39 protein-coding genes, 1 rRNA gene and 2 pseudogenes (1 of these 42 running past the window's edge) are annotated in these 57,671 nt (G+C 45.6%); 22 read left to right on the top strand and 20 right to left on the bottom strand.

Annotated elements, in window-relative coordinates:
• Positions 1 to 117: the final stretch of a hypothetical protein gene (locus J2Z66_RS15970; protein ID WP_209972445.1), read on the top strand. 228 nt of this gene lie to the left of the window's left edge; only the last 117 of its 345 coding nucleotides appear in the window; its start codon lies beyond the left edge, outside the window; its stop codon occupies positions 115 to 117.
• Positions 118 to 430: 313 nt separating this feature from the next.
• Positions 431 to 1,714: a chymotrypsin family serine protease gene (locus tag J2Z66_RS15965; protein WP_209972444.1), complete on the top strand. Its 1,284-nt coding sequence runs from the start codon at positions 431 to 433 to the stop codon at positions 1,712 to 1,714.
• A 137-nt stretch (positions 1,715 to 1,851) separates the two neighbouring features.
• Here the strand turns inward: J2Z66_RS15965 and J2Z66_RS15960 are convergent, their stop codons facing one another.
• Positions 1,852 to 2,340: an S-layer homology domain-containing protein gene (locus J2Z66_RS15960; RefSeq protein ID WP_209972443.1), complete on the bottom strand. Its 489-nt coding sequence runs from the start codon at positions 2,338 to 2,340 to the stop codon at positions 1,852 to 1,854.
• A 189-nt stretch (positions 2,341 to 2,529) separates the two neighbouring features.
• Here J2Z66_RS15960 and J2Z66_RS15955 point away from each other — a divergent pair, with 189 nt between their 5' ends.
• Together J2Z66_RS15955 and J2Z66_RS15950 are read left to right on the top strand one after the other, a co-directional pair.
• A complete protein-coding gene (locus J2Z66_RS15955) occupies positions 2,530 to 4,671 on the top strand; it encodes a beta-galactosidase trimerization domain-containing protein (RefSeq protein ID WP_209972442.1) in 2,142 nt (713 codons plus the stop codon).
• 53 nt (positions 4,672 to 4,724) lie between these two features.
• Positions 4,725 to 7,019 carry a helix-turn-helix domain-containing protein gene (locus tag J2Z66_RS15950; RefSeq protein ID WP_209972441.1) on the top strand — a complete coding sequence of 765 codons (2,295 nt, stop codon included), beginning with the start codon at positions 4,725 to 4,727 and terminating at the stop codon, positions 7,017 to 7,019.
• An 860-nt stretch (positions 7,020 to 7,879) separates the two neighbouring features.
• On the opposite strand, the gene J2Z66_RS15945 is transcribed toward J2Z66_RS15950, so the two are convergent.
• From J2Z66_RS15945 to J2Z66_RS15915, 7 genes are all read right to left on the bottom strand, one after another.
• The gene (locus tag J2Z66_RS15945; protein WP_209972440.1) at positions 7,880 to 11,617 is read right to left on the bottom strand and encodes a DUF4838 domain-containing protein; all 3,738 of its coding nucleotides are present in this window, start codon (positions 11,615 to 11,617) and stop codon (positions 7,880 to 7,882) included.
• Positions 11,618 to 11,782: 165 nt separating this feature from the next.
• A complete protein-coding gene (locus J2Z66_RS15940; RefSeq protein WP_209972439.1) occupies positions 11,783 to 13,333 on the bottom strand; it encodes an extracellular solute-binding protein in 1,551 nt (516 codons plus the stop codon).
• A 122-nt stretch (positions 13,334 to 13,455) separates the two neighbouring features.
• The gene (locus J2Z66_RS15935; protein WP_209972438.1) at positions 13,456 to 14,337 is read right to left on the bottom strand and encodes a carbohydrate ABC transporter permease; all 882 of its coding nucleotides are present in this window, start codon (positions 14,335 to 14,337) and stop codon (positions 13,456 to 13,458) included.
• Complete coding sequence (locus J2Z66_RS15930) at positions 14,334 to 15,230, bottom strand: ABC transporter permease (RefSeq protein WP_245375594.1); 897 nt, start codon at positions 15,228 to 15,230, stop codon at positions 14,334 to 14,336. The genes J2Z66_RS15935 and J2Z66_RS15930 overlap by 4 nt, the downstream gene beginning before the upstream one ends.
• A gap of 1,055 nt (positions 15,231 to 16,285) precedes the next feature.
• The gene (locus J2Z66_RS15925) at positions 16,286 to 17,716 is read right to left on the bottom strand and encodes a sensor histidine kinase (protein ID WP_209972437.1); all 1,431 of its coding nucleotides are present in this window, start codon (positions 17,714 to 17,716) and stop codon (positions 16,286 to 16,288) included.
• A gap of 218 nt (positions 17,717 to 17,934) precedes the next feature.
• Positions 17,935 to 19,944, bottom strand: a complete 2,010-nt coding sequence (locus J2Z66_RS15920) for an iron ABC transporter permease (protein WP_245375593.1) — start codon at positions 19,942 to 19,944, stop codon at positions 17,935 to 17,937.
• Between the two features lie 14 nt (positions 19,945 to 19,958).
• Entirely contained in the window at positions 19,959 to 20,990 is a 1,032-nt protein-coding gene (locus J2Z66_RS15915) for an ABC transporter substrate-binding protein (protein ID WP_312894591.1), read from the bottom strand.
• Between the two features lie 470 nt (positions 20,991 to 21,460).
• On the opposite strand from J2Z66_RS15915, the pseudogene J2Z66_RS42665 reads away from it, so the two are divergent.
• Positions 21,461 to 21,562: pseudogene (locus J2Z66_RS42665) on the top strand (sulfurtransferase); the annotation flags it as partial.
• 16 nt (positions 21,563 to 21,578) lie between these two features.
• Here J2Z66_RS42665 and J2Z66_RS15910 read toward each other — a convergent pair.
• The 3 genes from J2Z66_RS15910 to J2Z66_RS15900 all read right to left on the bottom strand — a co-directional run bounded on the left by J2Z66_RS15910 (position 21,579) and on the right by J2Z66_RS15900 (position 25,690).
• Positions 21,579 to 23,372 carry an ABC transporter ATP-binding protein gene (locus tag J2Z66_RS15910; protein WP_209972435.1) on the bottom strand — a complete coding sequence of 598 codons (1,794 nt, stop codon included), beginning with the start codon at positions 23,370 to 23,372 and terminating at the stop codon, positions 21,579 to 21,581.
• 192 nt (positions 23,373 to 23,564) lie between these two features.
• The gene (locus tag J2Z66_RS15905) at positions 23,565 to 23,720 is read right to left on the bottom strand and encodes a paeninodin family lasso peptide (protein ID WP_209972434.1); all 156 of its coding nucleotides are present in this window, start codon (positions 23,718 to 23,720) and stop codon (positions 23,565 to 23,567) included.
• A 29-nt stretch (positions 23,721 to 23,749) separates the two neighbouring features.
• Positions 23,750 to 25,690 (bottom strand): asparagine synthase-related protein, encoded by a 1,941-nt coding sequence (locus J2Z66_RS15900; protein WP_209972433.1) that lies wholly within the window; start codon positions 25,688 to 25,690, stop codon positions 23,750 to 23,752.
• Between the two features lie 250 nt (positions 25,691 to 25,940).
• Between J2Z66_RS15900 and J2Z66_RS15895 the strand changes: the two are divergent.
• The 3 genes and pseudogenes from J2Z66_RS15895 to J2Z66_RS15885 form a co-directional block, all read left to right on the top strand.
• Positions 25,941 to 26,240, top strand: a pseudogene (locus tag J2Z66_RS15895) (ABC transporter permease); the annotation flags it as partial.
• 108 nt (positions 26,241 to 26,348) lie between these two features.
• Positions 26,349 to 27,383, top strand: coding sequence for an AraC family transcriptional regulator (locus J2Z66_RS15890; RefSeq protein ID WP_209972431.1), 1,035 nt, complete (start codon positions 26,349 to 26,351; stop codon positions 27,381 to 27,383).
• 215 nt (positions 27,384 to 27,598) lie between these two features.
• Positions 27,599 to 30,370, top strand: a complete 2,772-nt coding sequence (locus J2Z66_RS15885) for a glycosyl hydrolase (protein ID WP_209972430.1) — start codon at positions 27,599 to 27,601, stop codon at positions 30,368 to 30,370.
• A 91-nt stretch (positions 30,371 to 30,461) separates the two neighbouring features.
• Here the strand turns inward: J2Z66_RS15885 and J2Z66_RS15880 are convergent, their stop codons facing one another.
• The 3 genes from J2Z66_RS15880 to J2Z66_RS15870 all read right to left on the bottom strand — a co-directional run bounded on the left by J2Z66_RS15880 (position 30,462) and on the right by J2Z66_RS15870 (position 35,687).
• Positions 30,462 to 32,156, bottom strand: coding sequence for a type 2 periplasmic-binding domain-containing protein (locus J2Z66_RS15880; RefSeq protein ID WP_209972429.1), 1,695 nt, complete (start codon positions 32,154 to 32,156; stop codon positions 30,462 to 30,464).
• 107 nt (positions 32,157 to 32,263) lie between these two features.
• Positions 32,264 to 33,871 carry a response regulator transcription factor gene (locus J2Z66_RS15875; protein WP_209972428.1) on the bottom strand — a complete coding sequence of 536 codons (1,608 nt, stop codon included), beginning with the start codon at positions 33,869 to 33,871 and terminating at the stop codon, positions 32,264 to 32,266.
• Entirely contained in the window at positions 33,846 to 35,687 is a 1,842-nt protein-coding gene (locus J2Z66_RS15870; protein ID WP_245375592.1) for a sensor histidine kinase, read from the bottom strand. The genes J2Z66_RS15875 and J2Z66_RS15870 overlap by 26 nt, the downstream gene beginning before the upstream one ends.
• Before the next feature lie 226 nt (positions 35,688 to 35,913).
• Between J2Z66_RS15870 and J2Z66_RS15865 the strand changes: the two genes are divergently transcribed.
• Positions 35,914 to 36,783, top strand: coding sequence for an ABC transporter permease (locus J2Z66_RS15865; protein ID WP_376774423.1), 870 nt, complete (start codon positions 35,914 to 35,916; stop codon positions 36,781 to 36,783).
• A gap of 15 nt (positions 36,784 to 36,798) precedes the next feature.
• On the top strand, positions 36,799 to 37,671 hold the full coding sequence (locus J2Z66_RS15860; RefSeq protein ID WP_209972426.1) for a carbohydrate ABC transporter permease: 873 nt from the start codon (positions 36,799 to 36,801) through the stop codon (positions 37,669 to 37,671).
• Here J2Z66_RS15860 and J2Z66_RS15855 read toward each other — a convergent pair.
• Complete coding sequence (locus J2Z66_RS15855; protein ID WP_209972425.1) at positions 37,661 to 38,092, bottom strand: hypothetical protein; 432 nt, start codon at positions 38,090 to 38,092, stop codon at positions 37,661 to 37,663. The two genes, J2Z66_RS15860 and J2Z66_RS15855, sit on opposite strands and share 11 nt — an antisense overlap.
• A gap of 184 nt (positions 38,093 to 38,276) precedes the next feature.
• Between J2Z66_RS15855 and J2Z66_RS15850 the strand changes: the two genes are divergently transcribed.
• A complete protein-coding gene (locus J2Z66_RS15850; RefSeq protein ID WP_209972424.1) occupies positions 38,277 to 38,462 on the top strand; it encodes a CsbD family protein in 186 nt (61 codons plus the stop codon).
• 102 nt (positions 38,463 to 38,564) lie between these two features.
• Positions 38,565 to 39,029 (top strand): peroxiredoxin family protein, encoded by a 465-nt coding sequence (locus tag J2Z66_RS15845; protein WP_209972423.1) that lies wholly within the window; start codon positions 38,565 to 38,567, stop codon positions 39,027 to 39,029.
• 182 nt (positions 39,030 to 39,211) lie between these two features.
• Here J2Z66_RS15845 and J2Z66_RS15840 read toward each other — a convergent pair whose 3' ends face one another.
• Positions 39,212 to 39,445: a hypothetical protein gene (locus J2Z66_RS15840; RefSeq protein WP_209972422.1), complete on the bottom strand. Its 234-nt coding sequence runs from the start codon at positions 39,443 to 39,445 to the stop codon at positions 39,212 to 39,214.
• Positions 39,446 to 40,046: 601 nt separating this feature from the next.
• Between J2Z66_RS15840 and J2Z66_RS15835 the strand changes: the two genes are divergently transcribed.
• A complete protein-coding gene (locus tag J2Z66_RS15835) occupies positions 40,047 to 40,334 on the top strand; it encodes a DUF3817 domain-containing protein (RefSeq protein WP_209972421.1) in 288 nt (95 codons plus the stop codon).
• A 284-nt stretch (positions 40,335 to 40,618) separates the two neighbouring features.
• Here the strand turns inward: J2Z66_RS15835 and J2Z66_RS15830 are convergent, their stop codons facing one another.
• Positions 40,619 to 40,993, bottom strand: a complete 375-nt coding sequence (locus tag J2Z66_RS15830) for a hypothetical protein (RefSeq protein ID WP_209972420.1) — start codon at positions 40,991 to 40,993, stop codon at positions 40,619 to 40,621.
• A gap of 174 nt (positions 40,994 to 41,167) precedes the next feature.
• On the opposite strand from J2Z66_RS15830, the gene J2Z66_RS15825 reads away from it, so the two are divergent.
• Positions 41,168 to 42,061: a hypothetical protein gene (locus J2Z66_RS15825; RefSeq protein WP_209972419.1), complete on the top strand. Its 894-nt coding sequence runs from the start codon at positions 41,168 to 41,170 to the stop codon at positions 42,059 to 42,061.
• Here J2Z66_RS15825 and J2Z66_RS15820 read toward each other — a convergent pair.
• Together J2Z66_RS15820 and J2Z66_RS15815 are read right to left on the bottom strand one after the other, a co-directional pair.
• On the bottom strand, positions 42,035 to 43,855 hold the full coding sequence (locus J2Z66_RS15820; RefSeq protein WP_209972418.1) for a sensor histidine kinase: 1,821 nt from the start codon (positions 43,853 to 43,855) through the stop codon (positions 42,035 to 42,037). The two genes, J2Z66_RS15825 and J2Z66_RS15820, sit on opposite strands and share 27 nt — an antisense overlap.
• Positions 43,852 to 45,210: a response regulator gene (locus J2Z66_RS15815; protein ID WP_209972417.1), complete on the bottom strand. Its 1,359-nt coding sequence runs from the start codon at positions 45,208 to 45,210 to the stop codon at positions 43,852 to 43,854. The genes J2Z66_RS15820 and J2Z66_RS15815 overlap by 4 nt, the downstream gene beginning before the upstream one ends.
• 431 nt (positions 45,211 to 45,641) lie before the next feature.
• Here J2Z66_RS15815 and J2Z66_RS15810 point away from each other — a divergent pair, with 431 nt between their 5' ends.
• The 6 genes from J2Z66_RS15810 (at position 45,642) to J2Z66_RS15785 (ending at position 55,947) form a co-directional block, all read left to right on the top strand.
• Complete coding sequence (locus J2Z66_RS15810; RefSeq protein WP_209972416.1) at positions 45,642 to 47,291, top strand: extracellular solute-binding protein; 1,650 nt, start codon at positions 45,642 to 45,644, stop codon at positions 47,289 to 47,291.
• An 85-nt stretch (positions 47,292 to 47,376) separates the two neighbouring features.
• The gene (locus J2Z66_RS15805; RefSeq protein ID WP_245375591.1) at positions 47,377 to 48,348 is read left to right on the top strand and encodes an ABC transporter permease; all 972 of its coding nucleotides are present in this window, start codon (positions 47,377 to 47,379) and stop codon (positions 48,346 to 48,348) included.
• 12 nt (positions 48,349 to 48,360) lie between these two features.
• The gene (locus J2Z66_RS15800) at positions 48,361 to 49,242 is read left to right on the top strand and encodes a carbohydrate ABC transporter permease (RefSeq protein WP_312894590.1); all 882 of its coding nucleotides are present in this window, start codon (positions 48,361 to 48,363) and stop codon (positions 49,240 to 49,242) included.
• A gap of 268 nt (positions 49,243 to 49,510) precedes the next feature.
• Complete coding sequence (locus J2Z66_RS15795) at positions 49,511 to 52,582, top strand: S-layer homology domain-containing protein (protein WP_209972414.1); 3,072 nt, start codon at positions 49,511 to 49,513, stop codon at positions 52,580 to 52,582.
• A 45-nt stretch (positions 52,583 to 52,627) separates the two neighbouring features.
• Positions 52,628 to 54,466 (top strand): putative phage tail protein, encoded by a 1,839-nt coding sequence (locus J2Z66_RS15790; RefSeq protein WP_209972413.1) that lies wholly within the window; start codon positions 52,628 to 52,630, stop codon positions 54,464 to 54,466.
• Between the two features lie 2 nt (positions 54,467 to 54,468).
• Positions 54,469 to 55,947: a M81 family metallopeptidase gene (locus J2Z66_RS15785; protein ID WP_209972412.1), complete on the top strand. Its 1,479-nt coding sequence runs from the start codon at positions 54,469 to 54,471 to the stop codon at positions 55,945 to 55,947.
• Positions 55,948 to 56,061: 114 nt separating this feature from the next.
• Here the strand turns inward: J2Z66_RS15785 and J2Z66_RS15780 are convergent, their stop codons facing one another.
• Positions 56,062 to 56,412, bottom strand: coding sequence for a helix-turn-helix domain-containing protein (locus J2Z66_RS15780; protein ID WP_209972411.1), 351 nt, complete (start codon positions 56,410 to 56,412; stop codon positions 56,062 to 56,064).
• A 196-nt stretch (positions 56,413 to 56,608) separates the two neighbouring features.
• On the opposite strand from J2Z66_RS15780, the gene J2Z66_RS15775 reads away from it, so the two are divergent.
• Together J2Z66_RS15775 and J2Z66_RS15770 are read left to right on the top strand one after the other, a co-directional pair.
• A complete protein-coding gene (locus J2Z66_RS15775; RefSeq protein ID WP_209972410.1) occupies positions 56,609 to 57,046 on the top strand; it encodes a hypothetical protein in 438 nt (145 codons plus the stop codon).
• 526 nt (positions 57,047 to 57,572) lie between these two features.
• A 16S ribosomal RNA gene (locus J2Z66_RS15770) occupies positions 57,573 to 57,671 on the top strand; the annotation flags it as partial.

Here is a 57,671-nt window from a genome sequence, read left to right as displayed (position 1 = left end):
AAAGAGAACATGATTAATCATCCGTATTCTGCTACAGCAATCGACGGTACGCTTTGGGATCAACGGGTGGCTGCGGTGTTTATAAGGTGGATGTCTGATAAGCTGAAATGTCGGTGATAGATGAACAAAATAGCTTCTCACTGATGTCACATATATCAAATGAAAATATTGTAAGGCAATTTTTAAGGAATTAAAACTTAAGGGAGATATCCCCTTTCTGACTGGCTTTTTGGGGCTTATGTTTGTAGGAGCCAGGAAGAGAAGGGGGATATGGTGTAAAAGAGATAGTATTCGTCTTTGTGGTCTTGTTTATACTAATCAAACAAATAATACCAAATAATTATAATTTTGGATTGACATAAATTAAATTTTAAAGTAAAATATTGGAATAATATCTTTTTTATATTAAATTTTAGGAGGAATTATTAAAATGAAAAAAGTCATTTCGTCATCTATCATTTTTCTATTTGTTTTTATTTACTTTCTCAACGTATCAGCAGATAATATAACCGATCAAAATGACGTAGAATTCAGAAATAGATTTGGCTTATCAGTTGATACTGGTACATTGAACAAAGCAAATCTTGATAGTGAGATCAACAAATCAAAAGAAATCTATGGTGTGGAACTAACAAATGAGGAAGTTGCAATACTTTCTTCAAGACAAACATTAGCATCAGAGGTATCGGGACTTAATTTAGAAAATTACCCCACCTATGCAGGGAGGTACATTGACACTAAGACTGGAGTGTTGCACATAGGTTTCACGGATAGTAATGTTCTAATTCAAGAAACTATTTTACAGAGTTTTTCAGATAAAGAGAAGATTGAATTCTTCTTAGCAGAATATACTGAAAAAGAACTTCAGAAAAAAGCTGATTTATTCAGTGATACTTTGAAAAATTCAAAAGATCCTATTATAAAAAATTTGAAACTTGTTAGCAGTGGGCTTTCACCAAAGGATAATAAAGTTAAGGTTACAATAACAAAAGAGACTCCCACAAACGATATTTTGAAGATAAAGGAAATTATTGGGGAGGATTATGTGATTTTTGAAACTGGAGAGAGTTATGAACGAATGAGCCGGACTGATAACCACCGACCATTGATTGCGGGTGTTAAACTTGAAAAGGATGTTTTTACCTTTAATAAAGCTTGTACTTCTGGTTTTGCGGTCAAAGACAATAGCAATGTAGTTGGAATATTAACAGCTGGACATTGCTTTAGTTTAAGTGAGTATGCTTGGCAACCTGAGGTACAAACCTTTAGCACTTCAAACAGGTTAGCTAAGCCAACTAGATGGTCTGGCGAAAATAGCAATGCAGATGCAGCGTTTATTCCCTATAGTAATGTTTCTGGTAAAATATATTCTGATGATCCGGTCAAGGGGGAAGTAAGTTCAACTAGTTTAACGATTGGACAATTGATTGCATATGAAGGTATGATTTCTGATCTTAAATATGGAAACATTCTTTGTGTTAGTTGTGATATTATATTTGGTCCAGGGGATGTGAGCTATAGTCAAATTAAAGCAGATGTTGGAATTCAGCATGGAGACAGTGGAGGTCCAGCCTTTATTGTTCCAACTACCTCTCCCTACAATATACTAGCTGCTGGACTTGCTGTTGCTGGAAATAGCTCCCATACAATTATTTCTGCAATTAATAATATTAAATCTACGTTGGGAATAAGTAATGTTATTACCTCACCTTAATCCATAGAATATGACCTACATAATTCATATCAAATCACTAGAGTGTATGAACTTGTTGAAATGTTAATGAATTATATAGAAGTAAAAGAACGCATAGCGGATGTAATCCACCTTTGCGTTCTTTTTTATGCATACGTTTATTCCGGCGCAGTTTCCGCTGATTTCTGGTAAGCTTCCAGATATTCAATGGCGTTAAAGAGCATGATTGCAGCTTCTTCCCGAGTGATTTCGCTCTTCGGGTTGAATTTCTCATCTCCTCTAATCGAGTTGATTTTCCATAACAATGAGCGCTGGATGCTGCCTTGATATTCAGGGTTAATGTCCGCTTCATCCGTGATTGGAACAGGAGCAATTTTCACCATAGGCTTCTGTCCAATCGTTTCGAATGCGGAAACCAAGTAGTGGGTGAACTCTTCTCTGGTCATCACTTTATTAGGGTCAATGTCAGCAGGCATTTCAATCCCGTTGTAATGAGCGTTAATGAATGCTTCTGCGAACCAGGCGTTATCGTCGACATTCGCAAATATCGCGCTCGCTCTGGGTGCTATGTTGAAGTTTTTCAGAAGTCCTGAAATGATTATTAGCTGCTTTAAATCGTTGATACGACTGGAGAAGTCGCGACCCATAAAATGGTACGTTACAGATTATATACAGGAGACGTACATAGCAGATATTATCATTTTGCTGGCAATAAGCACCAATGAATATTATTAGCCACAGCTAGGAACTCGCTCCCGCGTGTCGAATTAATTATGAAAGCGTATCAGAAAAGCGATAAACAGCAAGTAATTTTGCAAACGAAAGGATTTTTTAATATGGAAAATAAACCCAGTAATAAACCCAGTAATAAACCCAGTAATAAACCCGATAACTTAAATAATCTTTATGGCAAAACCTTTCGTCGAGGATTATTTGATTTCCATGCAGGTGAAGCCGTACCCGAAGTTGAAATGGATACAAGCGCGTATTTCGCCGCAGCGGCGAAGGCGGGCATCCAAACCATCACCTTTATGACCAAGGATGCGTTCGGCAACAGCTATTTTGATACAAAAATAGGCCATAAAAACAGGAGGCTGCAAGGCGACTTGCTTGCGGAAGCCGCAGTAGAAGCTAAGAAGCATGGAATCGACATTATCGCCTACTATAATGTAGGCCTGAATAGTCACGTAGCCAAGGAAAATCCGGATTATCGGCAGCGTACAGCAGACGGGCAGCCTGTGACTGAAGCCTTTGATTATTACGATATTCTCTGTATGAACTCGCCTTATCGCGATTATGTATATGGACAGCTTGCTGAGATCGCCCGGAATTATGAGGTGGCGGGATTTTTCTTTGATATTTCCTATGTGTGGGAAGGCAGCTGTCACTGTGAATATTGCCAAAGATGGTATCGTGCGAGATTTGGGCGCGTAATGCCCGTTTCTCCTGAACCCGGTACGGAACCATTAAGGCAATGGCAAACGTTCCAGCGGGAAATCAGACATCACTTTTTGCGCGATGCAGTTAGCCAACTGAAAGCGATCAATCCTGCCTATCTCATCGGCTGGAACCATGCGGGCGACCCAAGATTCGGGCAAATAGAGGCAGATGAGAATGCGGATTACTTCACATCCGAATTTCACCCTCCCCATTATATGTATGGCAGCTTGTTGGCTAGGTGGAAGCGATCTTTCGATAAACCATTCGAATTGATGATGCCAAGTGAGATGGGCAGCTGGGGGGAATGGACCGTTGCACCTGCTGCTACGCTCAAGACGACTGCAGCGATTGCTGTGGCTAACGGCGGTTCCATCAGCTTCGGGCACGTGGCGTATCCTTCTGGCCTATTAAAAGGACAGGTTTCACAAGCCGTCATGCAGGCGATAGGCGAAGCGAATGATCTGGTCAAGGAATTGGAGCCTTGGCTGTTGAAAGCAAAGAGCGTGCCTATGGTAGCCGTGCTCCATTCGATTGAGAACAAGCGCATGCTGGAAGCCTCTGCTCTTGCAGAGAGTCCTGATGCTGCTCATCTGCAGGGCATCCATCGGATTTTAACTGAAGGACATATTCATTTTGATCTTATCGATGAACATAAACTTATCGAAGCTATTCACCTCTATGAAGTGCTGATTGTTCCGGATCAAGCTTATTTAAGTGAGGCAGTTGAAGCCTGCATTCGGGAGTATGTGCGAAATGGCGGCTGTTTACTGGCCTCAAGCCGGACCTCGCTATATGGAGAGCAGGGCGTGCAAAAACCGAATTTCGGATTATCCGACCTGTTTGGGGTTGATTTCATCGATTTTTCTGTATACAGCACATCCTACTTATATCCGATCGAGGCTGGCATCAAGCAGAACCTCCCGGACCTGCCGATCCTGCTCAAGGAGCAAAGCCAAAGCAGGTTGAACGTAACAGCGAACCCGCAAGCCGTTATTTTATCTGGAAGTATGAATCCCGCGGTTGAGGCCAAAGTGCATCGTCACGTATATCATCAGCATGCCCATCCAGCGAATGAAGCTCCATATCCTGCTGTAGTGGCCCATTCGTTCGGCAAAGGAAAAAGCCTGTATATAGCGGGGCCGATCGAAGCTTCCTATTGGCAAACCGGCTCACCGTGGCTGCGTAATTTTTATTTAAATTGCCTTCATGAATTGAATCAGCAGCCCAGACTTCGCGTTAAAGCACCACTGTCTGTAGAGGTGAACGTGATGGGCCAAGCCCAAACCCCGGATCAAGCTTCGCGGATTATTGTACATCTCATTAATGTTCGTGAGGATAAGGCGGCGGGGTCGAAGTCATTTATAGAAGAGGTTGCACTTGTTACGAATATTGAGGTCCAGATCCAGGCTTCAGCCAAGCGGGTGTACCTGATACCAGGGGGAGAAGAGCTGTCCTTTACCCAGGAAAAAGATAGCATTAGCGTTACAGTACCTCGCGTGGACATCCATGCGGCAGTTGTTATTGAACAGAGCGAATAGAAGCTGGAAATTAGTCATGAACTGATGGTCTTCCTATGTATCGGGGTGTAGGTATGAAATTGAGAACGCCAAAATTTTTTATAAAGCTGATGATTATCAGTGTTTTCGTGGGGATCATTCCGATTGTTTCGTTCGGGAGCTATTTTCATTATTATTTCTCCGATCATATTCAAAGGAAGGTTGATCAGAGTAAATTTCAGCTTTTGTCGGAGACCGTATTGCGTATAGAGCAGTTGTTCACAACCATCGATTACTCGCTTACATTGGTTGCTAATTCTAATTTGCTGCAAAATGCTTTTGAGCTGAATTACGCCAGCACTCATTTCCAAACCTTTAATGCCTTATCGGTTCAGCTTCGCCGCTTGCAAAGCCTGGATATGGGCATCGATAATGTCTTTTTCGTCAACCTGACTCATAACTGGGTTATTGAAAATCGCGGAGTAACTTTGCTGGACCAGCATCTGATGTATACACAGCTGTTGGATTTTATGGACAATGAACGAAGCTCTTTCTGGACAGCAGCCGAAGCAACCGTGCAAGCTAAAATCGCCGAGTCGGCTGTTGATGCCCAGGGTCTCCCTTTTATTTTTCTTGTGAAAAAAACGCCGCTTAACGCTCCCGTCCCAACAGGCTTATTGGTTGTGCAGATTCCACGGTTTGAATTGGAAAAAAGGGTGAACCTCAGTGGTGTAGATCATGTACAGCTGATCATGGATAAGGACTTCAACATCCTGGTTGACGGGGGATCGACCCTTTTATCTGATGATCAATTGCCTGCTGGTTTCCGTGAGAGTGTGAAGGCGGCTGTGAATGATACGGGAGAAGCCAAAATTCAAATTAACAGCCAGTATTATGCCATGGTCAGACAATCATCTTATAATGGCTGGTACTATTTCTCTATATATTCATTAGAGGAAATTACCAAAGATGCCACGCAGATTCGCAAAGTTACTTATTTGCTTTCTTTTGTCATTTTAATCCTTACATTGATCTTGTCGATTATGATGAACAGAAGGGCTTATCGGCCGATTCGGCGGTTATATGAAAAGGTGGCTCTCCAATCAGGAAGCGATAAAAAAAGCTATGATGAATTTCAGTTTATTGGTGAGCGAATTGAAAGCCTGATAGACACGTCTGGACATATGAACCGGCAAATTGTCGGCCAAGTAGAGAAGCTGCGGGAGCTGTATGTGTTCAAGCTGCTTATTGGGGAGACAGATCCTGCGGAATCCGAACAAAGAATGACCTACTATGGAATGAATACAAAGGCCAAACATATCGCCGTCATCGCCATCCAGATCAGCAATTGGGGGCAATCCCGCTATAAGGATAGTGACTTGGATATTATGATGTTTGCGGTGAGCAATGTGATCAGTGAAATGATTCCTGCGGATCAGCGGATCGACCCTGTCATTATTGGCTCTTATCATGCTACGATTGTCAGCGGCAATCAGGAAAGCGAGCAAGAATTCCGCTCGTATTTAACTTCATTGGCCGATCTTATCCAAGAGGCGATCAAAAAGTATTTGGAGCTGAACATTAACATCGGAGTAAGCCGCAGCCATACACATATGGGGAAATTATCACTGGCCTATAACGAAGCACTCGAAGCATTAAAAAGCAGAAACCTGCTGGATCGCGAATCGCTGCTCTTTCATGAAGATTTATTTTCTGATAAAAATCCCTTGTTTGTATATCCGAAAAAGGTAGAGAAGGATCTGATCCTTGCCGTACATGAAAGCAACATGCCTAAAGCGAAAGAAACACTGCGCAGGATCAGCCATTACTTACTCGATCAAAACATTAAATTCAGGGAATGCCAGCTTTATCTGGTTCGTTTACTGGTCAATTTAATTACGGATTCCCTCCATCCGGGAGAAGCCCTGCAGCTGCTGCAGAAAAATAACAAGTCCGTATTTGAGCAGTTGTTTGAACTCAATGCTATGGAGGAAATCGAGGCCTGGTTCGAGGCCTGCGTCCTGCAGCCGTTAATTCAATACCGGTTAGGCGGCTTGAAGCCGCAGCCGTACATGAATATTGCGGAAAGCATGATTGCCATAATCCATGAGCAGTACAAGACTGATTTAACTTTGGAAACATGCGCCGACCAGTTGAAATTTAATCCTGATTATTTGCGCAGAGTGTTTCGAAAAGGCATAGGCATGAATTTCAGCGAATACTTGGCACAGTATCGTTTTGAGGCGTCCAAGCAATTGCTGGAGCATACCGAGTTGACGATTGCCGACATTGCCCAGCAGCTAAATTACAACAACCCGCAAAACTTTATTCGCTACTTCAAAAAAATGATGGGCATGACGCCGGGGCAATATCGCGAAAACATGAAGTAAGAAGTAAGAAGTAAGAGGGACGCCTTGAGGCGTCCTTTGATGAGCGTGTTCGTTTACCTGGGTGCATGGGGAGGAAATGGGTGTGGGCTCCAACCGCTGTTAAAGATTTGTTCCTTGAATGAAATGTAAAGGGTGGAACAAATCTTTAAAGGCGGGCGCTATCGCTTTTCCGCCCACACCCATTTCCTCTCGCAGCTATAAAGTACCGAACAAGTCAAACTCAAACGGACAACCGGCAAGGGTTTTCTTCCTTGCAGGAGGGGATTTCCTGGCAGGTGCAGGCACTGGGGAGGAAGAAGGGAAGAAGGGGAGAAAAGCCCCTCTTCATCCTATTTCTCATCCCCAGTGCCTGCTGTTTTAACGATGTTTTTCATCGCTAAAAGGCGCGACCGTCTGCAAATACGGTAGTTAAGAATGAAAAACATCGGTAAAGTCCCTAATTATCACCCAGAGAGGTCATCCATCCTCTTTTAACGATGAAAATCATCATTAAAGTGGCTGATTGACCTGAAAACACTTGCTTTAGCGATGAAAATCATCGTTAAGTGCAGCAGGCGCTCCACTCGGAGGAGGCGGACCCAATCTGAAGTGGGAGAATGTAGGTGAAAAACCACTCACATTCTGCTTGCGAGTGGCCGAAGCAGCGTAAGTAGCTGAAAAGCCATCCACAATTGCTTAGGCGTGGCCAAAGCAGCAAAATGTAGTCGAAAAGCCACCCATATTCTGCTTGCATATTTAGCTAGCCTGACAACATTGGAACAAAGCTCTCCCAGTCAAAAAAGCCGAACCGTTGGTTTTACCCCGGTTCGGCTTTTTTATGTGGTTCTTTTTTCAGCTAAGAATCTACTACTCTATAGAAATTACTCCACCGTTTTAAGAACTCGCAGCAGCAGGGCCACGGATTCGGCTCTGGTTGCTTTGGCATGAGGTTCAAAACGGTTGCCTTCACGTCCGCTGATCATCCCCTGTTTGCGAAGTGCTTCAACAGCAGTTCTAGCCCACACTGGAATGTCCTTATCATCTGTAAATTTTTCTGCAGATCCTTCAGCAAATTCTTCAGAAAATCCCGCTTCGCCATTCACATTCACATTCAAACTCAGGCTGAGCGCCTTCGCAATCGTTGTGGCGATCTCCGCGCGTGTGATATACGCATCCGGCCGGAAGCTGCCGTCCTCGTATCCCGCCACTAGACCCAAGGCTACGGCTTGGGCTACCTCTTGTTCTGCCCATGCGCCGATTTTTGCCCGGTCTGTAAACGATAAAGGTTTGCTGCTTCCATCACTGTCAGGCTTGAGTGCGTGGATTAGCATCACGATAAATTCGGCCCGGGTTGTTGCTTGGTCCGGCCTGAAGGTATGATCGGGATAGCCGCTAATGAGCTTCTGGGCTAACGCCTCTTGAATGTCGGCTTCTGCCCAATGCCCAGCAAGATCGCTGAGAGAGACAACGGATGGGTCAGGCTGGACGACTGGTTTATCAGGATCAGGCTTTGTTGCGAGCTTTTTACGGTGGATCGTTAAGGTATAAGTTCGCGTAGCGCCATTTTCCGCTTTTACCCCGATTTCAAACACATTATCGCCTTCCTGAAGGCTGAGCTTCGTGCTAGTATCTATTAATTTTCCTTGCTTCGTAATGATAATTTTGGCTAGCGAATGGGAGGCCTTGCTCCTAAGCTCCAGCTCAGCAGCTTCGGTTTCAAGCTTGTAGCTGGTCGTCTTGGTAGTAAAAGCAGGCGTTAGCTCAAATGGCTTGTCATCAATAACAACTGTCAATTCCTTTAGATCAACATTATCGGATTGGCTTACATAAGTATAACTATTCGGACCAGGGGAGGAGGGCTGAATTTCCGCTGAGTTATATGTGCTGAGCGCGTTTTGCAAGGTGCTCACTTCAGCATCCACGACTCCTTGCAAGGCGTTGGTATTATCTGCGATGGTCTGTGCAGCTGTGATTGCATTAAGCAGCGAGGTACGCGCATTAGCAGGGAATTGACCGGCAGCGCTGCCTTCCACTGTTGCTGTCAAACGGCTTTGAGCCGAAGCAATTAACGCTAACAAGGCTGTTTTATCTGCTTCAGGCACTTCTGCAGCATCATATGCATCCACTGCCGCTTGCAAATCGCTGGTTGCTTCTGTAACCTGTAATGCTTTCGCTTCGGCATCACTTGCCACAGACGCTGCTGCTGTTATAGCAGCCTGCAGTAAGGTTCTTGCAGCAGCCGGATATTGACCCGGATCATCGCCCTCCGTCGTGTCCGTCAAACGGGCTTGCGCCAAAGTGATTAAGGACTCCAAGGCCGTCTTGTCCGGCGGTACCTGCCTGACGGCAATGATCCTGTCCACGTATAAGTATTCAATGGCATTGGAATTCGGTGGCGCCAGCCAGACCAGGTGATCATCGATAGCAGAATCGTATTCATACACCCACGGGAATTCCACAAAGTGGTATTCCCCGTCCGCGAACTCGGCATAATCTTTCCAAGCCGTATCTTCCATCGGCGGATAGATGCCGAAATCAAAGGCTTTGTCACTTGGAGAACCCGTTCCGGGGTCGATCCGGACGTTCGCATACAGCTTCCACTTCCCAGTGCGCGGAAGGGTCGTATCTGGAATTTGAATCGCCCAGGTATTCGTATTGCCTGTCACTCTGACGGCAGCGTTGTCGGAAGCTTTAGCATCCTGCACGATTTTCGTACCGACCGGCGTATGCAGACGCATTGCGTTATCCTGGAAGTCTACCCAGTCCGAAGCGGGCAGACTTTGCACAAAATCGGGGATGGTTGGAACTGTCCGTCCCACCTCAATCCATTCATACAGCAATTCTATATTGGTGTTGGCCTTGTAATCCACCACATTCGCGGTATTGGCTTTGAAACGGTCAAAACGGTTCTCAAAATCATAATTCCATGTAATGTTTCTATCTTCCGCCTCTTTCATAAACTCCACACGGCGCATCAAAGTGACATAATCCACTTCCACACGGGCCTTTTGTACATGATCCAGGAATAACGGATTACCAGCGACGGCAGCAGCAGCCTGCTCAAACAAGCCGTCTGCCTGATACATCAAATCAAAGTTCAGGAAGGATGAAGTGATGGGTGTGGAAATAGTCAGTACGGAATCGCTCTGTGCATACGCCTGCTCCAGCGAGTTCAGGTAACTGCTGATGTACGGAGCAGCATCGCCATAATAGCCTTGCACAAACTCATTGATCAGCTGCTGATAATCCTGATTCGGATTCCACAGAAGCTTGGCAGCCACCCAGGCACGCAGGTAAGCGAAGCCGGTTTCGCCCGGAGCGTATATATTTTGCATTTGCTGGCCGAAATAGCCTTTGAATGCCGGGAACTGGGCAATGTATTGAAGCGTTTGGCCCATTGCGTTCAGAACCGGATAAGGCATCAGATAGCCGCCTCCATTATAATCGGTGAGATAGTCCCACAGGATCAGGTTATCCGAGATAGCCGCCCATTTGTCAATATTGTCTTTGTAGAACTGGTTTTGGGTGCTGTTGATTGCACGTCCGTGATCCTTGAAAATGGGGGCGAAGGTGATCACGATGTTGTCTTCGATGGCCATATTTGTAGGCGCTTCCAAACTGAACATATAAGCCAGCGTTCCAATTCTTGCTCCTGGAATGACGGCGCTTACTCTCTGGGCAACATCATTTAACAGATCAAAGGTTGGAGCTGCCAATGAGCCGCCATGCTGATCCGCAAACGCCTGACTGGCCGGATCCGGGATCCAGATGTCGTCCTCCTGGCTGAATCCGTAAGACGCGTCCTTGCCCTCGCTGATACGCTGATTTATTTTGTCGATTAATTTATCCGCCGCAATTTGACGGACATTCTCGTCCATAGCCAACAGCTGCCGGCCGTTATGATATTGAGTCTGAGGTACGATGCTGTAAAAATTGTGTACTTCGTCCGGCCAATACTGGGACCAGCTGTTAAGTCCCGGTTCCGACTGAGGTACATGGTTGTAGCGGTCTGCATATTTGCCATTGAGCAGATTATGCGCACGGTACTGCTCGTTGTTGCCGTCGCTGACATACATTTCGCGGTATTCAAAGCGCGGAATCTGAATATCATCATCAACCGTTACTTCTAGTATGGATGTATCAGGCACGTAGGTATATTCAGGAGCAAACCATTTTACACCCACGTAATTATCCAAAAAGTAATTAACTCCGTACATGGTGCCGCGTGAATGGCTGCCTGCGATGATGATGTTCTGATTGATCTTGCGAATGACAAAGCCGTCATCGCCTAACGTATTCCCGGCCAGCTCAGGAACCAGGCTTTCTGTCAGTGCATTCCTGCCGACAAGCACCACAGGGTCATTGGGCGGAGCGGTGTCCGCCGTTAGTTGAAACGGTGCGCCGGTAACCTGTGTCAAATAATCGGTCAGCTCTTCAGCCGCATGCTGCTCCATGCTGTCTGCGTCCGAATGGACGAACACCTGGTATAGGGCGCTGCCATTGTTGGCCAGTATTACATTGCCTCCAGCAGTCAAATTATTTTCAGCAAACGTGAAACCAGGAAAGACGGTAATCATGAGCACGAGAGACAAAATACCGGCTATTGATTTTCTAATCACTTGAGCGCCTCCAATTTTTCATCGTATTTTTACGTGAAAATCTTTACAATCTAATGCTGAAGCCTCTGGGCGGATAAGACATTGAACGTTTTCAGTTTTATATGCATACCCGTCCCAGCGCATAATCAGCGGGATGTTTGCTGTTTGCTATTTCCTGTTTCCTGATTAGTTTTGGCTTTTGGCGTAATCCGCCGTAAATTCTTCTTCGATTTGCTTGCCGCCATTGTTGGACCAGGTTTCAATCGCCTTGTTCCAGCCCGCTTCATCCAGTTCACCAATAAGGAATTTGTTTCGGGCATCCTCGATTTCTGTCTGCAGCTGTGCGCCTTTTTCAGTGAATGTTTTCGAGATTAGCGGCACCGTCGGGTCATACACAGCATATTTCTCATTTTCTACGATCAGGTTCTTCCATTTGGTTTCCATCGGTTTATCGCCCAGCTTTGCATCGAACAGACCGAACTGGACCATGACCTGATTAAGCGGGTTAATATCCGCATTGTATAATTCCAGGTTTACATTGGGAACACCGTTCTCCATCTTGTAGGTGTTGCCCTCCACGCCATACTTTGTCATATCCTGAATGGCTTCATCCCCAAGCTTATCGTAAAACTGCAGGACCATCTTCAATTCCTCTTCGGTTTTGATACTTGTTTTCGGGAACATAACGACCCCGCCGAAGCCTTGACCGCCGACTGTGAATGTACCGTGAGGTCCGCTGATCGGGCTTATGATGTCAAGTTCCGCTTTAGGATCGAGCTTCTTCAGGTCGTTGAATCGTGCCGTTGTTACAGCATCCATTTCCACTAAAAGCATACCTGTTTTCCCTTGGTTCATATAGTTGAGGAACCCGTCATTGACGATCAGGAAGTCCTGGTTGATTAACTTCTCGTCATAAAGCTTCTTCTGGAATTTCATGGCTTCCAAGTATTCTGGTGTCTTGAAGCTGGGTACAATTTTACCGTCCTTGACTCCCCAGATGTTCGGGGCTCCGAACAGGATGGACAACGTGTCGAATCCATACTGGCTTGTGCTCCAGCCGAACGTGTCAGGCTTGCCGTTTTTGTCCGGATCTTGCGTTGTAAAAGCTTTCAAAATCGTATAGATATCGTCTATGCTCTCGGGCGCTTTGAGCTCAAGGGCATCAAGCCAATCCTTGCGGAAAATGACACCTGGTCTCGAGATCGGTCTGGAACGTGGCAATCCATATACTTTACCATCTACGGAAATATTGCTGTACACTTCATTCTTGATTTTGCTGAGATTCGGATAGTCCTGAATGTACGGACCAATTTCCCAGAACATGCCGGAGCGGACGCCGTTCACAATATTTCCGTCCTTGTTGTCAAGGACAGTGATTACCTGCGGCAAGCCGCCCGATGCCATAGTCGCGTTCAGCTTATCGTCATACGCTTCCCCCGGCACCCAGATCAAATCGAGGTCTACGCCTGTATGCTCTTCGATTTTCAAGATACCCGGATTGTCGGGCTTGGGCGCCTCCGTCGTATACTGGGGAAGCATGATGGAAACTTTCGCGGGAGAGCCTGAGTTACTGGAGCTTTCGGGTTGTTTCGTTGCATTGGAGCTTTCTTTGGGACTGGCCGTTGAGCCTTCCTCTTCATTATTGGACTTGCCGCATGCGGCAAGAAGCAGGAGCATACATACTCCGACAAGCAATGAAAGCAAGAGCCGCTTGTTGATGATTTGTCGATTCGACATGATAGAACCTCCCTAAATAATAATAATAATAATAGCATGTTTATATATATCAGATTTGGCCGATTCGGGTTTAAATGACTTCACCTCCATTCCGGAATAAACCTCCACCGGCCAAATCGTGATCATCCTTTGACAGATCCGAGGAAAATGCCTTTCGTGAAATATTTCTGCAGGAAAGGATAGACGCAAAGGATCGGGATCATCGAGACGACGATAACGGCCATCTTAATCGTCACCGGCGGAGGCATTGTAAAGTTGTCCGCGAATTGAGTGGAATCGCCGATGCCTCCTTGCGACATAATGACAATCTGGCGCAAAAGCACTTGAACGGGCCACTTCGCCGTATCATTAATATACAAGATAGCATTAAAGTAACTGTTCCAGTGGTCGACGGCATAGAACAGACCGATTGTAGCAAGTGCAGGCTTGGAAAGGGGCAGTACGATACGATAGAAAATTTGCAGATCATTGCACCCGTCGATCTTCGCGGACTCTTCCAGTCCATCTGGTAGCTGCTGGAAGAAATTTTTGAGTACAATCAAATAGAAAGCGCTTATTGCAGTAGGTAAAATTAAGGACATATAGGAATCTATAAGCCCGACTGATTTGACGACCAGGAACGTCGGGATCATGCCCCCGTTGAATATCATGGAGAACACGACTAGCAGCAGAATGATCCGCCTTTTTCCAAAATCCCGCCGAGCGAGCGGGTATGCCATCAAACTGGTCAGAATGAGATTGAACAACGTACCGAAGGCCGTAAGCGAGATCGATACCCAGAGGCTTTTCAAGATCGTATTGGTGGACAAAATGTACTGATACGCCGAGAAGTCGAACTTGCTCGGGAACAGCATGAACCGCTTGGTCAACACTTCTTCCGGAGCGGCCAAGGAAGCAGCTATAATATAAATGAACGGCAGCAGCGTAATGAGAGACAGCAGTGACAGGAACGCAATGTTTAACAGGTCGAACAAGCGGCTTCCGAATGATTTGTCAGCAATCAAAAGATACCATCCTCCCCATATTTTCTTGCTATCAGATTTGACATATAGACAAGCAAAGCTCCGACAACCGATTTGAACAAACCAACAGCTGTACTGTAGCTGAAATTACCTTGCTGGATCGCGACCGTATACACATACGTATCGAAAACTTCCCCTACTTGCCGGTTCACCGAGTTTACCATCAGGAATATTTGCTCAAACCCGACATCGAGGAAGCTGCCCAGCCGGATAATAAGCAGAATGACGATCGTACTGCGGATCGCTGGCAGCGTGACATGCCATATTTTGCGCATGCGCCCGGCTCCATCAATCGTTGCCGCTTCATAGGCTTGCGGATCAACGGAACTCATCGCCGCCAAGAAAATGATGGCGCTCCAGCCTGATTCTTTCCAAATCACCTGCGAAGTGATCATAAACCGGAACCATTCCGAGCTCTGCAGGAAATTGATAGTTTTAATTCCGCTCACTTCCATTAAATAAGGGACGATACCGTCCTGAATCGAAAACAGCATGTAACAAATCCCTACTACAACAACCCAAGAGATGAAATGGGGGATGTACAGCACCGATTGCACAAACCTTTTCATAAACCTGAATCTGACTTCGTTCAACAGAAGCGCCAGCACAATGGGAAAAGGAAAAAAGAAAACGATATTGTAGAGCGCCAGCACAAACGTATTGCGCAGCAGCATCCAGAACGATCTTTCATGAAAAAAGCGCACAAAGTGGTCGAACCCGACCCATTCGCTGCCCCACACACCGAGAAACGGGTGATAGTTCTGAAAGGAGATGATCAATCCCCAGATCGGGACGTATTTAAAAATGATAAAAAAAACGATTCCCGGAAGCAGCATTGCGTACAGCCATCTGTTCCGGACGAGTTCTGCCTTCATTCATCCAGCCACCTATCTCTTTAAATTGTCGATGTTATCTATCGGCAAACCCAAGTATAGGAGGCGTGAAGCTTAATCGTCAATAATCTGTAACGTACCAGATTAAGGATGGGCCGATTCCCAGCTGCAGCAAGGGTTTGCGGCTCCGTATAATCATTTGAGGATTAGGGTACAGGCCAAAAAAGTAATCGTTTTCTATAGTTTGGGGAGATGGATTAGATGTCACATGTGGCAGGGAATAGAAAGGAGCGAGGGGTTAGGTGGATGGGGAAAAGCTGCCTCATAGAATAATATATTTCTTTAAAGTGGTGAAGCGAGGAAGCGTTGATGTGTTCGAAAATGGAATCATATGAGAACCTCAAATTCTCATATGTGCACTATCCCTTAGACTCAGAAAGCCTCATGTTGGCTTTTCATTTGGGCTTTGAGCATGGCATGTTCGGAACTTTGAAACTGAGTGGGAAGGGAAGTGGGAGGAAGAGCGAGAAAGAACGAGAAAGAGCGATAGTGGCAGCCCGTCTCCCCCGAATGAAGCATGTGCTTGACTTAACGATGTTTTTGATCGTTAAAGTAAGGATTCCAGGCCAATCTGTCACGTTAATGATGTTTTTCATCGCTAAAAGAGGACGGAGGGCCTTTCTGGGGGTAGAAAAGCGGCTTTAACGATGTTTTTCATCGTTAAAGTAAGGTTGTAGAGATGACTTCGTGCTTTTAACGATGAAAATCATCGTTAAAGCAGCAGGTCCACCCGGTTGCGCAAGCTGGCGGCGCGATCTTCAGTCTCAACGGCTTGGCCCGCGGGGAAATCTCCTTCAATCAAGAGGAAAACCCTTGCTGGCAATCCGTTTGAGCTTAGTGTTCGTGCGATTGTAGCTAAAGAGAGGTAAGGGGTGTGGGAGGAAGAGCGGCAGCGTCCGCCTTTAAAGATTTGTTCCTACCTCCTCATCGATACCATTCAAGGGAACAAATCTTTAACAGCGGCTGGAGCCCACGCCCCTTACCTCCGCAACGCTCCTACGTCACGAACACGCTCATCAAAGGACGCCGCAAGGCGTTTAATCTACTAAATCAAACCAAACCGTAAAGATCGAACCTTCTCCCTTATAACTCGTGACATCCACTGAAGCATGATGCTCATCTATAATAATTTTTGCTATTGATAGACCCAAGCCCGTACCTTCAATTTGTCCTCTTGAATTATCAGCCCTGTAAAACCGATCAAAAATAAAGGGAATCTCAGAGTTGGCGAGCCCAATGCCTGTGTCCTTGATGCTAATACCTATCATTTGCTCTTTTCTTTCTATGCTCAGTTCAACCGATCCTGACAATGTGAATTTAAAGGCATTTTCCAGGAAAATGAACAATAATTGCTGTAAATAATCCCTATTTCCGAGGATATAAGCATCTTCCAGCAGGTCGAGAGAGCTTGTAGACCACTGGATTTGTTTAGGTAGAACATCAACCTTACGGATTACGGACTCCACGATGGGCAGCAGCTCGACTTTTTCCAATTCTATGTTCATTTGAGAATCTGACCTTGCCAAATACAGCAGATCACTTACCAGTTTTCGCATCCTGTCCGATTCTTCAACGATATCATCAATGGATTCCAAGGAATCTCGCAGCATCTCTGTATCTATATACTCAGGGGTTGCTCGTTCCCAAACCTTTCTTAACAATTGAGCGTTCCCCGAAATAGAGGTCAGAGGCGTCCGCAATTCATGGGAGGCATCGGCGACGAACCTTTGCTGCGTCATATATAAGTTGTTTATTTTGGTGTAGTTGCCTTCAATACTTTCCAGCATAGAGTTGATAGCAACGGTTAATTGGCCAATTTCATCATTTGGATTTTTATAGTAGATCCTTTCGGTGAGCTTTCCTGTGCCCCGGATCTGATCCAGCTTTTGAATGAGCATATGGATAGGGCTGAGAAACTTTTTCGAAAAAAACATGCCCAAAATTACAGCTAATAAAACGACACCTAAGGTAAGCATATAAAGACTGAAACGCAAAACTCTGAAAAAGTTCTCAAATTGATTAATATTGATTCCGGACTGAATGGTTCCAACAATTTCCCCGTTCAAAACTATAGGGTACGTATATACAAGAATGGCTGTGTCGTAGAGCGTAACGGTGTCATAAAAAGGCTTTTCATTCACCTTATCCCGCTCCAGGGGCAGCTCGAAATATTTCAAATTGTTTGATTTGGTCACCAAGCCATTGGAAAAATTAGTGATTTGAATAAACATGCCTTCCTGAAGCAGCTCATATTCATCAATATTAATAAATAAATTCCAGGCTTTTTTTGAAAAAGTAAATTTAAATGAGATGGATTTGTTGATGGCTTCGACTTTATAGGCGATGTTTTTTTGAATGTCATTATAAATATAGTTGTGCAAAAAAGTGTACAGTACGGTTCCGAAAATAATTAATGTTGCCATTAAAATGATAGAAAACATCAAAGAAAGTTTAGTCTTAAGCGTCATATGCCCCGGCCCCAGCCTTGTCTTATATTGGTATGTCCGGTTAAGATATCACACCAACATTAATTCCATATTAAAAAGGACGCTTTGAGGGACAACGTCAATTTCGTCAATAAGGTAATTTGTCAACAGTCCCTTGAGGCGTCCTTTGATGTGCGTGCTCGTGATGCCAGCGCTTGAGAGGTAAAGGATGATGGACAGCCAGTAGGCGTCTGTTTCCTTCAACTCTTACGTCTAAACGTCCGGATCATCAGAAATAAAAAATAGGGAGCGCCGATTAACGTAATCAATAAGCCTGAAGGAATTTCTTTCGGAGCTAGTATGGTACGTCCGATTGCATCGGTCATAACTAGCAGCAGAGCGCCCAGCAAACCTGATAGTACTATGGACTGCCTCGTATGATGGCCGATCAGCATACGTACCGCATGCGGTACGATTAAGCCGAGGAAACCGACTGTGCCGATAGAAGCAACGGCTCCTGCCGCGAGCAGAACACCGACAATCATGGCGGCTAGTCTCGTTTTGCGAACCGCAAGGCCCAGTCCTGTGGCACTGTCGTCACCGAAGGCCAGCAGATCGAACCTGCGGGCAAGGTACAGAGCTATTGGAAGCAGAACGACCAGAAAAATGGCAATCAGCGCAACCTGCTGCCAGGTCCGGCCATACGTAGAGCCAGTGAGCCAGATGTAACCCGAGCTGCCCCAAAGCGAACCCCGTACAATCAAAGCCTGGATGCCCGCTGATCCGAAGGCCGAAACCGCGATTCCTAGCAGAATCAGCACAAAAGGATGAAGTCCTTTACGCCACGCAAGCAAGAACACACATGCCGCTGCAGTCAAGCCGCCAGCTATAGCGGCTACTGGCAGGAGAGTGACAGGAACTTGAGGCCAGGCAATCAGAATGAGCATGGCTCCGAACCCTGCTCCTGATGTGACGCCTATTATGGAAGCATCCGCAAGCGGATTGCGAACCGCGGCCTGAATCAGTACCCCGCTAACTGCTAGTGCGATCCCTGCACCCGCCGCTACAAACGTCCGCGGAAGCCGTAAATTCAACAGAGTGGAATAGGAGGAAGCGTCACTTGATCCAAATAGGCTGCTGAACAATTGCCCAAGAGGGATTTGGGTTCCGCCCATCGTCATGCTGACCAGGATGAGTGCAACCACTAGAAAGAACATAATAACAGCCATGCGGTTAAAGCTCATATGCACGAATCTTCCGCCTGCCTGCATGGACATTTGTCCAACTGAACCTGTTGTCCCTTTCATCTTGCTCAAGACTAGCCAGACTAACCATGGCGCGCCTATAATCGCCATGACAGCTCCAATTGGCATCTCTCCTACATTGCTTCTCACAACTCTGGATAATACATCGGCAGCCGTAATCAACACCGCGCCCCAAAGCGCCGCGCCCGGGATTAGCCAACCATGCTTGCGCAATCCCATCAGACGAATCAAATGCGGGGCGACCAGACCGACGAAACCGATCGGGCCGACTACGCTCACAACGACAGAAGCGACAAGAACAGCCAAGGCCAGACCTGCAAGTCTCGTCCAATCGACCTTTTGTCCGAGCGAACGCGCTGTCGCTTCATCCAGAGTGAGCACATCGAATTGCTTGCCCAGTAAGATGGCGAGCAATATCATACCGAGCACCCAAGGCCAGGCAAAGAAAACTCCATCCCAATCTACCTGAACCAGGCTGCCAGCGCCCCATAAAAACAAGTTCTGCGTTTCCGTTGCTTTAAAGATATGGATAGCTCTTGTGAAGGATTCGATGACTAGCGAGACGATCATCCCTGCCAGTACGAGCCGTAGAGGACTAGCCATTTTGCCGCCTCCAAGCAAGTAAGCGATGGTTGCAGCCATCGCTCCGCCGACAGCTGCGAAGGTAAGTGGAGAAACGGAAAGGATTCCAGGAAAAAAAGCCGTTCCTAGCACAACCATGAAGTAAGCGCCCGAATTAATGCCGAGCGTGTCTGTAGATGCAAGCGGATTTTTCGTAATGGTTTGCAGCAGCGTTCCTGCCAGCGCAAGTCCAGCTCCCGTTAATAGCCCTAAAATGGTTCTCGGCATTCTTAAATCCCAAACGATGTTGTGGTCAGGCAAGCCTTGATTGTGGAGCAGTGCATCAATCACGGTTTGCACTGGAATTTTGGCTTCTCCGAAGCATAGGCTCACAAAAAAAAGTATACCAAGGGCGACAAAGCCGCCCCCGAATATACAGATCATTCTCCATGTAGATGTCATTTGGTTAGTGAGGTGACAACACGATCAACGAGCGACTTGGAGGAAATTGGACCGCCGAAAGTCCAAGTGTCTCCATCAATCGGATACGTTCGTTTTTCTTTTACGAAATTCAATCCGTTCCAGACGGAGTTATTCTTCAGTGGCTCACCGAACACATCATCGTCAGGTTGAACGATATAAATAAAGTTGGAGTCGGATACCGCAGGGAGCGCTTCGATGGTTGAATTCGTAAATCCGTATTTCTCGAATTTTTCGGTTTTCCAATCGTTTTTGAGTCCGATACGGCTAAGAGTCTGAGAAACGGTGGATGTATCAGTAAACATCCGGACGGTAACGGCATTCTGGTAAGTAAAGGCCTGCGTAATGACATAATTCAAATCCGCTTTGCCTGCTGCAGCAAGCTTTGTTTTAGCTTCTGTGTAATGCTGCTCCAGTTCGGAGAGAACCTTCTCGGCCTCTGCCGTCTTGCCGGTTGCTGCGGCAATCGCATTAAAGATCTCAATCATTCTCGTATAAGAATCGCCTTCATCTGCATAAGGATCGAACTCGATCGTTGGTGCAATAGCTTTCAATTGATCATAGTGTGCGCTGTTATTGTCTGTGTTTGAAATAATAAGGTCAGGTTTTAAAGCGGCGATGGCTTCAAAGTCAGGCTCCCAGCGTAACCCGACATCGGTAACGTCCGCGCTTAGTGCAGCTTCTGCGCCAACCCATGTCTTGTACTCCACATTATCGGCGTTGCCGACTGGCTGAATGCCCAGAGCAACCAGGCTCTCAGAGAAAATCCACTCCAGCCCCACTACGCGTATCGCCGGCTTATCCAGCACGGTCTCACCCTTCGCGTGAGTAATCTTTAGGGGAAACGCTCCCTCTGAAGTGTTCGAATTGCCAGAAGCCGTCTCGGATGGCTTGGCGGAAGGGGGTGGCGACGACTCTCCGGAGCCTGATTTGTTGCTGCCGCAAGCAGCTAAGACAAGAATGAACGATAGAATGACCACAGTTATAGATGATGATTTAAATAAACGCACTTTCTCTTTCCTCCCTTTTATGTAACCCTATAAATTTAAGAAATTACTGCTCTGTTTTCTAGTCAATGACAATGATAATCGTTATCATATTGATTGTCAACGCTAAACTTTGGATTACTTAGATGAATAATATTCCTAATTTTTCATTTTTTTCTAGTTGATAGAATCAAAGAAAAAGGAGTTAGTAATAGTGATTATGGAAGTGGAATGATAGTGGAAGAGAGCGTTGGATGTTGGATTTTAAAAGTTGAATGTGATGTTGGATGTTGGATGTGGAGGGGAGGTTTGCAACATAGTGATGGAACACAGTAGTATTGTTCTCAACAAGCGCAGTCGGTTGTAGTGTTTGTGGTTTTTTGTCGTGTTAAAAAAGGACCCCAGAAGATGTATATATGAAGGTTATTTGCTGCGTACGTGGATATGCATTTGAGCAACCTTATTTCGATAGATTGTGGTAGACGCACGGGCCCTGTCCGAATATTCTGGCCCTGGCGGAAGCCGGCTATACGAATGTGAAGCTGTACGGTGGAAGCTGGAGTGATTGGATCTCGCACGAGGAGAATCCTATCGCTCCAGCTCTCGTCTTTCTTATTGTACTTTCTGGATCTCCAGTAACTGACCGAACAATCCATCCATCTGCTTGGAGAGCTGATTGTAGCCTCCCTGCTGAATGAGTCTTCCCTTATCGAGTACGATAACCTGATCAGCATGTCGAAGTGTGGACAATCGATGAGCGATAACAATAATCGTCATGCTTCCTCTCAATCTCTCAATCGACTCTTGAATAATCGCTTCATTATCGCTGTCAAGCGCACTTGTAGCTTCGTCCAGAATAAGAATAGCCGGCTTTCGAAGTATTGCTCTTGCCAATACGATTCTTTGACGTTCTCCCCCCGACAATCGTACGCCGCGTTCACCGATCACCGTCTCCAGTCCATCGGGCATCTGCCGTACCAATTCCTCAGATGCTGCGAATCGCAGCGCCTCCCACATTTCTTCATCCGTTGCATCAGGGGCAGCTGCATAAAAATTTTTTTTAATCGTGGAGTGGAATAAGAATGGGTCCTGGGGCACATAACCTACGGACCCCCTTACTCTTATCGATAATTCCGCGCTTAGCTCCTTTCCGTCAATCAACACTTGACCCTTCTCCGGTTCGATAAGTCCGATTAGAAGATCCACTAGCGTACTTTTACCCGCGCCTGATTTCCCTATTATAGCGGTCATGCTGTTAGCCGGCATTCTTAAGCTAATATCTTGCAGCGCATAGGCTTTCTGATTTGGATCATAACGATAATAAACATTTCGATATTCAATATCCTGCTCTACGCGAATGTTTTCGGTTTGGGAAGCAAGCTGAATTTCCGTTACTCTAGCTGCCTTATAGTCTTTCTCCAGCTCTATTAAGCTGTTGAAGGCTGGAAGCGATTGCGACAGCTGCTCCCAACGATTCTGTATGGATGCAAACCTCGGCCAAAGACGGGAGAAAATCATGATAATAAAAACAAGCTTTTCGGCCTGTACTTGATAGAAGACAACTGATGTATACATAAAAATAGAAATTAAAAATCCGGATACTATTTTGTGATAAAACGTTGAGCGATTTTGCAATCTCATAAACTGAATGGAATTCCACTCCATCTTATCGCACAGTTCGCGAAACCAATTTACATGCTGTTGCTCCATTAAATTACTTTTGATTTCTTTGATACCGTTGAAATGGTTTGTCATGCCAGCCATATAAGCTTGAGTTAATGATGTAGCTTGTTCACCGTAAGCACGAGAGTTTTTCACAAACTTGCGGGAATACAGACCAAGAGCAATACCGCAAACCAATACGGTTAGAGTCAGTTCAACCGACAGCCATAACGCAATGAAAATTTGAACCAATGTGAACAGCCCCATCAGAATCAGGCCAAGAAATACATACACTCCATAATTTACACGATGCAGCTCATTGGTCATATTATTGATGAGATCAGATCTTCTTTTTTTCAAGAAAAATGACCAATTTGCCCGCATGATGGATTCATGAATCTCCAGCCTCAAATACTTAACAAAGCCATGACTTATTTTTTCATTCATGACCGACAAATATCTCTGTAGTAGAGCTTGTCCTGTCCACATCACAAGGAAGATCACTAATGTAATCGAAAAGGCATGCTCAACAGGTAAATTTTTTAACGGTTCAAGTATCGTAGAGAGGAATGGGATGGCACCCGATGAGGCATCAAAAAGCCCAATCAGACCAAGCATGGCTGCCAGTAGGAAATATCCTATGCCTTCAATCATACTAATGATCATCATGCCGACTTGAGGAACATATAACTTCAGGCCTGCGTAATGATGTAATTTTCTTATATAAACCCACAAATTCGCCATAGGCGTTAAGCTCCTTCTTCGATCGCTTCTACAATGAGCGTTTCAATTAACTTAATCCTTCGCTACATCAAGAACATAGAGATTTAATTTCACTTTGAAGGGTTAGGCCGAAAGCGGTAATCGAAGAAAAGCCCTTATACTCGGAACAAGTATACGGGCTTTACTTCCTAATAACTTTGGGTGCCTATCCGATTATGATGGATCAAGAATAGCACCGCACTTGATTGCGTTATTATGTCCGTCATTGTTCGCGTCAGGATTACACCAATTCGGTCCTCCCATCGTCATCTGTACCGTTAGAACCTCCAACGTTGGCTGCTGCCACTCCCGCTTCGTAGGATTTGTCATATAGAATCACCTCCTTTCAAGAAAACGATTTAGGACAATTGCTTTATAAAGCGATAAGCGATCAAGCTGCGCATCAATAATCGGGCATCTAGATCAAAAGCATATTCGAGCTTTGGCTCCGTTCCCAGCTTTTCAAGGGATTGTTTGATTTGAGGAACATTCAAATAGTATGAGGCGTTAGAATCTCTGCAAAGCTTGTGCAATTGATCCCTGAACTCTCCCCAATCCGGCAGCATCCGATAAATCCAATCCGCTCCCTGTACACCCCTAGCGTGAATATTCATCCTCACCATATCGGGCAGGTAACCCTCCATCGATCTTCGTATAAGGGAGCGATCGATTCCATGTTGAATATATTGATTGTGTGGCAAAGATAGGCAGAATCGAATAATTCTTGGATCACTGGTGGGATCACGCTCACTTACTGCATAAGGCAATGACAGCTTGGTCGTCGACGTGCCTATGTGGTTAGATGCCGAAAAGCGTTGAAATTGATTATTTCTTGCGGTAACCTCATCTGGAGCGTAGGCCGTGAGTCCGACAGGATGATGCATTAGCTTATCTATAACCTTCGTTCTAGCAGCAAAGTCGGGATGAATAACCAGCGGAATGTTAGACTTCTTCTTGGCAAGAGCCGATCTAAATAAATAGGCATAAGCTTGCTTGGCAATAATCGGGATAACAACAGATTTGCCCGTTCTCATCAGCCGTGTATAGTCGTTTAATTCTTGAAAAACATTCGTCCAACGCAGAGTACGAAATAACCGTGCGTAATAATCAATGGGATCTCCCCATGAGATGGTATAGTTGCCACGGCTCCCATTCAGTAAAACGCCTACATTCTGTTCTTGGGACTTCTCCAGCATACCCGTCAACCAAAAAGAGTTTTCAAAAAACTTATAAGGCCCCTCCATCAGCTCCAGCATGGTATCCATCTCGCTGATCGCATTACGGCCTTCAAAGGCTAAATAGTTTTCTTTAATATTGCCAATATACCGGGCTGATTCCTGGATGTAGGGGGTTTCGTTTGCAATAAGACTTTTCGGCGTCCAATCCTCGAAATTTGCTGATGGGATATAACTGAAGGCATGCAACACCTTGCCTTCCTGAAGAAGCGGTTTCGCTGCGAAGCTTGCAACGGCGCCAGAATCCAGCCCACCGCTTAATCTCACGCCAACCTGGCGATACGTTCGCAGCTTTGATTGAACAGCCTCTTGGAAGACCTCTCTAAAAGCATCCACGTAATCGCCATTCGTCTGCAGCTTAAGCTTATGGGACGATGCTGCCAATTCATCGTATTGCTCAATCGTGACGACTCCCTCTGCCACTGTAAAGGAATGGGCGGGCGGCAGTTGCTTAATATCTTCATAAACAGTGGAGTGAACGTCGATTGTATCCAACATCATAGGAATGGCCAAAAATTCTGCAAACCATGATTCATTTAGCTTTTTATGTATGCCGGGTACTACAAATAAAGGATTAATAACTGTACAGAAAGCGAAGCGGGTCGATACATGATGATAATACAACGTTCGTCTGCCTAACAAGTCACGTGCTCCAAAAAGCTGTTGGCGGCGTTTATCCCAGATGATAAAGGCGTAATCACCTATCAAATACTTCGGAGTACTCTTTCCCCACTTCATGTAGGCAGCGAGAATAAGTTCGGAATCTGTAATTGTTTTCCTTGTGGAATATTCAATTTCCAACTGATCGCATAGTTGCTTCCTATTGTCGATTATGGCATCAGCCGTAATAACAAGCTCTCTGTTTACATCATAACGAGGAAGAACCTCGTTGATGGACTCTGGTGTAACCCATTGTGCATGGCAGCCCATTGACAGGCAATTACCGCGCCAAATATTCACTTCGTCTGCAGGATATTTCCGCAGCGCTTTCATCATATGCACTATCGTTTCACCAGATGAATATTCATCATTCAGGTCAAGGATACCAGCAATCAAGCTCAACATTTCGCCCCGCTTTATTTAACGATTGTAGTTCTTAATAAAAAACAGTTGGATATGAACAGATTGTACCATATCCTTACTCTTTTGTAACTACAAACCCGGTTATTTTTAAGGGAATATAGACCTACTTTATCAATAAATCGATTCAATAAATCCAATAAAACATTCGTTTAAAAGAACACTGCTTCATTAATATGAAGTAGGCCAAAAGTCGCATTAAAGGGGAGGAATTTGAATCACTCCAATGACCAGTGTGCTGCAATTTTCCAAATGGAAGCAGATTACCAAGCTGATTGTCCCTTCGGCGCTTCCCAATATTTTGTTGGGTGTTCGTCTGTCCCTTGGAGTTTCCTGGCTGGGCATTGTAGTTGCGGAGATGATGGGCTCCAATGCGGGGATCGGCAACATGATTCAGGAAGCCAGGCAGTTCTCGCAGACGACGATCGTTTTATCAGGTATTGTAATATTTGCGATTGTAGGTAAGCTCTCCGATTCACTGGTGCGTTTTCTGGAAAATCGCTGGCTGAAGTGGCGGGATAATTTTCAGGGATAGGGATGCGGAGAAACAGTGATATTCATAATTAAAATGGTATAATAGCTGTAAAATGTGCAGGTATGGCTCTAGAAAAGCTAGAAAAGCTAGAAAAGCTAGAAAAGGGGAATGAAGAATGGGGAGTTTCATAGCGAAGTTAAATTTTCACTGGGATCAGCTGCTGATCTCAGCTTGTGGGCCTCAGTAATGGAAGAGCGATTTGACGTTCGTTTATTGCCGGTAAGCACCAAGCTGCTTGAAAATTATGCGGTTGCCGAAGACTTTCCTTTCTGGATCCAAAAAAATGTGCATGATGCCCAGGATAGTCCCGGTCTTCATGGTCACGACTTTGTTGAGATGATTTTTGTCGTTGAAGGCTTCGCCACTCATAAATACGAGGATATTTCCTATGATGTAAGAGCGGGTGATGTTTTTATTATTAATCCCGGAGAAATGCACGGGTATGAATTGCAGGCGGGGCAGCAGATGGAGATTATCAATTGTTTGTTTCATCCTGGTCTCATTCAGCAGTCGCTGCTGCAACAATTGGACATGATCCATTCCATGGATTTCTTCTATGTGCAGCCGTTTCTTCATAAAGATAAGCGATTCCACCACAAGTTGAATTTACGGGGAGAGGCAGCGGATAGGCTGCTGTTTATTTTTGGCGATATGCTTGAAGAAATGGAGAAGCGGGTTTCTGGCTACCGCGCTCTTGTGCAATTGAAGATGGTGGAGCTGTTGATTCGGCTTTCCAGGTATTATGAAGTACAAGAACGGGAACTAGAGCAGGGGACCACTGTACTGACAGCACCGTCCTTTTCTTCACGCAGCGAATTGCTCGTTAAACGTATCTGCGGATATTTGGAAAGGCACTATGACAGCAAAATTGCATTGACAGATATCTCCAAATTATTTCATATCGGCATTAGGCAGTTGAATAGGCAATTTAAGCGATATAACGACTGCAGTGTGATCGAGTATGTTCACCGGCTGAGGATTGAAAGGGCAAAATGCCTGCTAGCCGAGACAGATGAAACGATTGCAGCCGTGGCAGCAGCCATTGGTTATGAAGATGCTACATTTTTCAATAAATTGTTTGGCCGGAGGGTTGGTTGCTCACCTGGAAGGTATAGGGAAATGAATAATAGCATGGAAGATTAACGTGCTTAATATATAGTCATGATGGCTGTTTCTGGTGCTTTTCTGGGAATGGCTTTTGCCTTGTTATTGCGTTGTAGGCTGTAAGCTGCTGCATATGACCAGATCGGCAATACAGAAGTCCTGATCAACTATATCTTTGCTAGGATTTTCCGATGTAACATTAAGGGTATTAATGGATGGTATTAATGGATCCAGAGATCCTATGGAGGGAAAATATGCTGCTTGAAAAAAGTGTGGAAGATGGAGCGGATGGAGTTTTACAAAGGGAGTTTCTTCAACCCAGCGATGAGTTTACTCCGATTCCATTCTGGTTTTGGAATGATGAGCTTAAGGAAAGTGAGCTGCTTCGCCAAATACAGGATTTCAAGGATAAAGGAGTTATGGGCTTTGTGATCCATCCGCGGCTTGGACTGCCCGAAACCATTCCCTATATGTCAGAGATTTATTTACAAATGGTGGAGACTGCTGTGAGAGAAGCGGAAAAACAGGAGATGGTCGTTTTTTTATATGATGAAGCGATGTATCCTTCCGGATCTGCTATGGGGATGGTGGTGAAGGCTAATCCTGCTTATGCCAGTAAGGGACTGAAAATGACCGAGCTCCGCTGTGGCAACGAACCGATCTATACCCTTCCATCCTGTAGCCTTCCATTGGAGGGGGTAGAGGCAGAGGTAGAGGGAGCGGGAGACATATGCGTCTCCGCACAAGCCATTGTGAAAACGGCTGCGGGTAAAATCGATATAAAACAGACGATTCTACTTGATATCGAGGCAGGAACAGAAGCAGGAGCAGGAGCTTCAGGCATCGTGGTAAGATTTGTACCTCCTGATGACCAGGATTGGTCTGTGGTGTTTTTTAGTGAGGTGTTCTCCATGGGGACTATTCGCGGGGTTCATTTCGGGCAGGATGACGGAGAGGCAGGAGCTCCTCCTGCAGCAGATTTATTAAATCCGCAGGCTACAGAAACGTTCATCCGGCTTACCCATGAGAAATATTACGAGCGGCTAAAACCTTATTTCGGCAGTGTAATTAAAGCGATGTTTACAGATGAACCGAATATGCTGGGCAGAGGGGCTCTTCCATCCCTTCAACCTTGGACGAACGGTTTTCTGACTTATGTACAAAGCTTTGGATTCAGGGAAGCCGAGCTGCCCGTTCTTTGGCTGGAAGCCGTGGAGGAGACGGATGCCATTCGTCGAGCCTACAGCAAAGCAGTAAATAGCAAGCTTACTGAGAGCTACTACAGGCCGCTATCCAGATGGTGTGAGGAGCACGGTGTTCAGTTGACAGGGCATCCAGGGGGAAGCGGAGATATTGGGCTGCTTGAGCATTTCCAGTTGCCGGGTCAGGATGTCGTGTGGAGGTACATTGAGCCGGCAGAGGGGAAAATGCTTGACGGCCCGCACAGTACAATGGCCAAGTGCGCTTCCGATTCTGCGAGGCACAGGGGAAGAAGAAGGAACGCCAATGAATGCTTCGGTGCCTGCGGCAAAAACAATATCGGCTGGAACTTCAGTCCGGATGAAATGAAATGGTACATGGACTGGTTGTTTGTCAGGGGAACCAATCTGTTGATTCCGCATGCTTTCTACTACTCCATCTTAGGTGAACGAAAGAACGAAAGACCGCCGGATGTCGGGCCGAACAGCCCCTGGTGGCCGCATTATAAGGAGATCAGCAATTATATAAAAAGAATGAGCTGGCTGATGACGGACGGTGTGAATGTGACTCCAATAGCTGTGTTGTGTGAGGAAGACTTTTTACCGTGGCAAATCGTCAAACCTTTGTATGAGAATCAGATTGAATTTAACTACCTGGAGGAGGCTTTGTTCGTCTCGTCCTGCCAGCTTCGTGGTGGTTCTATAGAAATTGCCAGGCAAAGCTACAGCGTTATCGTAGTGGAAGCTCCTGAACGTTATAGTGAAGAAACACATGCTAAGCTGCAGGAGTTCAGCAATCAGGGGGGCAAGGTTATTGTTTGGCGAACCGAAGGCAATGCTTCCAATAATTCCAGTACCTCCAGTACTTCACATGATTCAAACAGTTCAAACAGTTTAAATGATTCAAATATTTCCCCGCTAAAAAAAGCCGTTGAGATTACTTCGGTGGAAGAAGTGATTGCTGCCGTGGATCAATGTGTAAAGTGTGATGTGCGGTTACAGCCATCCGCTGGATTCCTTCGTGTGAGTCATATTCGCAAGGGTGACAGGCATTGGTATCTTTTGGTCAACGAGGGTGAGGAAAGCTATGAGGGCATGATGGATCTGGCGGTTTGTGGAAGGGTTGAGAAATGGAGCCCATGGCATGCTTCTATTGAGAAGCAGTCCATCTCCAATATGGATGCGGATAGTGTAAGCTTTCCAATTCGTTTGGATAGAAGGGAAAGCGTCATATATTATGTGAACCCAGATCAGCAGCCAGTTTTGGAGGATCAAAGTGAGGCCGGGGAACAACGTCCGATTAAAGGCACGGAACATCAGGGACTTCTACTGGAGCTTAAAGAGGGATGGACGGCCGTGGCAGCTGCTTTAACCGGGGCGCAGTCAGTTCAATCGGCTACATTGAAATCCTGGACGGAATGGAAGGGGATGGAGCATTTTTCGGGATCGGTTGTTTACGAGACTACTTTTGATCTTACTGATCTTGAACTTGAGCTTGAATCTGAATTTGAATCTGAGTTTGAAATTGAGGTTGAGTCTGAGTCTGAGTCTGAGTCTGCGCATAAACCTGGTTGCCAGATTCGTCTGGATTTAGGTGAGGTTCAGGAGATTGCTGAAATTTTCGTCAATGATGTGTACATCGGCACCCGAATGTGGAGTCCGTACCAAATCTCGATTATGGCGGAAGTCCTTCATAGAGGAAGCAATAAGTTAAGCCTGCGCGTAACAAATAGTCTGGCTAATGCGTATAATCAGGCGCTACTTCCCTCTGGGTTGATGGGTCCTGTAACTATTACATCCATTCCATTCAAGGAAACAAATCTTTAACAGCGGCTGGAGCCCACAGCCATTCCCTCCCCTAACCACCAACATAACGAACACGCACATCAAAGGACGCCCCGCAAGGCGTCCTTCTCAATTATTGAGCTACGGATTTCAACCAATCGTTAACTTCCTTCGTGACCTGCTCACCGCCATTTGCTTTCCAGTTGGCAACGAATTTGTCAAACGCGTCAACCGGCAGCTTGCCATAGATGATTTTGTTGAACGTTTCCAGCTCGGACTGGCGAAGAAGATTCCATTTCGAGATCATCGTTGGAGTAGCCGCGCCGGTAAAATAATTTTGCTTGCGGATGTCCGCTTGTGACATGACCACTTTCGCAGCGTACCAGTTTTCCGGTTTCCGGAACTCTGCAAGCTGCTTCTCATAAGGGGTAACCGGCGCATTGCCGTCCGCAAGCTTTACGAGCGTTTGCATGTATAGATCTGGAATTCGCGCCGGTCCTGTTATGAACGGGAAGTCATTATTGAAATCTTTGATTTTATCTTTGTTGCTGGTAGGCTGTCCATCTACGGTATCCCAATCATACCCTTGGGCAAAGCCGTATTCGAATTTGCTGCCGATGGACGGATTGGCCAGGTTGTCTAACAGATAGTTGTAATATATGAAAATCGCTTCCGGATGCTCAGCATCTTTATTAATCATGAAGCTGCTGTTAACACCGGAGTTTTGCCATTTGGTGCCCATTAGTCCATCCGGACCTGCAGGAACAGGATAGGCTTTAAACTTGGAGCCTTTTACGTTTTTCAACAAATCTGGAGCCGGCCAGTCCGGAACCCAGTTGGCTCCCGGCAAAATGCCAGCATTTCCTTTGGTCCAGATTTCAGCTGATTTCCCCTCATCCCACAAAGCCGAATCGGGATGAATATAGCCTTTGTCCGTCCATTCTTGCAGCTTGGCAAGTGCTTGCTTGGCTCCCGGATGGATGGAACCGTATTCCAGATTGCCATTAGCATCTTTGTTCCATTGCTCCTGAACCGTTCCATATGCTCCGAACAGCCAGTCGAGCCCGCCCATCCATGTGTTCGTATTGTTTTTTAAGGAGATTGCGAGCGGATAGACGTCCTTGGGGGCCAATCCGTCCGGGTTTTTGTTCTTGAATTGGTCCATGATGTTCTCTAAGTCGGCTATGGTCTTAGGAGCCTGAAGATTCAGCTTTTCCATCCAGTCTTCACGGAGCCATAGAAGTGTGTTGTCATTGTCCGTATATTCAAGGATCGGCAGGCTGTATTTCTTACCATCCTTCGTAAAGGGATACCACAATTCCGGATGCTGAGTGGCATGGTCTTTGAGAATTTGGTTGGCGTACTTGGCAAACAGCTCGTCGATTGCGACAAACTGGCCGGAATCGATCAATTGGTTGGTTAGTACTGGGTCGGTAGGTACCATGACGAAATCAGGCAGCTTCTCACCAGAGGCAACAGCAAGCTGCAGCTTCTGTCTGTACTGATCGTTACCGGCCGGGTACCAGGTATCTTTGTGCTTGATACCGAATTGCTCCAGCATCCAGCGATCATGGACATTGTTCTCCTGGGTATCACCCTTGGTGTATTTCTTCGGCATTAATACGGTGCTGATCTCAATCGGCGGATCGTATTTGCCGTTCTTAAAGGCTAAATCTGCTGTGGATGCGGAAGTAGTTGCAGTTGGGCTTGCATTACTAGAGCCGGTATCGTTTGCATTTCCGGTTGCGTCATTTTTTCCGTTACAGCCCGCCAATAAGACGATTACGAGAAGCACGAGCAGCAGCGATGATTTTCTGAATTTGTCCATTTTTGTTTCCCCCTACGGTGTAAGATTGTTACATGCTTTACTTTACCAATGGATGAGGGAGAGCATCTATATGATTCTGTTAGTTTCCGTAGGACTCTGTTATGCTGTTAATTTCCATCCCTATATTCTTGCGGCGTTACCCCAAACTGGCGTTTAAACACTTTAATAAAATAAGCCGAATCCAGATACCCGATTTCAATGCTGATTTCATACACCTTTTTGTCGGTCGTCTTTAGTGAGTGGCAGGCCCGCTCCATTCGGAGAGAGGACACGTAATCGCTTATTCCTTCACCCGTTTCAATCTTATAAATTTTGGATAAATGGGTCGGATGCAAGTGCACATGGTCTGCCAGAGCACGCAGAGAAACATCACCACTCAGGTTTTGATCCACGAATTCCCTGACTTTCTTCACATATAGGAAGCGTATGTCTTTGATTTCATTCGATGTCCCCTCTTTTAGCTTGCCGAGGACGCCAAGAGACCACTTTCGAAGCTTGCTGATGGAGGCGAAGGCCTCTCCACTTTGCACGGATTCCATATCCGGCCCAATTAACTTGGCCAGCGTATGTCCGTTGCGATGTGCAAGATGTGTGAAAGAAGAAGCGATTAAAAAACCGGCCTCCATGCAGTGCTCCCAGGATTCCGACCATCGTTCATCAAGTTCCGCGCAAGCTGCTGCCAGCTTAGCTTCCGCCGCGTCCCAACGGCCAGCCTCAAGCAGGTTGCTCAAAGATGGAGGCATGTAAAGCGCGTCTAAGGGCGCATGCGAAATGTTCGGCTCCAAGTCTCCGACCCGCATAACGAATTCCCGCTCGTCCCCTACAATTTGCCGGAAATAGGCAGAGGCCTGACGGTAACGATCCGGGAGCTGCTCTGGAAACCGGAACCACTCCGTGATCACGATGGAAAGCGACCCTTTCAGGAACTGTTTCACTTTATATTGAAGCTGTAAGGCAAGCTTTTCCAGTATATTTTCTTTACCCGTATTAGGCCCGCTTTCCTTTAACTGAAGCAAGAAAGCAAGATACCCATGCTCTTCCTTGACTCCCCAGACTTCTGTAAAATCACCGATTATTTCCTCAGCCATGTTGATGATCGCATATTCCATCAATTGCTGCCCGTTGTTTTTATATTGTCCGAATTCTTCCTCCATACGGACGAGCAGCAGGGCGCAGTCTCCGTAGCTAAAAGGCAGCCCGTAGTTCTCGAGTTTCCGGCTCCATTCGTCAGCCGGCATACGATGTCCGCGCAATGCGTCGAGGAGCAGCTGACCGCGCAGGAAAGGCAGATTTTCCCGAAGGGTATATTGGGTACGCTCCAATGAGCTGATGCTTTCCCACTCTGTATTCAATTGATCGATCGCAGCTTTGACTGCGCCGAACAAATCGTGATCCGTAGGTGGCTTAAGCAAGTAATCCACGGCCTGGTGCTGGACAGCCTTTTTGGCAAACTCAAAATCAGAATGACCGGATAAAATGATGCATTTGATTCTTTTGTCGCGGATGCGAATTTGCTCTATCATCTCGATTCCCGTCATTTCAGGCATCAGAATATCCGATATGACAATATCGATAGGATGTGTTTCGATGATTTGAAGTGCCTCATGGGCAGAATAAGCTTTATGAACGTGTTCGATGCCTAACATATGCCAAGGTTTGTGCATAGATAAATTATCTACCCAATGCGCTTCATCGTCTACTATGATCATCTGCATACTGTGTACCTCCTAGGGTAGGAAACTTCTGCTGCTGTTCTTCTCCGGTGGCTATCTCCCAAATAATCTCTGTCCGAAATCCCCCAAGAGGCGATTGTTTGAAACAAAGGTAAGAGTTAGTTCCGAATAGGTGAATGACCCGCTGATTGGTATTCCAAAGACCACAGCCCATTTCCTCCTGCAGTGGTCCTCGCATTTTACGGTTTAGTGCCTCTTGTTCTTCCAGATTCATCCCAGGACCATCGTCATCAATATAAACCTTACAGTAGCCATTTGACATCTCGCCGCTGATCCGAATTTCGCCCGAAGCATAAGATTTTCCTACCCCATGAATGACGGCATTTTCGACGATAGGCTGCAGCATTAAGCGAGGGACGTGCTGCTTCAGCATCTCTTCGGGAATATCGATATGGTAGTGAATTCGCCCGTTACGCAGCCTCTGAATATCCAAATAGTTATTTATCAGGCGGATTTCTTCGTCCAAGGTAGCCGTCTGCCGCTCCAGCCGGGTGATGTAACGGTAGTAAGCGCTTAGATTATAAGCCATCGACACGACTGCCTCCTCGTCATTCATCTGGGCCATGTTAATAATATAGCCGAGGCAGTTATAAAGAAAATGTGGATTAATTTGGGCTTGCAGCTGCTTTAGAGTCGCTTCCCTAGCTTGGAGCTTTTCATTGAGTACGTTTTCAATCAAGCTCTGAATTTGCTGTGACATGTCGTTAAACCTGTAGAACAGAAACGAAAATTCGTTATGGATATTGGAGTTGATCCTTACCGAGAAGTCTCCGCGCTGTACGCTCTGCAATCCACGGATCAGCTTTCTAATCGGACGCTGAACATTCCTGTAAAGCAAGACCGATGCAGATATACCAACTACGAAGAGCAGGACCATCGATAAATAGAACAGATTGCGGCTGAACGATATCGGCCCCATGATCTGGTCTAGTGGAACTAGGTCTACCAGATACCATGCCAATTGGGGGGATTTCACGGCACTGACCAAATAATTTTTATTTTCCAATTTTACGACCTGCTGCATGGTGTCTTCCAGAGACTGACTATCCAGGAAATGGATCAGTTCATTCGCTAGCTGCTTGGACGCAGTACGATTCAGGATCGGATGATCACCCTTATGGTATAATAACGGATCCCCTTGCCCGCCAGCCTTATAAGTATCGAGCATGTTTTGAATATTATCATGCCCGAAGCTGGCTTCAACGACCAGATTACTTCCCTTAAGCGTACCCTGATGGCCGAAGGAGTCGGTGTAGAACCAATAGAAGTCCTTTGGCTGGTCTGAGGTCACCGCTGTACCGTCGCCGTAAGTCCATTTTCCGGTCATATTTTTCTTGAGATAATCTTCATTGTAGTCGATCGTGTTTGTGTAATTGGAGATAGCCTCTTTGTTCTGTTGGGAATACACCGTGTATTTGACTGGCCATATATTCATAACGCCGGACTGCAGCACCATTTTTTCCTGAACCACATACCTCGTCTGCATCCGGTCATAACGATCATCCCAGAGATTTAATCCGTTAAATTTCTGAACATTCGGATCTCTAGAGAAGGAAATGACGAAATCCATGGTTTGATTGATTCTCGAGTCGATCTGGCTGGATAGGAAGGAGAGCTGCTTACTATTAGATTCCATAAGCTCCTTGCCAATCACATTGAATGCGATGCCATTGGAATAGGTAAACAAGATAATGATGGGGATAAACAAGATGATGATTAGTCCGTTCATTTTGGCAAACAGGCTAAACCTGGAACTTATCCTTCTTTTAAAAAACTTAATGCCGCTGCTCAGCTCCATAATGGGTTCCTCCAGACGATGTTCCTAACAAAACCCTATCGATCCTAACAATGTCCTATAGTCCAGCCTTAGAAATACTTGTTATTATTTATATCAGGGTTTCTCATTATACACAAATGAGATTTTATGGAACGGGGAGAGGGCTATGGACACAAATGTAGTGCAGAAAGTGATCCCTGGGGACACACCACTTAAAAAAAGAAAAAATAGCTACAAGCAGCCGTGGATGCTTCATTTTATGGTGCTGCCAGCAGTTATTTTGGTTTTCATTTTTTCTTATTTGCCCATGACGGGTATCGTGATGGCGTTTCAAGATTATAAAGTGGCATTGGGTATAACCGGCTCTCCATGGGTGGGCCTGAAGCATTTTCGCTACATGCTTGAAAATGAATATTTCTTGCAAATCACGTGGAATACTCTGTTCTTTGCCTGCTCCAAAATCGTAATGAATTTGATCATTCCGTTTATTTTTGCCTTGCTATTAAATGAAGTAAGGAATACTGGGTTGAAAAGATCGATTCAGACGCTCGTCTATCTGCCTCACTTTCTTTCCTGGGTCACGCTTGCAGGAATTCTGATTGATTTACTCGCCCAGACCGGCCTCGTCAATCAGTTTCTCGCAAGCGTATTCGGCATTAAACCGATTTTCTTTCTAGGTGACGGGAATTGGTTTCGGTTTACTATTATTTTCAGTGACGTCTGGAAAGAATTCGGCTTCAATACGATTATTTTCTTGGCCGCGCTTGCCGGCATTAATCCGGCGTTATATGAAGCGGCCGAAGTTGACGGAGCAAGCCGCTGGAAGCAGACGATGCACATAACTGTACCTTCCCTTATACCGATCCTTATCGTTGTCGGGACTCTGGCGCTAGGCAACGTACTGAACGCCAACTTCGATCAGGTGTTTAACTTGTACAGCCCAATGATTTATCAGCAGGGAGATATCATTGACACGTTCGTATACCGGGAAGGTCTTCTTAGCGGACAATTCAGCTTCGCGACGGCAGTTGGCCTATTCAAATCCATGATCAGCTTAATCTTAATCGTCATATCTTACCGGCTTGCCTATAAATTTGCTGGTTACAGGATATTTTAGAAAGGGTGAATACTCATGTACCACAAAACACTGTCTTATCGTATATTTACTGTGGTTAACAATGTGATGCTTACAGCTCTTTCCATTCTCTGCTTGCTGCCGTTATATCACTTACTGATGGTATCCTTAAGCTCGACTGCTCCTGCCAACGCTGGGCTTGTGACGTTCTGGCCGATCGGCTTTACGTTCGAAGCCTACGCCAAGACATTTGAAAATGCAAACTTCTTATCATCCCTGATGGTGTCCGTGAAGCGGACCCTGATCGGAACAGCTCTCGCCATGTCCGTGAACGCGATTGCTGCCTATGCTCTTTCCAAAGAAACCCGCGTCTTTCGCGCGCGAAATGTATATCTTTGGTATTTCGTCATTACGATGCTGTTCAGCGGCGGTCTGATTCCAAGCTATATATTGATCCTGAAGCTTGGCCTCATGAATACGCTGCTCGCGTTAATTCTTCCGGGATTAGTTGCTGTGTTTAATATCATTCTACTCTTGAACTTTTTTCGTACTGTGCCTAAAGATCTTGAGGAAGCTGCTTTTATGGACGGAGCCGGCCACTTTCGGAGCTTTGTTGCGATTTACCTTCCGATCTCCTTGCCAGCTATCGCGACAATTGCATTGTTTACGATGGTGGGCCATTGGAACGCCTATTTTGACGGGTTGATTTACATTAAAGAATCCAAAAACCTCCCGCTTGCGAGCTTTATGCAAACCATCATCGTACAAGCAGATATGACAAAGTTTGATCCGGCCATGGTTGCCAATCTATCTCAACGAACGATCCGGGCATCCCAAATCTTTATAGGCGCTCTGCCGATTCTGGCAGTCTATCCGTTCCTGCAGCGGTATTTTGTAAAAGGGGTTGTTATCGGAGCTGTTAAGGAATGAATGGTGTTGTTGGGATGTTTAAAACTTGCTCAATTTCTTTCTTTCCTCCTGTCAGTGAGAAGTAGTCCTCACCTATTTTGGAGAGAAGCTTAACCTCTTGATCTTGTATGATTATTATTTCTATTTCGGGATAAGTTACTTCTACTACTTTTGCTAATTTTGCTTCGGCTGCAGGCTTCTTAGATTTTTGTAACGGTTTTAAAGTGCTTAGCAAAGGATCCATCTTAGTTTTGATTTCATCCAATTCCTCAGCGGTCCATACCTGATCGCCTTTACTTACTTCAAATCGAAGGGGAGATGAACCTATACTTGATTGAATCCTGTCTGTAATGGCAAAAGAAACCTTAGAATCTATGTTTTTTCCGCAGCCCGCAACTACCATTAAGAGACAGCCGAAAATCATTATTGCTTTCAACTTCATTCTGTACCTCGTACCTCCACTTAAAAAACTTATTATTTGTTATATTTAATGGACTATTAAACAAGCTATTAGACAAGCAATTAGACGAGTTGTGGTCATATTTTGTTGCTTTGGGAAAGCTATCTATGTTTGAAAGCCCTCCAAATAAGGTAAGAAGAGATATAACGCTAAAGGAGATGAGAGTATGGCTGATTCAAAAAGCGGATTAAGCGATAAAGTCAAAGGCAACGTTTCTAAAGTTAAGGGTGAAATCAAGGATCAGATCGGAAACGCGACGGACAACCCCTCCCTCCAGGCGGAAGGCAAGCTGGATAAGGTAAAAGGGAACATACAGGAAAAAATCGGCGAAGCCAAGGACAGAAATAAATAGTCCGGACGCGCTGCTGTCATGGATAAGGAGCTCGGAGCTGTACCTCATTCGAGGTCGGCTTCGGGCGTTTTTATTTCATTAGTTAGGATGGGAGGAAAGGGTATGCTGGATGTGGGAGAGCAAGCACCTTTTTTTATGGGAAACAGCACCAAAGGGGTAGTAAGCACGGAGGAGTATAAGGGAAAGAATGCGATCGTGCTTATTTTTTATCCGAAAATTGGTTCGCCGATTTGTACCCAGCAGTTAAACGCTGTAGAGGAGGCACTGCCGCAATACGAAAGTGCAGAAGCCAAGGTTTTTGCTATCAACCCGGCGGATTTGGCGGACCATCAGGCTTTTGCCGATGAGCATCACTACTCATTCCCGCTAGTAACGGACCATGAAGGACTTATACAGGAGCTATTCGGCGTCGACAAAGGGCTGTTGAGGCTGTTCGTTGAGCAGAAGAGAGTCGTCTATGTGATTGGCCGGAACGGACAGATCGTCTATGCGCGCAAAGGCAACCGGTCGACGGACGAAATATTGGAAGCAGTGGGGTCGGATGCCAGGACAAGCCTTAAAGCTTAAGAAGACCTTGTGAGCGTAAAACGGTAATCCGCGTAGCGGCAACTTTAGCTCATGAGTATTCACCAATAGGCTCTAAACTGCCGAATAAAAAGGCCGGCCCCTGCATTTTCACGGGAGTCGGCTTTTTGCTTTTATTGTGGTTTTCTTTGTGTTTTTTTGCTGTTTTCTGTGCTTTTACTTGGTTATGGCTGCTGCTGCGGTGGATTTTTTGACGGAATTTCCGGTGGTGCTTCTGGTGGGATTTCAGGCTGAATTTCTGGAACGATATCTGGCTTAATCTCCGGGACTGGCTGCGGTGCGATTTCTGGTACAGGCTTTACGGGCTTAACCTCAGGTGGAGATGGCGGCGTTATTTCCGGCTTCTGATCAGGAGTAATCTGCGGGATTTCCCCTGGGGTTTTCTCATTGTTTTGCATGCGTCAACCTCTCCTTTCTGAATTCCTAGCTAGTATTACCCTAAAACTGCAGCAACTTAACAAAAAGTCGCAAATTCAAAAAAACAGAGCTCCAAAGCCAAAAGAAGAAACCAGCAAAAGGGCAGCATGGTAGGTAGCGGCGAGGAGGTAATGTGATAATTTAAAACATCATTATTGAGCTAGATTTTCTGGAGTGAAAGGATTTGTTCGCATGGTGCAGCTTTACAGCGCCAGCTAGGATATCTCCTCTAACCAACAGAGAAACCCTTGCTGGCTGTCCGTTTAAGCTTGGTGTTCGTGCGATTGTAGCTAAAGAGAGGGAATGGGTGTGGGCGGAAGAGCGGTAGCGTCCGCCTTTAAAGATTTGTTCCTACCTTCTCATTTATACCATTCAAGGGAACAAATCTTTAACAGCGGCTGGAGTCCACAGCCATTCCCTCCGTCATACACCAACGCCATGAACACGCTCATCAAAGGACGCCGCAAGCGTTTTTCTAATAAGAGACACAACTTGTTCATGGCATTCAAAAATCCCAGCTGTTAAAATAATAAGCAAGGAAAGAAAGTATCCTAAAACATCTGTAGATCGGAGATTACGAAGATGTGGAAAACCCCCATTGGGCGGTTGCGTTTCGTTGGTACTATTGAAGGTATATCCTTCCTGCTCCTTATTGGAATAGCCATGCCGCTTAAGTATGCTGCAGATATCCCTGAGGCCGTCACGATCATCGGCATTTTGCACGGGTTTTTATTTGCTCTTTATTTAATCACGATCCTTAATGCCTTCATCGTGCGCAAGCTTACCTTTGCGTTATCATCACTTGCAGTTATCGCAGCATTCCTGCCATTTGGTCCTTTCTTATTTGATAGGAAGCTCAGCAAAATTTGACGGTTGGATAGTTTATCAGTGTGAAAGCGGGAGTTAACCCATTATAAAGTAAATATATACGGATTCTTCTTCATGCTCGCCTGTGGTTAGAAAGTTACAAGGTGAGTAGAGGGGACCAGTGATGAACCGTTCTAAACGAACGGTTTTTTCTGTTAGGTGAAATTATAATTTGTTGAAGGAAGCAGTGAATATGTTTAGTTTAAGTTTTTTGAGGAAGAACAGCAGCACAGCAGCCCGCCTTGCCCGAACTCCCGCGAACTCCCCCAAACTGAGCGTGTGCTTCTTCACTTAACGATGTTTTTCATCGTTAAAGTGGGATATGGGGAGGACCTGGTACATTTAACGATGAAAAACATCGCTAAATGCGCCAGGTCTTTCTTAGCTGCGTGCTCTGGCAGGGGGCGTTCTTCATCCACAGCCCCAGCGCCCTCACCCGCCAGGAAATCTCCTCCAGCAAGAGAAAAACCCTTGCTGGCAGTCCATTTGAGCTTGGTGTTCGTACGGTTGTAGCTGAAAGAGGTAAGGGGTGTGGGAGGAAGAGCGATAGCGTCCGCCTTTAAAGATTTGTTCCAACCTCTACATCCATTCCATTCAAGGGAACAAATCTTTAACAGCGGCTGGAGCCCACATCCCTTACCTCCATAAAGCTCCAACGTCACGAACACGCTCCTCCTAGGAAGCCGCAAGGCGTTTTTCTTATTTGGGTTAATTTAACTGCCAAAATGGTTAATTACATAAATGACCATTAAAAAATAAGTGCCGCATGTAGGATCCTTCGAGGATCATCAGCGATTACAATGATATGGGCAAAACGCGTACGAGGAGCGTGAAGCATGATGGTAACCTTAACCCCGCACAACGGCTCAGAAATCAAAAAATATAAAAAGTTCTTGGAAAAAGAAGAGATTTTCAATTATCCCTATCGGTATGAAGGTGTTGAATACAATTACGTCATTTTCAAGAAGCTTGGCAAGGTTACGGCATCGTTAGTTTTAACGGAGGATAAAGGGGTCTCGCGGAATCAAATGGTGCACGCTGGATGGGCTTTTTTTCATTTTAACCGAGTTATCGTTGAAGCCCGGATTCAGTTAATTCCGGATATTAACCGGCCGATTCTAGTTCTTCAGGAAGGGAAAAAGCAGCTTCGGAAAGCGGAGTGGAATCCGGATTTTAAGATGAGTCCTTTTCAAGAAGAAATAAGGAGACTGTACGAGGTATTGGATACAGGGCTTAAGGTGAAGGAGAAACTACATAACATACTTCTGGACATGCAAGCTTTGGAAAAAAAGATGCTGGAACGCGGCTATCTTATCGACGAGGATACGGAGCAGATGATTGGCTTCAATATCGATCATTATCGCACGATGTACCATCAAGGGAAGGAAATTATCAGAAGCCTTCCAACTCTGAAAAAGCTGAAAGCGCATGTGGAGAAATTGAAGGGCTCTCTTGCTGGGGAGGATGAGCATCTGCGGCAGTCGCTCTATGTTTTTTTAGATGCTTTTACCGCAGATAAAACGGTGGAGGATCTCCTATCGTCCAATGAAAGCTTCGAAAAGGATGAATGGGGAGATCCGGTCCAGATGCTGGAAGGAGAAGCGGGGCTGCGGCAATATGAAGCCAAGCTGAGAAAAGAAGTTGAGCATATTTATGAAACCGAAATCGTAAAAGATATCCGTAACTTGCCTGAGGATGGCAGCTCACTGTTCAACGGCAGGAAGGATTAGCCGAATGACCGTTCCAGCATGCTTTTCGCTGATGATCGTAATGCCGAAGGGTTCGCCGAAGGTTAGCTTGATCCGTTGGTTGACGTTTTTAATGCCAATATGATCGCCGGGCTCGCTGTAGTCGTCTGTCATGGCCACATTCATTTCTTCCATGCGCTCCCGCTCCATTCCTACACCGTCGTCAGCGACTTCGAGCTGGATGTGGCCATCCGCCATGCAACCGGAAATACGGATGATGCCCTGCCCCTGCTTGGGTTTAATCCCATGATAAATGGCATTTTCTATGAGCGGCTGCAGGGTGATTTTCGGGATTTGGCAGGACAGGATGGCGTCATCGATTTCCCATACGATGGAAAAGCTTTTTTTGTAACGGATCAGCAGAATATCGATATAATGCTGGACATGCTCCAGCTCTGCCTTGATGGGAATCAGGTTCGTCGGCGATTCGAGCGATAGCCTGAGCAGCCTTGATAAGGAAGTGAGCATCTCGGTTACTTTGTTTTCGCCGCCAGTTAGGCGGATCGCATTCCAGTTGATCGTTTCCAGTGTGTTGTACAGAAAATGCGGGTTGATCTGCGACTGCAGGGCAACATTCTGCGCCTTCTTCAATAAGGACAGGCGGTGGCGCAGCTCAAGCTCAAGCTCCAAACGCTGGCCATGCGACTTGATGAGGGTCGCCGCGATTTGGCGAATTTCGTTCAGGTGAGGCTCCTGCTTCCCCAGCTCGACAGAGGTCCACTTATCCGGATTTTCCACGATCGAAATGATTTTTCTAATGGGTTGAAATACTCTCGCGGCAATCAGCCAAGCTAGCAGCAGGGCGATAACCAGTCCTCCGGCAAAGATGACGAACATATAATTGCGAAGGTAAGCATCTTTCTCCTGATACAGCCGGAGCGGTATGACGGATATAAACCTCCAATCGTTGAATTGGGAATTCAAATAGGTAATCGATTCAATTTTGCCGTTTACCGATTTTTTAATCGGCTGCGTCTCGTCCTGTTGGAGCAGATCCTGCAGGGGATCGATCGTTGAGATGTTTGTATTCAGGAGGGAGGGATCCCTATTGTAAATCACGGTACCGTTCTTATCGACAATATAAATATCCTCCAAGTAGTTGTCGCTAACGTTGTTGATGAATTTACCGAGCCGCTCTGTATCAATGTTAACGATGACGGCCCCTTTGCCTTTTTTGCCAAGCGGAGCCGTGTAAAAGAGAGAGAGAAGCTGCCGCGGCTCGTTTTCCCCGATGTACATTTTCGCTGTCCGGTTTAGCATCCAATAATTCGAATTGGCTTTGCGCAGGTTATACTCGGACTCCCAGCCATTGTCCATAAACCATTCCAACTTCCATAAACCTAGATTTGAGGCCAGCACATAACCATTCGTTTCCGAAAACAAATAAATGGAGTTAATGAATTGCCCGCTGATTTTATTGGCTGGAGTGATTTTTTGACTAAGACTTTGAATTTGCTTATAGGAGGTATAGTTGGATTGTTCCGGATGTGGTTCCTCGATTAAACGTGTTACCGCTTCGTCGGATGCAATTTGCAGGGAGAAATCGTCGATTTCTCTGAAGGTCATATCGACCATATCCCGGAGTCTGGATAGCGCAATCAAATGTACGGCCCCGACTTCCTCTTTAATCACCTTGTTGTACACATAGTAAACCGCTGCACTCATGCTGACGACAGGCAGGGTAACGAGACAGACTATAATGAGAAAATTTCTGAGAAAAATGCTGTGGATTTTAAAATGCCGGATATAAAACCAGATGCCAGCCCGATCTTTCATCGGCGTGTCCCATCTTGCAAGTTATTTCTATATTCGGTCGGGGTGCATCCGGCATACTGCTTGAACAGCTTGAAAAAGTATTTGGTGCTTTTGTAGCCGATAATTGCGCCGATTTCATAGACCTTGTATTGAGGCAGCCGTAAGTATTCCATCGCTCTGATCATGCGCACCTCCGTCAAATAATCGGTGAAATTGCGGCCAGTCTGCTTTTTGAAGTGGCGGCTGAAATAGACGGGACTTAGATAAACATGCTCGGCGACGTCTTCCAGCGAGATTTCCTTATCGTACATAGCTTGAATATAGAGCTTCGCCTTATGAATGACTAACGAATCGGCTGGGGCAGTGGCTGGGAGATCTGCAAGATGTCCGGCTCCAGTTCCAGCCCTAGCCCCAGCCCCTGTTCCGGCAGCATCGGCTGCAAGCAAAAAGGATGTGGCGGCAGGTGATGGAGCTGCCTGAATAGGATTTCTGGCCGCTATTTCCATAAGGTGCGGATAAAATTGCATATTTTCCACAGTCGTATCCATGCCAAAAGTAGCCCGAATGCGGCTTTTTGCGGTTTCGAACTGAAGGATGATCTTCTCTATTAAAGCCTTTTCTTGAGTTCCGCCGCTGACATCGAGGGCTGCTATTTGGATGCTGGCTGCAGAAGTGCAGAGAGGGGTGTAGAGGATGCCTTCAATTTCGTTTTTGTATATATGCTGGATGAACCTGAATAGCCGGTTGGCGTTATGGGTTTGGTCATCCTGATTTTCCTGGAAGTCTGATTCATGCTGAGAGAAGCTTAAATCATAGAGGCAGCAAGGAGTGCTTTCCGGCTCGACAGGGAGTCCAATCAGCTGGAGCCGGCGCTCCAATTCCTCCCGGTCCTGCAGCGCTCCAACTGTGAGATCGATAAAAAACTGACGCTGCAAAACCGACATCATTTCTTCATTCCGGCTTTGAATCGCGTTCGTGCGTTCCTTCTCCGCTTTTTCTTTATCCAGCAGCACCTTTACATCCCGGAAAACACGGTTGATTTCCTCAAGCCGGGTCGGCTTTAGCAGGTAATGGGCGACCTGATAATTGACGGCCTGCTGGGCGAACTCGAACTCCTTGTAGCCGCTGATCAGAATCATTTTAATATCGTACTGATGGTCGTACACATATTTGGCAAGCTCCAGACCGGACACAAAGGTCATCTTAATATCTGTCAAAATAACATCAACGGGATGGCTTCGAATGTAAGCAATAGCATCCTGGCCATCCTCAAGCCGGGCAACAACGGTATAGCCTAGCGAAGACCAGTCTACAAAATCGGTTAAGCCTTCCCGGATGTCCTCTTCGTCATCTACAATGAGCATTCGATACGACATTTGGTGCCCCCTGTTCCGCTGCTTCTTCATTCTCTATAGCCGTATTATCTTTGTAAATTGAATGCGCTGTCAATGAAAAACCTTGAAACGACCTATTAAGGTTAAAAAAAGAGGATGAATAGTCAATATTTTGGACTCGTTTATTTAGGGGGATTAGATAAAAGCGGTAGCTTTCCTGCTACTAAAAGAAGAGATTGTACCGTTTAATTATGGATAAAGGGTTGTTACAATAAGGATGCAAGCGCTTTTTTATCAACGTCAGGTTGGGTGGAGCTGATGAGAAAGCTTGAGCGTTACGAAGTAAGGTGGGGCCCGCCTGAACCGGCATCATAGCTAGCGTATAACAAATAGTATAACGAATGGTAAAACGAATGGTAAAACGAAGGGTAAAACGAAGGGTAAAACGAAGGGTATGAAGGAGGATAACGAGTATGAGAAAAATGGGGGTTGTACTTTGCTCTCTACTCCTTGCGGCTACAACTGTGCTGAGCGCTTGTTCCAAGCAGGGGGAAGATGTTTCAAAAGAAACGCAAACACCTAAGGCAACAGGTCAAGCACAAACAAGTGCTCCTGATGAGACTGTAGGTTACACTTTACCGATTGTAGAGGACGGTTCCGTCACCTTGCGTTATGCGGGCTGGGATAACTGGTACGCGCCAAAAAGTCTTTCACAGAACTTGCCGGTCTGGCAGGAGGTCGAGAAGAGAACGGGCGTGAAGATTAAATGGGAGGTTGCTCCTGTAAGTCAATATGCGACCAGTATGCAGCCCAAGCTGGCAGCAGCGAAGGATTTGCCTGATATTATTGCCCTGCCTGTTGAGCTCGATAAAGTGATTGAAGGGGGACTCGTCGAGCCTTTGGACGAACTTATTGACAAGTATGCGCCAAACATCAAGAAGTTCATGGAAGACAATCCTGTGGAATACAAAAAGATGAGAGCCTTTGACGGGAAGCTGTACTCCTTGGCAGCGGTCACAACCGGTGGAGCTTTAACGGACCCGATGGGATTTCTACTCCGCAAGGATTGGCTGGATAAGCTTAATCTCCCAGAGCCGAAAACCCTCGATGACTGGTATACGGTACTAAAAGCATTCAAAGAAAAGGACCCGAACGGCAATAACAAGGCAGATGAAATTCCTTATATGCCGCAGTATGGATATAAAGGTCTCGGGCTTTTTGGAAATGCTGTAGGTCTCCATCTATTTTACAGTAATGGTTATTATCCGGATAAGGACGGTAAGGTCCGGTTTGAATGGATGACCCCGGAAGCGAAGGAATTGATCGTGTGGCTGAACAAGCTGTATACGGAAGGACTGATTGATCCCAGCTTCCTGCAGACTACGGAAGAACATATTATTGCCGCAGTATCGCGGGAACAGGTTGGATCTACGATGCATTTCTTAAGCCGTATGGGACAATTCGACAGCATGTCCGCGGACAAGGAGAATAAGTCGGATTGGATGCTTGCGCTTCCGCCAGCTCAGCCGGGCTACGAGCCTTATTATGAGAAGTATGGTCCGATCAGCGGCAATTGGGTCATTACGAAGGAATCTAAAAATAAAGAAGCAGCAATCAAATGGCTTGATTATATTTATGCGAGCGAAGAAGGAAACCGTCTGATGACGTTCGGTATTGAAGGCATGTCGTATAAGATGGTGAACGGTGAGCCGGAATATACCGATTTCGTCTTGAACAATCCGGAGGGACTGGATCCGGCCAATACGCTTCGTTCCATCGGAGCTTATCCGCCTACACCTTGGGTTCGCGCAGGTAGCGGTCCACTGTCCAAGTCGCCTGCGGCTCTGCTGAAGAACAATCCGAAGGCGCTGGAGCAAGCCAAACGAGTGGAAAACATGATGGTCGATAACGAACCGTTCGCATCCATGACGGCCGGCGAAATCGAGGAGCTATCTGTCATATCAGCCGATATGCAAACCTATATCGATGAGACCATCGTCAACTTTATCACCGGCAAAACTCCGATCGATTGGGATAAATATGTAAGCAAGCTGCAGGAGTATGGTATGGATAAGGTGCTTAAAGTGAAGCAGCAGCAATACGAACGTTTTATCAAAGATTAAGAAAAATAGCCGGTGCAGCAGCCATCCGTCTTAGAAACGAACGGCTGCTGCAGCCGGAATGTCGGAATACGAGGGGGAAACTTCCATGAGTCCAGAACTGAAATCATCCGGTGCAGCCTCCTCCCCGGTTATTCATCAAGAGTTAGGTAAGATGGAACGGCTGCGCAAAAATATATACCGTGATAAATACTTGCTAATCATTATTTTACCCGTTATCGCTTATTATCTGATCTTTCATTACCTGCCGATGTACGGGATTCTGATCGCTTTCAAAAAATTCTATCCACTTAAGGGAATTCTGGGAAGCCCCTGGGTCGGATTTACTTATTTTGAGCAATTTTTCAGCTCGATTTATTTCTGGAGAATTCTGAAAAACACGCTGCTGTTGAGCTTCTATTCATTGGTTTGGGGATTCCCGGTGCCCATTATCTTTGCACTGCTGCTAAATGAGCTGAAGGACAACTGGTTCAAAAAGACAGTACAAACCGTCAGCTATTTGCCTCATTTTATTTCAATAGTCGTCATCTCCGGGATGATTATTATTTTTACATCGCCTATTGACGGTATTATAAACTACATGCTTGGCATATTTGGCATAGACCCGATCCATTTCTTGAACGAATCCGGATATTTCCGCACGATCTTTATTTCTTCGGGTGTTTGGCAGGAATTTGGCTGGGGTACGATTATTTACCTGGCGGCGATCGCCGGAATTGACCCGCAATTGTATGAGGCCGCACAAATGGACGGCGCTAATCGTTGGCACAAGATGAAGCATATAACCCTTCCCTGCTTGTTACCGACTATCGTCATTTTGCTTATTTTGAATTTAGGCAGCTTAATGAACGTTGGTTTTGAGAAGATCATCCTTCTCTATAATCCTACGACCTATGAGACCGCGGATGTGATTAGTTCCTATGTGTACCGGCGGGGGATATTGGAAGGGGAGTACAGTCTTTCGGCAGCTATCGGGCTTTTCAATAATGTCATTAATTTGGTGCTGCTCGTTTCAGTCAACTATATTAGCCGCAAAATATCGGATACTTCATTATGGTAAGGAGGAGAGAGCGTGGCAACCGTACGCAAAAATAAGACGGAAAAAACAGTTGACGTTCTTATCCTGCTGGTCATGCTGCTGGTCATCGTCGTTACCTTGTATCCATTCATCTATGTGGTTAGCATGTCGATCAGCGAGCCTAAGCATGTGATTAATAACTCGGTATGGCTTTGGCCAAAAGGATTTTCACTGGAGGCGTACAAACGGGTTTTCGAAAATCCGGATGTATGGCAATCCTATTACAATACATTGTTCTATACAATCGTCGGTACAGCGGTCAACGTTGCGATGACTCTGCTTGGGGCTTACCCTCTTGCGCGTAAAGAGTTCTTCCTCCGCAATCAAATTATGGTGTTCATTATCATTACCATGTTTTTCAACGGGGGTATGATTCCATTATTTTTGCTAATCAAAAATATCGGGCTTTATGACACACGTTGGGCACTCATTTTGCCAGTGGCGGTAGGTGTTTACTTTATCATCATAACGCGAACTTTTCTGCAAGGCTTGCCTGAAAGTTTGCAGGAAGCGGCCAAGCTGGAGGGGGCCAATGACATTCAAATTTTATATAAAATTATAGTGCCCCTAAGCATGCCGATTATTGCTGTACTTTCATTGTTCTATGCCGTTGGGCATTGGAACAGCTATTTTAGCGCTATGCTCTATTTGAGTGATCCTAAGCTGCACCCCATGTCGCTATATCTGGTCAAAATTTTGGTGCAAAATTCGGATAGTATGGTTCAAGAAATGGCCCAGGATATTAATCGGACCTTGTACTCGGTGCAAATTAAGTATGCGCTTATTATCGTGACTATACTGCCTATTTTGTTCGTCTATCCAGTGCTGCAGAAATATTTTGTAAAAGGTGTGTTGATCGGGTCTCTTAAGGGGTGACCTAAACGTTATTCATCATCAGTATGACCGTAGGAAGCGGGGGAGAGTTAGCCGTAGAGCCTTGGATAGGCAATACTTAAGCGGCTGCGCCCTTCGCTGATTGCGGTAACGGAAAGGAGGATAGCTATTACATGGAGAAAAGAAAAGAAATGGGAAAGAGATGAAGGGATTATTATTGTTCGGCTAACTGAAAGCGTTATCAATCATTAAAATGCAACATTTGATTAACATGCACAATTTGCAGATTCATAGAAAGGACTGGTGATGAATGAAATTCTCAAAAAATCCCTTATCACGCCATTTGTTTATAGTCATGCTTGCCATTGCTCTATTTACAGCTGGATTGCCGGAAACAGAGCGAGCTGCAGCTGCATCCTCGAATATGGCTGCGGGGAGAGGACCACATGCCGTCGCTGTAAATCCGGCGACGAACCGGATTTATGTGGCTAATGCTGACAGCGACAGCGTGACCGTGCTGGAAGATACGTATGGCGGCGGTGTTGTCACTGTAGCAACTGTTGAGGTTGGAACAACCCCTTATGCGTTGGCGGTGAACCCGGTAACGAATAAGATCTACGTTGCTAACGTGGATAGCGATACGGTGACGGTGATCGACGGCGTGACGAATAGCGCCGCAGAGGTGGAGGTTGGCGTTCAGCCGTTTACTGTAAAAGTCAATCCGGTGACCAACCAGATCTACATAGCGAATATAGGAGATGATACGCTGACCGTGATGGATGGGGCGACGAATCAAACGTCCACTGTGGCGACAGGAGCCAGTCCATTTGCTGTGGCGGTGAATGAGACAGCGAATAAGGTTTATGTCGCCAATGTGGATGACGACACGGTAACGGTCATTGATGGTGTGAGCCTTACAGCTCTTACCGTTGCGGCAGGTGCGGGCCCTAATGCCTTGGCGGTGAATCCGCTAACCGGAAGCGTATACGTAACGAACTTCTACGGCAACACCATCACCGTGATTGATGGCGCAACAAACGTCACTTCCACTCTGGCTGTAGGCACTACGCCGAATGCGGTGGAGGTCAATGAGGTGACGGGTAAGATTTACGTGGTTAATGATAGCAGTAACAATGTGACGGTCATTGACGGCAGCAATCATAGCATCTCCACGGTTTCTGTCGGATCAGGCCCAAATGCATTGGCCATTAACGCGGATACGAATAAGATTTATGTAGCGAATTATGATAGCAACGATGTAACCGTGATTGATGGAACGAATCTAGTGACTTCAACCGTTGCTGTTGGAACGAATCCAATCGCTGCTGCGGTAAATACGGCGCTGAACAAAGTTTATGTGGCGAATTTCAATAGCGATGAAATCACCGTCATCGCAGAGGAGCGGGTCACAGATGCGGATTTGAGCACTTTGGCTGTCAGCACCGGAACGCTCAGCCCAAGCTTTGATCCGGGCATCAACAGCTATACCGTTCATGTGGATCATGAGGCTGAGGATGTAACCATTACGGCTGCTGCTTATGATGCAGCTGCAAGCATTTCGGTAACGGAGCACGTATACGGAAATAGCGCGGAGATACCAGTCAGCCTGCAAGTAGGTGCGAATGTGCTGCCAATTACCGTGCATGCGGCAGATGAACTGACAAGCAGGACGTATACAGTGACTATTTATCGCGCTGGAGCTGATGCGGCAAATGCTGATTTAAGTGAGCTTAGCGTCAGTGTGGGATCTTTGCAGCCCTCGTTTACTCCAGAGGTATCTGCTTACTCACTGAATGTCGGGAATGAAACTGCCAGTCTAAGTGTGACTGCGGTGACGTATCATCCGGCGACAACGATGAAGATCAACGGCAGCCCTCGTCAGAGCGGGAGCACGCTAACTGTTAGTCTGCAGACTGGATTCAATCAGCTAATGATCGTGACTACTGCCGAAGATGGCTTAACAAGCAGGACATATACCTTAACCGTAAATCGGGCCGAGGCTCCGATTGAATACAGACCGCCGAATTCTGCGGATACAAGCACGACCGGGAAGACGGAGAATGTGAAACCGGATTCCGACGCTGTGAAGGAGAGCCCGGATGGCGTAACACTTGGCAGTGGTGCTGCAGCATTAACCGTAAAGGCAGCTACGGGAATCAGCGGAAAAGCGGAGGTCACCGCGATGCTGCATGCTGATTCGCTAACGAAAGCATTCAGCATGCTGAGAGGAAAAAATTCAGGGACACAGGACTCAAAAGTAGCACAAACGATCACGTTTGAATTGCCCGGCAAGGAAACCATTCGCCATGTAGGGATCCCGGCTAAAGTGCTTGCTGCGGCAGCCACTGAAAATCCCCATGCTTTAATTAAGATCAAGACGGACAATGCCAGCTACACATTGCCCATTCACTTTCCGACGCTGACGGTGTTCTTGAAACAGCTCGGCGGCAAGCTGGAGAAAGCTACTGTCTTCGTAACGATAGAAACAGTCACAGGAGCGGCCAGTGAACAAATGGTTGAACAAGCGAAAGCAGCAGGTCCTACACTTGCAGGAGATATCATTGATTTCACCCTTACTATAGAGGTGGAAGGCAGTAAACAAGTATTTACCGATTTCGGACGTACGTATGTGAAAAGAAGCATTGTTGTTGCAGGGACGATTGATCCTGCACAAGCAACCGCTGTCAGGGTTGATCCGCATACTGGTGAACTATCCTTTGTTCCATCTGTCTTTACAACAACGAATGGAGCGGCGGAAGTCAACATCTTCCGTACTGGAAACAGCCTGTACACGATTGCGGAGTCTAAGAAGTCATTTGTTGATCTACAGAGCCACTGGTCACAATCCGATGTGGAACTGCTGGCCTCTAAGCTAATCGTGAACGGGAGGACAGACACGGGCTTTTTCCCCGAAGACAATGTCACCCGCGCGGAGTTCGTCAGCCTAATCATCCGTGCATTAGGGCTTGAGGAAGAGGTGATGCCTGCACAGAATGCGTTTACGGATGTTGGGAAATCCGATTGGTTCGCGGGTATAATTGGCATTGCGACGAAGGAGCAAATCGTAAGTGGCTTTGAGGATGGCACTTTCCGGCCTAATGACCCGATAACGAGAGAGCAAATGGCAGTGATTGCAGCAAATGCGCTATCTTTTGCTGATAAATCCGTTGCTCTTGCGGGAAAATTTAATCCTTTATTGGCTGTTTTCGAAGATAAGGCTGCTATTAGCTCCTGGGCACAGGTAGCTGCAGCACAAATGCTGGAGTCCGGTGTAATGGCAGGTATTACGGAGCATCAATTTGCCCCTCAAAACATGGCCACACGTGCTCAATCCGCTGTAGTTATCAAACGGCTGCTGCAGACTGCAGGATTTATCAATTAGTCCTTTTTATCAAATTCTATATCCAAATAACAGGAGGCATGAAACATGTTTGATGACAAAGAACAGACAGATACGCAAAGCCAGGAACAGCCAACAAGCATCATCAGCAGAAGGAAGCTGCTGGCTTCATTAGGAATGGCAGGGGTTGCTTTAGCTTCAACCGGAATCGTGAATAGCGGGATTGCTAAGGCTTATGCCGACCCGGTCAATAACCGCAAACAAGTCAAAGAATTAATGAATTCAGATTTTGTTGTCATAACGACAATCGCTGCCCTGCAAGCTAACACGGCTCCCGATGAAAATCTCATTTATTTTGTGAAAGATAGAGGCGTGGAAGGTCATTTCTATTATGATGCTTTGGACACGACATCCGTTGATGATATGGAAAGTGTGCTGGTATCGACATCCGGAGCCAGGTTTAAGCGTATCTTTGAAGATGTGAATGAAAACTCGTTGCAAGCCATGCTAAGCGAGGATGGCTTATACGAGTATGCGAGAGTGAAGCCGACTCCGCCAGCGGGTCAGAACGCAGATGAAGCAGAGGCAGTTATCCCCTATAAAGGAACGCTTTACTGCCTATTCAAAGGAAGCTACGCCCCACAAAATGATAATTCCTATATTTGTGTGGTAAGACCTGTTGGAAAAAACACACTCAAAATAGTTTCCAGGATGGACCTCGGCATCGGCGCTGATGCTAGAGCAATGGCGATTTATAACGATGATCTTTTTGTTTTTACTAATGATAAAATTAAAGTCTTTCGTATTATTGACGCAGTTTTACAACTGAAAGTTGAATATACGCGTAAATTTGGGGGATGGATGCAGACCTGTAAAATAATAAACGGCAGACTGTATGCTCCCAATTGGGGCACGGGTACGATTGATAGATTCGATCTGGTGAATGGAGTGCCTTCTAATGAAATTCAATACAGTATTGGCGCGATAGGCAATGCTTCCATAGCGTCCTACGGGTCTATCCACTACCTCATAACATGGACAGAAACAAATAATATAACACGACTGGATATAGATGAGAATGGAGACGTTTTTAATAGAGGAGTGTTCGCCATTCCCGGGGTTTACTTGCCTCGTTACGCGGATATCTATAATGGAATTATGACGATAGGGGGCTATAGCACGCTGAATTCAAAAACAGTTGTTTTGGATATTACATCAGCTACACCAGTTAAAATAGGGGCGTATCATAACATGCCTACTCATATTAGGGTAGGAAATTATCTCATAGGTCATGCAGCTGATCAATCAACGCCAGAAAATTCCAGTAAGTATGGGAAAACGGTCAAAGTGTCCATTTCCGATGGTACCGTTGAAGTATTAGCAGATAGACCTCTGATATATCCAGTTCGATATCAATCCACGATTTTTGGTTTTCTGGGTTCAACCTCGTATCCTTCATTGATACAGGAGATAATATGCTACTCAACCCAATCTATACGAAAAGGCATAGAAATACCAACAAATGCGCAGGACTATAAATATATGAATACGATTCGATATACAAAAGTTTCAAATTATGCGGCAGGTGAGGTCATTGCCAGATTCAAAAATTATACTCCTGCGAGAATTGGTTGGTTAAAGGTGAAAATCTCCTATACGATCATCAATAATCAAAATGTGCCTGGTCAAACAAAAACTACAGAATCTGTATATAGTGCATTCAAGAATTCATCAGGTAATTGGCAAATCATTGTACCACGGGCTGACGTAGTGGATACTGGAGATCTGACAGTGAACCTGGATTTCCAGGTGTCAGGGACAAATGCTTACGTATCCGTTAGCGGAGCTCTAACAAATGCGTTGATTAATTTAGTCATAGATTTTGAGCTATCAGACAACAATATGGGTTCATTTTATAGTGTGTAAAAATGAAAATCGCTATTGCAACTATTGTACAGGAGAGCAACTCATTTAGCCCTGTTATCTGTAGTCTAGAAGATTTTCAGAAATTTGCATTGCTCATCGGTAAAGATATGGATCAGATACGGGATGTCAAAAATGAAGTGTACGGATTCTATAAGGCGGCGGCGGAAGAGGGTGCGGAGCTTGTACCCCTTATGTTTGCCTTTGCCGGTGCATCCGGTATAGCCTCTGCAGCTTGCGCAAGCGAGTTGAAAGCATTATTAATATCACAGTTTTCCGAGCAAACGGGGTATGACGGAATATTGCTAATGCTGCATGGCGCTATGGTTTCCGAAGACAGTGATGATTTTGAAGGCGATTTGCTTGAAGAGTTAAGGAAGCTTACGGATTCTCGCATCCCGATTATGGCCACCTTCGATTCTCATGCCCATATGACCCGTAAAATAGTTGACAATGTAACCGCACTGGTCGGATATCGCACGTATCCCCACCAGGATTTTGTGGAAACCGGGTATAAGGCTGTTAAGCTGCTTTTTTCGATTATCAAAGGAGATGTCAAGCCAACGCTGGCGATGGTCAAGGTGCCAATGATTCTTCCCGCAGAGACCATGCAAACGAATTGTGGCCCTATGGCGGAATTGATTAAGGAAGCTGTTGTTGGGGAAAAGCGGGGAGATGCCATTGTGACTTCGCTGTTCGCCGTGCAGCCTTGGCTCGATGTTGAAGGGTTAGGATTTGCTGTAGTAACGGTTGCGCTGGATGAACAGGGGGCAGAATCGGAAGCCTGGCGATTGGCCCGGATGGCATGGGAGATGAGACATCAATTTGAAGTGAAGCTGCATAGTGTGGAAGAAATAATTCGTCTTATCGAAAAGGATGCAAGCGATGAGCCTTTTATTATTTCAGACTCTGCAGACAGTCCAAGCGCAGGAGGGACCGGCGACAGCAACATCGTGTTAAGCCAATTACTGCAGCTTGGTGTTCAGAATAAGTATCCATGTCTGCTATATATGGTTGATGCACCTGCCGTTATGAAGTGTATTGCCAAAGGGGTAGGTTCAACAGTTGAGCTTTCAGTAGGGTATTCAGTCAATAGAAAGCACGGGAATCCAATTCTTATTACAGGCGTCGTAACAAAAATAGGTGAAGGAAGATTCAAGCTTGGCCGGGGACACGCCGATAATCAGCCTGTGTATATGGGGAGGTGCGTCGTAGTACAGATAGGGAAGATCTCACTTCTACTCTCCGAGTTAGCTACCGTTGTTTTTGACCCTGCCTTGTACCGTTGTATGGGATTGGAGCCTTCAGGGGCAAAGCTTGTTCTTGTCAAGTCGGCCGCCCAATTCAAGGCAGGCTATAAGGAGATATCAACGAGAACATATATCCTGGATACGATCGGATTTGCAACATGCCAATTTGAAAAATTAGAATATCGAAAAGTGACTCGTCCTGTCTATCCGCTTGAGGATGATTTTGAATGGTGAAAGAATTTGCTGCATCTTAGCATTAATGGATTAATTTAAAGCTGTCATATGGATGAAAAAATATTAAACACCCACTCTTATATATGAGGAGTGGGTTTATGTTGGTTTATTAGGTTAATTTTCTTCTTTAAGCCGCCAGAGTGCCTTATATTTGCGAAGCATATATAAATTTTCTTTTAAATAATCGGCTTCTTCAGGAGTAAGATTTTCTTTCTCTCTTCCATAGATCAAAACATTTTGCATTATCTTCTCGGATTTAATGCTTTTTTGATCTGTTCTTCCAAGCAAATAATCCAGACTTACATTGAAATAGTCCGCGAGTGTAATAAGTGTCGTAAAATCAGGTTCTCTTTTTCCTTGTTCGTAATTGGCCAGTTGTGTTCTTGTGAATTTCAAGCGGTCTGCTAGTTCGTATTGGCTGATTCCCTTACTGTTTCTAATTTCTGCTAGTCTCTTTCCAAACAAGCTGATCCCTCCTCGTACCATTATAGGAAACAGGCTTTTGCTATACTATACAGGACACAATAAGTCTCTTTATCGTTGACAACAAGGTCTATCTATATGTATATTTAAATTTAGTGGACACGATATGAGTCCTATGTCCTATTGCTAATGATAGATAAGTTAACGGGCTGTGCAATTGTAGGGGTGATTAGATGCGATGATAATTCATGCTTTGGAGTCTCAAGAGGATGTGGAGGGCGGCTTGTTAAATCCATCTTCGAATTTGCAATTTTTGCGGGAGCTCTCTGTGAGAAACATGAGCTTGGCGCTACTATTTCTGAATCATGGCATGCACGAGCAGTGTATATCCCTGGCTGCCGCAGCTCTGCGAACGACTCTCAAAGCGGCCTACGTCAAACAATATGGCTCGCTCCCCCTACATCGAAATTCTCTGAATGAATGGATTGCCTGCGTTCGTGAACTGGGACTGATCGATTTGGATACTGAGCTTTTTATTCATCTAGTTTGTTTGCTTTCCAGTGATTATGAAACAGTAATTGCGCAGCGCCCCCCAGATCTTGATGAAGTTCGTAAGTTATTCGAGAAGGTGGATACGCTGGTGGGACGATTGTCTGCGATTTTGAATGTTGAATAAAGATAAATGGTTATGGGCAATCTAGGAATGAGAAGCATCCTTTGTTAGTGGGTTTGCTCAGGCAAATTAATTCCACTGAAACATAGGGTTGTTTTTTTGTATGTTGGAGTCTATCTTATAAAGTGATAAATCCTAGTCATACTAAGGGTTTATTGGACATCTTGAGTATTTAAGAAACAAAATGAATAAATTTATTTTTGATTTGGGAAAATATAACATTGCTATTAGGATAAGAACCATGCTATATTGTTCTTCCGGCCAACAAACAGGCACGGTTAACACACAAAAACAAAAGAAATTGTTCTTTGAAAACTGAATAACGAGTGAAGAAGAGATCGCTTGATGAGGCCTCAAATCCTAACGGAAATGAAGCGCACAAGTGATCAAAAAAGTTTTAAAAATGAGATGTAAATCTCGTCAGTTTTGAATTTTGAGCTGTTAAGCTTGAAAATAAAATTTTGTTTGTTACCTCGGTAACATGCGCAACTTTATTGGAGAGTTTGATCGTAAATCAAAATCTTCGACCTTAATGGAGAGTTTGATCCTGGCTCAGGACGAACGCTGGCGGCGTGCCTAATACATGCAAGTCGAGCGGATTTGTTCCTTCGGGGACAAGTTAGCGGCG

This window comes from Paenibacillus eucommiae (assembly GCF_017874215.1).
GTDB classification, from domain to species: domain Bacteria; phylum Bacillota; class Bacilli; order Paenibacillales; family NBRC-103111; genus Paenibacillus_AI; species Paenibacillus_AI eucommiae.
This window is presented reverse-complemented; position numbering and strand designations above follow the sequence as displayed.

Coding starts and splice junctions, on each gene's coding strand:
- J2Z66_RS15885 (WP_209972430.1), top strand. CDS start 27,599: ATGCTGCTTGAAAAAAGTGTGGAAGATGGAGCGGATGGAGTTTTACAA.
- J2Z66_RS15850 (WP_209972424.1), top strand. CDS start 38,277: ATGGCTGATTCAAAAAGCGGATTAAGCGATAAAGTCAAAGGCAACGTT.
- J2Z66_RS15875 (WP_209972428.1), bottom strand. CDS start 33,871: ATGCAGATGATCATAGTAGACGATGAAGCGCATTGGGTAGATAATTTA.
- J2Z66_RS15790 (WP_209972413.1), top strand. CDS start 52,628: ATGTTTGATGACAAAGAACAGACAGATACGCAAAGCCAGGAACAGCCA.
- J2Z66_RS15920 (WP_245375593.1), bottom strand. CDS start 19,944: ATGATCTGTATATTCGGGGGCGGCTTTGTCGCCCTTGGTATACTTTTT.
- J2Z66_RS15855 (WP_209972425.1), bottom strand. CDS start 38,092: ATGAAGTTGAAAGCAATAATGATTTTCGGCTGTCTCTTAATGGTAGTT.
- J2Z66_RS15775 (WP_209972410.1), top strand. CDS start 56,609: ATGATAATTCATGCTTTGGAGTCTCAAGAGGATGTGGAGGGCGGCTTG.
- J2Z66_RS15905 (WP_209972434.1), bottom strand. CDS start 23,720: ATGACAAATCCTACGAAGCGGGAGTGGCAGCAGCCAACGTTGGAGGTT.
- J2Z66_RS15825 (WP_209972419.1), top strand. CDS start 41,168: ATGATGGTAACCTTAACCCCGCACAACGGCTCAGAAATCAAAAAATAT.
- J2Z66_RS15960 (WP_209972443.1), bottom strand. CDS start 2,340: ATGGGTCGCGACTTCTCCAGTCGTATCAACGATTTAAAGCAGCTAATA.
- J2Z66_RS15840 (WP_209972422.1), bottom strand. CDS start 39,445: ATGCAAAACAATGAGAAAACCCCAGGGGAAATCCCGCAGATTACTCCT.
- J2Z66_RS15835 (WP_209972421.1), top strand. CDS start 40,047: ATGTGGAAAACCCCCATTGGGCGGTTGCGTTTCGTTGGTACTATTGAA.
- J2Z66_RS15890 (WP_209972431.1), top strand. CDS start 26,349: ATGAAGAATGGGGAGTTTCATAGCGAAGTTAAATTTTCACTGGGATCA.
- J2Z66_RS15940 (WP_209972439.1), bottom strand. CDS start 13,333: ATGTCGAATCGACAAATCATCAACAAGCGGCTCTTGCTTTCATTGCTT.
- J2Z66_RS15925 (WP_209972437.1), bottom strand. CDS start 17,716: ATGACGCTTAAGACTAAACTTTCTTTGATGTTTTCTATCATTTTAATG.
- J2Z66_RS15900 (WP_209972433.1), bottom strand. CDS start 25,690: ATGTTGAGCTTGATTGCTGGTATCCTTGACCTGAATGATGAATATTCA.
- J2Z66_RS15815 (WP_209972417.1), bottom strand. CDS start 45,210: ATGTCGTATCGAATGCTCATTGTAGATGACGAAGAGGACATCCGGGAA.
- J2Z66_RS15795 (WP_209972414.1), top strand. CDS start 49,511: ATGAAATTCTCAAAAAATCCCTTATCACGCCATTTGTTTATAGTCATG.
- J2Z66_RS15845 (WP_209972423.1), top strand. CDS start 38,565: ATGCTGGATGTGGGAGAGCAAGCACCTTTTTTTATGGGAAACAGCACC.
- J2Z66_RS15805 (WP_245375591.1), top strand. CDS start 47,377: ATGAGTCCAGAACTGAAATCATCCGGTGCAGCCTCCTCCCCGGTTATT.
- J2Z66_RS15965 (WP_209972444.1), top strand. CDS start 431: ATGAAAAAAGTCATTTCGTCATCTATCATTTTTCTATTTGTTTTTATT.
- J2Z66_RS15930 (WP_245375594.1), bottom strand. CDS start 15,230: ATGAAGGCAGAACTCGTCCGGAACAGATGGCTGTACGCAATGCTGCTT.
- J2Z66_RS15785 (WP_209972412.1), top strand. CDS start 54,469: ATGAAAATCGCTATTGCAACTATTGTACAGGAGAGCAACTCATTTAGC.
- J2Z66_RS15910 (WP_209972435.1), bottom strand. CDS start 23,372: ATGGCGAATTTGTGGGTTTATATAAGAAAATTACATCATTACGCAGGC.
- J2Z66_RS15820 (WP_209972418.1), bottom strand. CDS start 43,855: ATGAAAGATCGGGCTGGCATCTGGTTTTATATCCGGCATTTTAAAATC.
- J2Z66_RS15950 (WP_209972441.1), top strand. CDS start 4,725: ATGAAATTGAGAACGCCAAAATTTTTTATAAAGCTGATGATTATCAGT.
- J2Z66_RS15955 (WP_209972442.1), top strand. CDS start 2,530: ATGGAAAATAAACCCAGTAATAAACCCAGTAATAAACCCAGTAATAAA.
- J2Z66_RS15810 (WP_209972416.1), top strand. CDS start 45,642: ATGAGAAAAATGGGGGTTGTACTTTGCTCTCTACTCCTTGCGGCTACA.
- J2Z66_RS15870 (WP_245375592.1), bottom strand. CDS start 35,687: ATGGAGCTGAGCAGCGGCATTAAGTTTTTTAAAAGAAGGATAAGTTCC.
- J2Z66_RS15860 (WP_209972426.1), top strand. CDS start 36,799: ATGTACCACAAAACACTGTCTTATCGTATATTTACTGTGGTTAACAAT.
- J2Z66_RS15880 (WP_209972429.1), bottom strand. CDS start 32,156: ATGGACAAATTCAGAAAATCATCGCTGCTGCTCGTGCTTCTCGTAATC.
- J2Z66_RS15865 (WP_376774423.1), top strand. CDS start 35,914: ATGCTTCATTTTATGGTGCTGCCAGCAGTTATTTTGGTTTTCATTTTT.